The organism is Pseudonocardia terrae, assembly GCF_021343995.1.
GTDB lineage: Bacteria > Actinomycetota > Actinomycetes > Mycobacteriales > Pseudonocardiaceae > Pseudonocardia > Pseudonocardia terrae.
In genome coordinates this window covers 1-56,300 of the sequence record NZ_JAJTTE010000015.1, presented here as the reverse complement: position 1 = coordinate 56,300, position 56,300 = coordinate 1, and the positions used below count along the sequence as shown (strand labels likewise).

The following is a 56,300-nucleotide window of genomic DNA, read 5'->3' as shown; positions in this document are numbered from 1 at the left end:
CCCTGGGAGTCAAGGAGCCGCGGCCTAGTGCTGCGGCGTGCGTGCCGTGCCCGTCCGCGGGACCGGGCCGCCCATGAGTCCCCCCGAGAGTTTCAGGAGTCGTGCGTCAACGATGTACGCGATCGTCAAGACCGGCGGTAAGCAGTACAAGGTGGCCGTCGACGACGTGGTCACCGTCGAGAAGATCGACGGTGAGCCCGGCGCCGAGATCAGCCTGCCCGCCGTGCTGCTCGTGGACGGCGACAAGCTGACCACGGATGCGGATGCGCTGGCCAAGGCCTCGGTGACCGCCACGGTCGTCGAGCACACCAAGGGCCCGAAGATCCGGATCCACAAGTTCAAGAACAAGACCGGGTACCACAAGCGTCAGGGCCACCGTCAGCCGCTGACCAAGGTCCAGGTCACCGGCATCAGCGCGTAAGGAGACCTGCGCCATGGCTCACAAGAAGGGTGCGTCCAGCTCCCGCAACGGGCGCGACTCGAACGCTCAGCGGCTGGGCGTCAAGCGGTTCGGCGGTCAGACCGTCAACGCCGGCGAGATCCTGATCCGCCAGCGTGGCACCAAGTTCCACCCGGGCGACGGCGTCGGCCGCGGTGGCGACGACACGCTGTTCGCGCTCGTCGAGGGCGCCGTCCAGTTCGGCCACAAGCGCGGCCGCAAGGTCGTCAACGTGGTGCCGGTCGAGGCCTGAGGCCCGACCACCACAGGCAGTTCGCGAGCGGCGGGCCCCGGGCTGGGGTCCGCCGCTCGTTTCGTCTGGGCGGGTGCGCCGCCGGGGCGCGTGTAGAGGAGTAGTCAGACATGTCGCGGTTCATCGACCGGGTCGTCGTGCACGCCACCGCGGGGGCGGGCGGCAACGGCTGCGCGTCGATCCATCGCGAGAAGTTCAAGCCGCTCGGCGGCCCCGACGGGGGCAACGGCGGCCGCGGCGGCTCGGTGGTGCTCGTCGTCGACCCGGGTGTGCACACCCTGCTCGACTTCCACCACCGCCCGCACGCCGTCGCGAAGAACGGCAAGCAGGGGCAGGGCGGGTTCCGGGCCGGCGCCAACGCCGAGGACCTGGAGCTGCGCGTCCCGGACGGCACGGTGGTGTTCGACCAGCGCGGCGAGATCGTCGCCGACCTGGTCGGGCCGGGCACCCGCTTCGTCGCCGCCGAGGGCGGCCGCGGCGGGCTGGGCAACGCGGCGCTGGCCTCCAGCGCCCGCAAGGCGCCCGGGTTCGCGCTGCTCGGCGAGGCGGGGGAGGCCCGCGACCTCACCCTCGAGCTCCGCTCGATGGCCGACGTCGGCCTCGTCGGCTTCCCGTCCGCCGGGAAGTCCTCGCTGGTCGCGGCCCTGTCCGCCGCCCGGCCGAAGATCGCGGACTACCCGTTCACCACGCTCGTCCCGCAGCTCGGCGTGGTCACCGCCGGCAGTGGATCCGACAGCGAGGTGTTCACCGTCGCCGACGTCCCCGGTCTCATCCCCGGCGCCTCCGAGGGCCGCGGGCTCGGCCTGGACTTCCTGCGACACATCGAGCGCTGCTCGGTGCTGGTGCACGTCGTCGACTGCGCCACCTTCGAGCCCGGCCGCGACCCCGTCGCCGACGTCCAGGCCCTCGAGGACGAGCTCGCCCGCTACACCCCGGCGCTCGGCGGCGACCTCGCCGACCGGCCCCGGCTCGTCGCGCTCAACAAGATCGACGTGCCCGACGCCGCCGACATGGTCGAGATCGTGACCGCCGACCTGCAGGAGCGCTTCGGCTGGCCGATCTTCCCGATCTCCACCGCCAGCCGGAAGGGCCTGCGCGAGCTGGCTTTCGCGATGGGCGAGCAGGTGGCGGCGTACCGGGCCGCGCAGCCCGTCGTCGAGCCCACGCGGATCGTGCTGCGCCCGCAGGCCGTCGACGACGCCGGGTTCACCGTCGAGCCGGACCCGCAGCTCGAGGGCGGGTTCCTGGTGCGCGGGCCCCGACCCGAGCGCTGGATCCGGCAGACCAACTTCGACAACGACGAGGCGGTCGGCTACCTCGGCGACCGGCTCGCCCGGCTCGGCGTGGAGGACGCGCTGGCCGAGGCCGGCGCCGTCCCGGGCTGCCCGGTCACGATCGGCGACGTCACCTTCGACTGGCAGCCCAGCACCCCGGCCGGGGTGGCCCGGGTCATGTCCGGACGCGGTACGGACGCGCGGGTCGAAGGCGGGGCCGCGCGCGTGTCGGCCGCGGAGCGCAAGCTCGCGAAGCTGGCCCGGCGGCGGCACCTCACGGACGCCGAGCTGGCCGCCGGCGCGAGCTACGCCCACGAGGCCCGCTGGACCAACGACGCCGCCGACGAGGACGACGAGGAGCTGTTCGAGCTCGGCGACGACGAGCTGGAGATCTGGGACGACCCCGGCGACGCGGACGCGTCCCGGTGACCGCCCTCCCCGCGAGTCGGGCTCTCGGCTCCGGCGAGTCGGGCGCTGAGATTCACCCCGCGGCGCGGTGCCCGAAGCCCACAGCCCGACTCACCGGAGCTCACGACGCGACTCGCGGGTGGTCGCGGTGACCGACACCCGCAGGCTGCTCGGCGACGCCCGCCGGGTCGTCGTCAAGGTGGGGTCGTCGTCGTTGACCAGCCTGGCCGGGGGGCTCGATCCGGCCCGCCTGCATCGGCTGGTCGACGCGCTCGCCGCCCGGCGGGCCGCCGGGTCGCAGGTCGTCCTGGTCAGCTCCGGCGCGATCGCGGCCGGCCTGGCGCCGCTCGGGCTGGTCCGCCGCCCCCGGGACCTGGCCACGCAGCAGGCGGCCGCGAGCGTCGGGCAGCTGCTGCTCGCGCACGCGTACTCGGCCTCCTTCCTGCGCCACGACCAGCGGATCGGCCAGGTCCTGCTCACCGCGGACGACATGATCCGCCGCTCGCACTACCGCAACGCCCAGCGCACCCTCGAGCGGCTGCTGGGGCTCGACGTCATCCCCGTCGTCAACGAGAACGACACCGTGGCCACGGACGAGATCCGCGTCGGCGACAACGACCGGCTCGCCGCCCTGGTCGCGCACATCGTCGGGGCGGACGCGCTGGTCCTGCTCAGCGACGTCGACGGGCTCCACGACGGCGATCCCCGTCGCCCCGGCTCCACCCTGCTCGCCGAGGTGGGGTCCCCGGCCGACCTCGACGCCGTCACGGTGGCGAAGCCCGGTCAGGGCAGCCTGGGCACCGGCGGGATGACCACGAAGATCACCGCGGCGGCGATGGCGTCGGCCTCGGGCATCCCGGTGCTGCTCGCTGCGGCCGACGAGGTGGCCGAAGCCCTCGACACGGAGGGGCCGAAGGTCGGCACGGCCTTCCGGGCGTCGGGGCGGCGGATGTCCGCGCGGCTGTTCTGGATGAAGCACGCCGCCGACGTCCGCGGGCGCCTCGACCTCGACGCGGGCGCGGTGAGCGCGGTGGTCGAGCGGCGGCGGTCGCTGCTGGCCCCGGGCGTGCACGGCCTCGACGGCGACTTCGTCTCCGGCGACGTCGTCGACCTGGTGGGCCCGTACGGCGCGGTCGTGGCCCGGGGCGTGGTCAACTACGACGCCACCGAGTTGCCGGGCATCATCGGGCGGCGCTCGTCGGACCTGCCCCGCCACTACCGGCGGGAGATCGTCCACGCCGACGACCTCGTGATCCTCTGAGCAGATCCCGAGCCGATCCCGCGCGGCGGACCACGGATGCGGCGGACCGCCGGGCGGGGGCAGACTCGGCGGATGACCGACCCGGCGACCGATCCGGATCAGGCCCGCGTGCGGATGGTGCGCGGCCTCCGGTCGCACGGGTGTGCGCTCACGCCCGCCGTGGTCGAGGCCTTCCTGGCCGTGCCGCGGCACCTGTTCCTGCCCGACGTCCCGATCGGCGACGCCTACGCCGACGAGGCCGTCCCGACCCAGGTCGTCGACGGGATCGCGACCAGCTCGGCGTCGCAGCCCTCGATGATGGCGATCATGCTCGAGCAGCTGGCGCCGGCGCGCGGGCACCGCGTCCTCGAGATCGGTGCGGGCACCGGGTACAACGCCGCGCTCCTCTCCCGGCTCGTCGGGCCGTCCGGACGGGTCGTGTCCGTGGACATCGACGCGGAGCTGGTCGAGCAGGCCGCGCGGCACCTCGCGCAGGCCGGGATCACCGGCGTGGACCTACGGGTCGGCGACGGCGCGCTCGGCGTGCCCGACGCCGCCCCCTACGACCGCGTCGTGCTCACCGTCGGCAGCTGGGACCTCCGGCCCGAGTGGGTGGCCCAGCTCGCGCCGGGCGGGCGGCTGCTGCTCCCGCTGACCGTGCGGGGCAGCCAGCTGTCGGTGGCTTTCGACCTGCGGCCCGACGGGGTCCTGGAGAGCCGTTCGGTCCGCAGCTGCGCGTTCATCCGGCTGCGCGGGGCGGGCGCGGGGCCGGAGGCGACCGAGCACGTGGGGCCCGGGTGGGCCGCCCAGGTGCCGGAGGGCACGCGCCCTGATCTGGAGGCGGTCGCCGCGCTGCTCGACGAGCCGCGGAAGCTCCACCGCTCGACCGGGAACCTGGAGCGCGCGGACGTCTGGGACGGGCTGGGGCTGTGGCTCATGCTGGCCGTGCCCGGCGCCCTGCGGCTGCTGACCGGTGACGCCGACGACGCCCCCGGGCACTGGCTGGTCCCGACCGGGCAGGGCCGTGCGACCGTGGCGGTCGCGGTGTCGGGCGGGCTCGCCGCGCTGGTCACCGAGCCGGCGGGGGTGCGCGCCTTCGGGCCCGAGGGCGAGACGGCGGTGCAGCTGCTGCGGGCCGGCATCGAGGCCTGGCACGCGGCCGGCCGGCCGCACGCGGCGGACCTGCGGATCCTCGCCGTGCCCGCCGGGGCGGCGCTGCCCGGCGAGGGCGCGGTCGTCGAGAAGGAGCTCAGTCGGCTGGTGGTGGCACCGGCACCAGCCTGACCAGCGGGATCTCCCGCTCGGTCCGGCGCTGGTAGCCCGCGTAGTTGCGGTAGCGCGAGGCGATCCGCTCCCACAGCACCGGCCGCTCGTCGGGCCCCACGATCTCCGCCCGGCGGGGCTCGCGCGGGCCGCCGCGCACCGAGACCTGCACCTCGGGGCGGTCGCGCAGGTTGAGGAACCAGGCCGGGTGGCGGTCGTCGCCACCCCGCGAGGCGACCACCACCAGGGTGTCGCCCTCCACCAGCGGCGCGGTGAGCAGGACCGAACGGGGCTCCCCGCTGCGCCGGCCGAGGGTGGTCAGCTCGAGGACGGGCATCCCCGCGGCGTCGTGGCCGACGCGGCCGCCGGTCGCCTTGAGCAGCAGGCGATGCACGGCGTTCATGCCCTTGAGCACGAGATCATGAGGCACGATCCGAGCCTAGGGGCGTCTGGTCGGTCACCGTCGATGGGCTCGGTGATCCGGGCGGCTCCTGGCAAGGCGGAGCCGGGTCCTCGAACCGGGCGTCTTCGGGCCCGGCGACAACGCGGCCAGGGGTCGCGCGGGCGCCGCGGCCGCGGCGGGTGATCCACCAGATGCCCCTGCCCGGGGCGGGTAACGGCGGCCGGGGGCGGGGCGAACCGGCGGGGGTGAACGGCGGGGAGAGCGGGCGTGACCGGCAGCGCGGGGTGCTCCTGGAGCCGCCCGCGGGCCGGTGGACGACCGGGCCGATCCGGACCCGGCCGCCGTGGACGGTGCGGCCCGCACGCCCCACGCCGCTCGAGACCGAGGACGTCCTGCGGGTCCGGCGCGCGGTCAGCGTGGCCCTCGACCGCTACCCCGGCCCGGTGGGCCAGCTGATCGCCGCGGAGCTGCTCGACTACGCCGACCAGGCCTGGCGTGGGGAACCCGAGGGGCTGTCCGAGCGGCTGGTCGCCGACCTGCTCGGCGAGGCGGGGCCACAGCGCTGAGTCCGGGTGGTGCATGCCCGGGTGGTGCGAAGCCGGGTGGTGCAGAGCCGGGTGGTGCAGAGCCGGGTGGTGCAGAGCCGGGTGGTGCGGAGCCGGGTGGTGCGGAGCCGGGTGGTGCGGAGGCCGGGTGGTGCGGAGGCCGGGTGGTGCAGAGGCCGGGTGGTGCGGAGCCGGGTGGTGCGGAGCGGGGTGGTGCGGAGCCGGGTTGTGGCTGCCCGGGTGGTGCTGAGCCGGGTGTGCGGAGCCGGGTGGTGGAGAGGCCGGGTGAATAGCCCGGTGGGGCCGGTGGTGCTCGAGGGGCATTGAGTCCGGGGCGCCGGGTCCGGATCCGGAGGGCGGCCGGACGGGCCGGGGCGACGTCGTCGGCGCCCCGGCCCTCGCCGGCCTGCCGTGCGGCAGACGCGGAGCCGGCTCTCAGGCGCCGGCGGAGGCGGCGTGCTTGCCGATGAGGCTGCCGAGGCGGGGGAGGGCCTCCTCGACGTTCTTGCGGGCGTTTGGGCGCAGCTTGGCGTAGGCCTTCTTCAGCGCATCCGAGCTGGAGTTCTCGGCACGCCGGTCGGTGACGCCGAGGAGCGCGTCGGCGACCTCGGGGCGGCCCGCCAGGTAGGCACCGAAGTCGCTGCCCGCGGCACCGGCCTTGTAGTCGGCGTAGAAGGGCTGCAGGGCACCGGCGAACTGCGGCAGCATGCGGTCGACGGCCGAGGGCACGACACCGGGCCGGACCTTCGACACCGTCTGGTAGCCGAGCTTGATGGCGGCGCCGGACATGCCGCCCTTGTCCTTCACCTCCTGCCCGACGAGCTCGTTCAGGTCGGCGACGACGGCGGGCCGGCGCGCGGGGTCGGTGAGGATGGTCTCGAGGTTCTGAGTCACGGGGCTCGTCCTCTCTCACGGGAGTCGGTGGGGGGCGAGACCGGAAGGTATTACACGCGTGTGATTCACCCTGACGGGCCCCGTGAGCGAACGGCTACGCGCGGTGCGGTAGGCGTCGGTCCTACCCCCGCTCGGGTACTCACCGGCGACCCGGCCGTTCCTCCACCTGGCGCTCTGCGTGTGCTGCGCACGGGGCGCCACAGCCGCAATCGGTGTCGTCCGAATGTAGGACGGCGCACAGCGACTCCGGGAGAACCCACCGGCCCGCTCACAAGATCACCGGTCGTGGAGTCGGACGGTCGAATTTCGACTCTTCTACTCCACAACCAGCGATCACGGCGCACGACAGCCCCGAGAGATCCACCGCTCTGCGGACAAGATCACGGATTCTGGAGAAGGACAGTCGAATTCCGGCTCTCCCGCTCCACGACTAGTGATCATGGTGCGCACCGACCGGCACCCGGGACGCCGATTCAGGGGCTGCACGCAAGATCACCGGTTCTGGAGCGACATGGTCGGATTTCGACTCGTCTGCTCCACAACCGGCGATCATGGTGTCGTCGGCGTCGGCCGAGCCGCCAAATCGCGCGTCGGGAGCGAGAACCGCGGTGAGCGCTTCCGCTCCGCGCCCCAGATCCAGGCTGTCGCTCCGCGCCTCAGATCAGGCTGCCGCTCCGCGCCCCAGATTCAGGCTGCCGCTGGCCGGGGCAAGATCACTGGTCGTGGAGCAGGGCAGTCGGATCTCGACCCTCTCGCTCCACGACCAGCGATCACGGTGTACCGCGGTCCCAGGGGGCCGCCGAGCCGCGGACAAGATCACCAGTTCTGGAGCAGGACGGTCGGATTTCGACCCTCCTGCTCCACGGCCGGCGATCATGGCGCGCAACAGCCCCGAGAGACCTCCGGCCTGCGCACAAGATCGTCTGTCCTGGAGGAGGACGGTCGGATTTCGACCGTCTGGCTCCACGGCTGGCGATCATGGTGCCTCGGCCCGCTCCGGGGAGCGGCAGAGTAGGTCGAGGGTGAGGTGTCGCGGGAAGTGGCGCGTGCGCTGCGCGCCTCACAATCAGGCAGCCAACAGGTCCGTCACCTACCGACGAGATCAATGGTTGTGGAGCGGGACGGTCGGATTTCGACTCTCTTGCTCCACGACCAGCGATCACGGTGCACAGCGGTCTCGAGGGTCCGGCGAACGCGGGCAAGATCACTGGGCGTGGAGCGGCACGGTCGGATTTCGACTCTCTTGCTCCACGACCAGCGATCACGGTGCCCAGCGGTCTCGAGGGTCCGGCGAACGCGGGCACGATCACTGGGCGTGGAGCGGCACAGTCGGATTTCGACTCTCTTGCTCCACGACCAGCGATCACGGTGCACAGCAGCCCCGAGAGATCCACCGGCCTGCGGGCAGATCACCGGTCCTGCAGTAGGAGGGTCGGATTTCGCCCCTGTGGCTCCAGGGCTAGCGAGCATGGTGTCGCCGCCCGCTCCAGGCGAGCCGCGGAATGGGTTGAGGGCGCGGCCGAGTCGCCGAGTCAGCGAGCCGCGGACAAGATCACCGGTTGTGGAGCGGGACGGTCGGATCTCGACCCTTCCACTCCGCGACCAGCGATCATGGGGCACAGCGACCCGCATCGAGTCGCCGAGTCGGCGAGCCGCGGACAGGCCCGCCCGACCACCTCGCAGAGCGGGTCAGCCCGCCAGGGTCAGGGCGAGCGGGAGGACCGCGGGGGCGCCGGCGCGGCGGACCGCCCGGGCGGCGACGGTCATCGTCCAGCCCGAGTCGACCAGGTCGTCGACCAGCAGCACCGGGCCGTCGAGGCCCGCGAGGTCGGGCAGCGCGGCGGTGTCGAACCCCTCCCACACCGCGGCGAGCCGCTGTGCCGAGTTCTCGTGCGTGCCCGGGCGCTCACCGGCCGGAGGGAGCGTGCCCAGCAGCGGCAGCCGCCCGATCTCGGCGATCCGGCGGGAAAGGTGCTCGAGTTGGTGCGGGCGAGTGCGCGACCCGAGCCCGACGACGCCGACCGGTCGCTGCGCCCAGTCCCAGCCGGCGAGCACGCGCACCACGGCGTCGAGCAGGTCGGACGGGACGGGCTGGTCCGGCCCGGCGAGCAGCTCGCGCAGCCGCGTGCCCCAGCCGATGTCCGACAGCCGCCCGACGGCCCGCCCGGGCTCGGCGAGCTCGTCGGCCTTGAGCCGGCCCGACACCGGGATCCCCAGCTCCTTCATCCCGCTCGGCCACATCTTGCGGGGCGCGATCTCCACACCCGGTTTCTGGAGCCGCTCGGCGGCGGCCGCGGACACCTCGGCGGACACCTCGGGCGACCAGACGGTGCCGGTGCACACGTCGCACCGGCCGCACGGCGTGGGGTCCGGATCGTCGAGCTGGCGGCGCAGGAAGACGAGCCGGCACTCGTCCGTGGTGAGGTAGTCGAGCATCGCCTGCTGCTCGGCCTTGCGGGCGGCCGCGATCCGCTGGTGCCGCTCCCGGTCGTAGACCCACTCCGCCCCGGTGCCGATCCACCCGCCCTTGACCCGCTTCGCCGCCCCGTCCGAGTCGAGGACCTTGAGCAGCATCTCCAGCCGGGTGCGGGAGAGGTCGACGCGGGTCTCCAGCGCGGCGGTGGAGAGCGGCTGGTCGGAGAGCGCGGCCAGGGTCTGACGCACCAGCGGCTCCGGCGGGAAGGCCAGCGAGGCGAAGTACGCCCAGATCTCCCGGTCCTCCTGCCCGGGCAGGAGCACCACCTCCGCCCGGTCCAGGGCACGCCCGGCGCGACCGATCTGCTGGTAGTAGGCCACCGGCGAGGACGGCGCCCCGAGGTGCACGACGAACCCGAGGTCCGGCTTGTCGAAGCCCATCCCCAGTGCCGACGTGGCGACCAAGGCCTTCACCCGATTGGCCAACAGGTCGCCCTCGGCGTCGAGCCGCTCCTCCGCGTCCGTCTTCCCCGTGTACGCCCGCACCGCGAACCCCCGCGAGCGCAGGAACTCCGCGACCTCCTCGGCCGCCTGCACGGTGAGCGTGTAGACGATCCCGGCGCCGGGCAGCTCGTCGAGCCGCGAGGCGAGCCAGGCCAGCCGGTCCGCCGGGCTCCTGATGTCCACCACCGAGAGCCGCAACGACGCCCGGTCGAGCGACCCGCGCAGCACCAGCGGCTCGCCGGACTGCAATCCCAGCTGCTCGGTCACGTCCGTGACCACCCGGTCGTTCGCCGTGGCCGTGGTGGCCAGCACGGGGATCCCGGGCGGCAGCTCGGCGATGAGCGCCCGCAGCCGCCGGTAGTCGGGCCGGAAGTCGTGCCCCCAGTCGGACACGCAGTGCGCCTCGTCGACCACCAGCATGCCCGCGGTCCGGGTCAGCTCGGGCAGCACACGGTCCCGGAAGTCCGGGTTGTTCAGCCGCTCCGGGCTGACGAGCAGCACGTCGACCTCGCCGGCGGCGATCTCGGCGTAGGTCCGTTCCCACTCGTCGAGGTTCGCGGAGTTGACGGTGACGGCCACGATCCCGGCCCGGGTCGCCGCGTCGATCTGGTTGCGCATCAGCGCGAGCAGCGGCGACACGATCACCGTGGGCCCCGCGCCCTGCTCCCGCAGCAGCGCCGTGGCCAGGAAGTACACCGCGGACTTGCCCCACCCGGTGCGCTGCACGACCAGCGCACGCCGGTGCTCGGCGACGAGGGCGTGGATGGCGGTCCACTGGTCCTCGCGCAGCCGGGCGCCCTCGCCGGCGAGGGTCTGCAGCAGCTCCTCGGCGCGGGAGCGGAGATCGGGCTCCGTGGTCGTCATGCCCCCATCGTGGCGGCACCCCCCGACAGAACGGGACGGGCCCCGCGGATCCGGCGCACGGAACCGCGGGGCCCGGACGAGCGGGCCGGTGTCGCTCAGGCCCGGCCGGTCGGCCGGTGCAGGTAGCGCCCGGTCGGCTCGCCGACGACCTTGCCGTCGTCGTAGACCGGACGTCCGCGCAGGAACGTGGTGGTGACCGTCGAGCCGATCTCCAGCCCGCGGAAGGGCGTGTACTCCTGCGTCGACTCGGAGTCCGCCGGGTCGACGACGTACGAGCGGTCCGGGTCGACGAGCGCGATGTCGGCGTCGAAGCCCGGGGCGATGTCGCCCTTGGTCGGCAGCCCGAGCCGCTGGGCCGGGTTCCAGGCGGTCAGCTCGGCCACGCGGGACATCGAGAGCCCGCGCTTGCGGCCCTCGCCGACGAGACCCGGCAGGAGGTACTCGGTGCCGCCGAAGCCGGACTTGGCGGCGAACACGTCCGCCTTGTCGGTGCCGCCGGAGCCGAACTTCGTCTCCTCCTTGCAGCAGGCGTGGTCGGAGACGACCCAGCTGACGTCGCCGCCCAGCAGGTGCTCCCACAGCGCCTCGACGTCCGCGCGGGGCCGCAGGGGTGGGTTCACCTTGCCGCCGATGCCGTCGGCGGTCGTCACATCGGCGAGCAGGTGGCCGATGGTGACCTCGCGGCGGAAGTCGACGTGCGGGAAGGCGCGCTGCATCGTCATCGCCGCCTCCATCGCCTTCGCCGACGACAGGTGCAGCAGGTTGATCGTGGGCAGCTGCGTCTCGTGGGCGAGGTAGGAGGCGATGGTGACCGCGAGGCCCTCGGAGTGCGGCGGGCGGGAGGCGCTGTAGGCCTCGAGGCCGGTGAGCCGGCCCTCCTCCTCGACGAGCTTCGTGTACGCGGTCATGATCTCGGCCGTCTCGCAGTGCAGCGACAGCGAGATCTGGTCGGCGATCTCCGGGTTCGCCTCGCGGGCGGCCTGGATGCCGCGCATGACGAACTCGAAGTGCGCCAGGTCGTACCGCTCGCCCTCGGGGATCATGAGGAAGGAGTTCTGGTCCGCCGAGCGCCCGTGCAGGCCGTGGCTGCCGTAGAACATGAAGATCTTGAACGAGGTCACCCCGTGGTCGCGGACCAGCGCCGGGATCTCGTCGATGTGCGAGCGCTGCATCGGGGCGAGGTGGAAGGCGTAGTCGACGTACGAGCGCCCCTCGGCCGCGGCCAGCACCTCGGGGAAGACCTCGGCGTAGCTGCCGCCGCGGTTGAGGTAGTACTGCCCGGTCCGCATGTAGGTCAGCGAGGTGGTGACGCCGCCCTGGGCGCAGGCGCGGCTCTCGGTGGCGGTGTCCTCGGCGAGCGGGTTGTAGATGCCCCAGTGCTGGTGCGCGTCGACGACACCGGGGAACGCGAGCCGGCCGCGGCCCTCGTGGACGGCGGTGCCCTCGGGCACCTCGATCCGGGGCGCGACCTCGGACACCCGCCCGTCGGTCACGGCGATGTCGGCGTGCTGCGGGTCACCGCCGCCGGGCCGCACGACCTGGACGTCGCGGATGATCAGGTCGGGCTTGGTCATCGGGCTGCACCTTCTTCGACGGAGGGAACGGCCGCGCGGGCGACGTGCCCGGCGGCCAGGTAGGCGAGGCCGAGGGCGGGCAGCAGCCCGTTCCCGGCGAGGTAGCCGGCGGCGCCGTGGCCGGAGATCCCGACCGCGGCACCGCCGGAGGCGTAGAGGCCGGGCAGCGGTGCGCCGCCGGCGTCGAGGACCCGGGCGTCCGCGTCGACGCGCAGGCCGCCCTGGGTGTGGAAGAGCGCGGGCACGATCTCGACGGCGTGGAACGGGCTCGTGAGCGGCGCCTCGACCGTGCGGCCGAAGCGGTCCGGGGCCTCGCCCCGGGCGACGGCGGCCAGGGCGTCGATCTCCTCGGCCAGCGGTCCGGCCGGCAGGCCGGTGGCCTCGGCGAGCTCGGCGACGGTCGCGCCCGTGCGGACCGCCCCGGCGGACCGGACGTCCAGGTAATCGGTGAACGTGCGGCACAGGGCGTCGATCCGCCCGTCGTACACCATCCAGCCGCGGCCGCCGGGCTGCGCGGCGAGGGTCGCGGCGTACTCGGAGTAGCCGGTGGTCTCGTCGCCGAAGCGGCGGCCCGACCCGTCGACGACCGCCCCGCCGTGCATCACCGCGGTCCAGGTCAGGAGCGTCTGGGCCTTCGCCGAGAGCGCGGCGTGTCCCTGGTAGGCGTCCAGGCAGCCGGTCGCGGCCCCGTGTGCGGCGCCGATCCGCAGCGCGTCGCCGCGCGAGTGCTCACTGCCGTGGTAGTGGGCCTCGGCGATCTCCGGCAGATGGGTCCGGACGAGCTCCGGGTCGGCGCCGAAACCGTTGGTGGCCAACAGGACCGCGCGGGCCGTGATCTCCTCCCGGGTCCCGTCCGGATGCTCGACGACGGCGACCCGGGTCCCGTCGGGCCCGGGCGGGGCGTCGACGAGCCGGCAGGGGGCGAGCACGTCGACCCGCGAGGATGCCGCCACGGCGTCGGACAGGTATTTGAGCAGGGCCGAGCCGTGCCGGCCCGGGACCGTGTGCACGCGTGGAACGGAGTGGCCCGGGTAGTCGAAGTCGGTGGGGAGCTCGATCGGCATGCCGACGTGGTCGGCGAGCCACTCGACCAGCTCGGCACCGACCTCGGCGAGCGCCCTGGCGACCACGGGGTCGGCCGTGCCGTGCGTCTTGGCCTCGACGTCGGCCAGGAAGCGGGCCGGGGAGTCCTCGATCCCGGCGGCGGCCTGGAACCGCGACCCCGGGCCCGGGACCATCGCCGTCGACATCGAGGTGTTGTTGCCGCGCAGATAGTGCGGATTGGCCTCGACCACGAGCACGTCGAGCCCCAGTTGTGCGGCGCGGACCGCGCCGGCGAGCCCTCCGCCCGCCCCGGCGATGACCAGGTCGACCTCCGTCACCCTGACCTCCGTTCCGCTGAGAGAAACATCTGTGAACCTCGCAAGGTGTAGCGATGAGACCACCGGACCAGGACTTATGCAAGACCTTGAGACGGATCGCTTGACATCGCCCCGGGCTGCGGCCCACTCTCTGTTCCGTCAAGCGGGACGACTGGAGGGCGCATGGCCGAGACGTCCGGCGGCACCGGGGCCACCGAGCGGGTGGCGGACGTGCTGCTGCTGTTCACCGACGGGCCCCCGACGCTCGGGGTCACCCGGGTGGCCCGTGAGCTGGACCTGTCCAAGGCGGTCGTGCACCGCATCCTGCAGTCGCTCACCGGCCGCGGGCTGATCGCCTACGACCCGGCGACCCGTGAGTACCGGCTCGGGCCGGCCGCCGCGGCCCTCGGCGGCCGCGCGCTGCGCGACTCGGACCTGCGCTCGGCGGCGCTGCCCCAGCTGGTCGACCTGCGCGACCGGCTGCGGGAGACCGCCACGGTCAGCGCGAAGGTGCACGGCGGCAGGGTGTACCTCGACCAGGTCGTCGGCACCCACGAGATCACCATGTCCGTCGAGATCGGCCGCCGGTTCCCGCTCCACGCCGGCTCGTCCGGCAAGTGCATGCTCGCCTTCGCCGCGGCCGAGGAGGTCGACGCGGTGCTCTCCGGCGCGCTCCCGTCGCTGACCCCCGCCACCCTGACCGACGCGGACGAGCTGCACGCCGAGCTCGACCGGATCCGGGAGCGCGGCTACGCGGCCTCCGCCGGTGAGCGGCAGGCCGACGCGGGGTCCGTCGCGGCCCCGGTCTTCGGCCCGTCGGGCGACGTCGTCGGCGCGGTCTCGGTCTGCGGCCCCCGGTTCCGGGTCACCGACGAGTTCGTCACGGCGACCGCGCCGGAGGTCGTCGAGGCCGCGTCCCGCATCTCCGCGCGGCTCGCCGACCGGGCCCACGGCCGTCCCGCACGTCCCGCCCCTCGCCCACCCGTACGTACCGCGGCGGTCGCCGCGGCCGGAAGGACGTCATGACCGCATCCGCACCCCTGCCCGGGACCGGCCCGGACGCGCTGGAGGGCCTGAAGGTCCTCGACGCGTCGACGCTGTTCGCCGGACCCCTGGCGGCCACCCTGCTCGGTGACCACGGCGCCGAGGTCATCAAGATCGAGCACCCGCGCGGTGACCCCGCCCGCACCCACGGCGTGCAGCGCGACGGCGTCGGCCTGTGGTGGAAGATGCTGGCGCGCAACAAGAAGTCCGTCACGCTCGTGCTGTCGACGCCGCGCGGGCAGGAGCTGTTCCGCGAGCTCGCCGCCGACGCCGACGTGGTGATCGAGAACTTCCGCCCGGGCACCCTGGAGCGTTGGGGGCTGGGCTGGGAGGAGCTCTCCGCCCGCAACCCGCGGCTCGTGCTCGCCCGGGTCACCGGGTTCGGGCAGTTCGGCCCGTACGCCTCGCGCCCCGGGTTCGGCACGCTCGCCGAGGCCATGAGCGGCTTCGCCGCGATCACCGGCGAGCCGGACGGCCCGCCCACGCTGCCGCCCTTCGGCCTCGCCGACGGCGTCGCCGCGCTGACCACCGCGTTCGGGATCATGACCGCCCTGCGGGCCCGTGAGACGACCGGCCGCGGGCAGGTGCTCGACACGGCGATCATCGAGCCCCTGCTGCACCTGCTCGGCCCGCAGATCATCGGGTACGACCAGCTCGGCCAGCTGCAGCCACGCACCGGCAACCGGTCCACCAACAACGCGCCGCGCAACACCTACCGCTGCGCCGACGGCCGCTGGGTGGCGGTCTCCACCAGCGCCCAGTCGATCGCCGAGCGCGTCATGCGGCTGGTCGGTACGCCGGAGCTGATCGACGAGCCGTGGTTCGCCTCCGGCGCCAGCCGCGCCGAGCACGTCGAGGAGCTCGACGCCGCGGTCGGGTCCTGGATCGCCCAGCGGGACCGCGACGAGGTCGTCGAGGCCTTCGAGAAGGCCGAGGCCGCCGTCGCCCCGATCTACACCGCCGCCGACGTGCTGGAGGACCCGCAGTACGCCGCGCTCGGCAGCATCGTCCGGATCGAGGACGAGGAGCTCGGCCCGATCCGGTTCCAGAACGTGCCGTTCCGGCTGTCGGAGACCCCCGGCCGGGTCCGTAGCACCGGTCCGCGCCTCGGCCGCGACACGGCGGAGGTCCTGGGGCGCTACGGCGTCGACGCGGCCGAGCTGGAGCGGCTGCGCGCGGAGGGGGTCGTGTGACGGTCACCGAGTCCACGTCCACGTCCGTGTCCGGGCCCGCGGCCGCCCCGCGCACCGCGCTCGGTCGCGCGCGGAGCTGGCTCTACGTCCCGGCCCACCGCACCGAGGTCGTCGCAAAGGCGCTGGCCGGCGCGGCCGACGCCGTGGTGCTGGACCTGGAGGACGCCGTCCCCGCCGGCGCCAAGGCCGCCGCGCGGGAGTCCGCCGCGTCGGTGTCCCGGGGCCGGCTCCCGGTGTGGGTGCGGATGAACGGCACCGGCACACCCTGGGCGGCCGACGACGTCGCCGCCCTCGCCGGGGCGGACGTCGACGGCGTCCGGGTGCCGAAGGCGGACGACCCCGCGGCCGTCGCGGCCCTGGCCGACCGGCTGGGCCACCCGCTGCACCTTCTGCTGGAGAACGCGCTCGGACTGGAGCGCGCCTTCGCGCTCGCCACCTGCCACCCGCTGGTCGCCGGCCTCTCCCTCGGCGAGGCGGACCTCGCCGCCGACCTCCGCGTGCGCGGCGCCGGGCTGGAGTGGGCGCGCGGACGGGTGGTGGTCGCCGCCCGCGCCGCCGGCCTCCCGAGCCCCGTGGCCAGCGTCTGGACCGACCTCGCCGACCCGGAGGGGCTCGCCGCCGACTCGGTCGCCGCCCGCGACGCCGGGTTCTTCGGCCGCTCGGTCATCCATCCCGCCCAGATCGACCCGGTCCACCGGGCCTTCACCCCCGACGCCGACGAGGTCGCCCGGGCGCGCGAGCTGCTCGGGTCGCTGGCGTCGGCCGGCGAGTCCGCCCGGGTCGACCCGCGGGGCCGTTTCGTCGATCCCGCGGTGGTCGCCGGGGCGCGGTGGGTCGTCGAGCTCGCCGAGACCCTGGCCGACCCCGACCCGTCCCCCCACGAACCGGTGCACCGGGCCGCGCGCACCGGGAAGGAGCTCCCATGACCGCCACGACGACCGGATCCGCGCTGCTGGACGCGGTCCGCGCCGGCACCCGCGTGATCGAGCTGGGGCACCCGCTCTACACCGGCATGCCCAGCTCGCCCAACCACCCCGGCTTCCGGATGACGCTCGAGCGCCGACACGGCGACGCGGTGCGGCCCGACGGCGGCTCGGCGTCGAACGAGGTGATCGTGACCGGCGGGCACGTCGGCACCCACGTCGACGCGCTCGCGCACGTCAGCCAGGAGGGCCTGCTGCACGGCGGGATCGACGCCGCCGAGTCGCAGCGCGGGGGCAAGCACCAGGCGCACGGCGCCGAGACGATCCCGCCGATGGTGACCCGCGGGGTGCTGCTCGACGTCGCCGCGCTGCACGGGGTCGACACCCTCGAGGGCGGCTACGGCGTCACGGCCGAGGACCTCGCCGCCGCCGCGGACCGGGCCGGCGCCGAGCCCGGCCGCGGCGACGTCGCGCTCGTGCGCACCGGTTGGGGCCGGCTGTTCGGCGATGCGGCCGCCTACATCGGCAAGGAGTCCGGCGTGCCCGGCGTGACCGTGGACGGGGCGCGCTGGCTCGCCGAGCGCCGCGTGGTCGCGACCGGGTCCGACACCACCGCCTACGAGCAGATCCCCGCCGGCGCCGGGCACCGGGTCCTGCCGGTGCACCGGGTGCTGCTGGTGGAGCACGGCATCCACATCGTGGAGCACCTCGCGCTCGAGGACGCGTCCGCGGCCGGGCTCGGCGAGTTCCTGGCGGTGTTCGCGCCCCTGCGCATCGTCGGCGGTACGGGTGCGCCGGTCCGCCCGCTCGCGGTGGTGGCCGCATGAGCGCCCCGACCGCCACGCGCACCCCGGCCCAGCAGATCGGCGAGGTCGCCGCGCGGATCGCCGCCGACGGCGTGTCCGCGGATCTGGCCGACGACGTCGTCGCCCGCACCGTCGACGTCCTCGGCAACTGCCTGGCCGCGACCCGCGAGGAGCCGGCCCGGATCGTCGGCGCCGTCGTGGGGGAGTGGGGCGGAGGAGGCCAGGCCACCGCCGTCGGCCGGCCCGAGCCGCTGCCCGCCCCGTCGGCCGCGCTGGTCAACGGCACCCTCGCGCACTCCCTCGACTTCGACGACACGCACCTGCCCTCGGTGCTGCACCCGTCGTCGTCGGTGATCCCGGCGGCGCTCGCGACCGCCGAGCGGGTCGGGGCGTCCGGGCCCGCGATGCTGGCCGCCGCCGCGGTCGGCATCGAGCTGACCTGCCGGCTCGGCATGGCCGGCTACGACGAGGAGCTCGGCAACTCCGTGTTCTTCGAGCGCGGCCAGCACGCCACGGCCATCTGCGGCGCGATCGGCGCCGCCGTGGCCTCCGGCATGCTGTCCGGCCTCGACGCCGAGCAGCTCACCTCGGTCGTCGGGATCGCCGCCAGCATGGGCGCCGGGGTCATCGAGGCCAACCGCACCGGCGGCACGATCAAGCGCGTCCACTGCGGCTGGGCCGCGCACGCCGGCGTCGCCGCCGCGGACCTCGCGCGGCACGGCCTGACCGGGCCGCCGACCGTGATCGAGGGCCGGTTCGGGTTCCTGCAGGCCTTCTGCGGCGACCAGGTGCACGTCGAGCGGGTGACCGACGGGCTCGGCGAGGAGTGGGAGACCCCGGGGATCTTCTACAAGCCCTACCCCTGCAACCACTTCACCCACGCCGGGATCGACGCCGCGCTCGCGCTGCGTGCCCGCGGGGTGCAGCCCGACGACGTCCGCGCGCTGACCCTCGGCGTCCCGGCCCCGGTGCTGCGCACGATCGCCGAGCCGCCGGAGGAGAAGGCGCGCCCGCGCTCGGGCTACCACGCGGCGTTCAGCGGGCCCTACACCGTGGCCGCCGCACTGCTGGGCGGTGGTGGGCTGGGCGTGTTCCACGAGGACTTCACCGACGCGGCCGCCGCCGACCCGCGCCGGCTCGACCTGGCCGGCCGCGTGCGTGTGGTCGCCGACGAGGAGTCGACGGCGCTGTTCCCGCGGCAGTTCCCGGCGGTCCTGACCGCCGAGCTGGCCGACGGCAGCACGGTCACCGAACGGGTCCGCGCCAACCGCGGCGGCCCGGCGAACCCGCTCTCCGCGGACGAACTGTCCACGAAGTTCACCGGCAACGCCGAGCGCGCACTGGTGCCCGGCGCCGCGGCGGACGTCGTGGCCGCCGTGTGGGGGCTGCGGGACGGCCGACCGGTCCGCGACGTCCTCACTCTCCTCCGCCGCCCCGAATTGTTCCTCTGAACGGAACAAATGCGGATGAGATCTGGATGTAACAGCGCTGATCGTTGACGTAAGCGCGCAATTCGAGGAGTATTTCCGCGCAAAGGAGCGTCAGAAATGTTCCGCTGGCAGGAACGCAATGACGCGGGCATCGGCCGGACTCTCGATCCGGCCGGGGAATCCGAGGAACACGAGATGCAGAGCCGCTTCCGATTCGTGACGATCGGGCTGATCATCGCCTTGATCGTCATCAACTACGTGGACCGCAGCGCCATCTCCTACGCGGTCGAACCGCTGGAGAAGGCGTTCGGGATCACCACCGCGCAGTACGGGATCATCAGCAGCGTCTTCTCGCTCGGCTACATGGTCTTCGCGTTCGTCTCCGGGCCGCTGGTCGACCGGTTCGGCACGCGGAAGGTCCTGCTCGCCGCGGTCACGCTGTTCTCCGTCACCGTCGCGCTGATCCCGGTGGCGGGCTCCTTCGCCGGCCTGCTGATCGTGCGGCTGCTGCTCGGCGTCGGGGAGTCCCCGGCCTTCCCGGCCGCGACCCGGACCGTCAGCCGGTGGCTGCCGGTGCGCGAGCGCGGCGTCGCCCTCGCGCTCTGCGGCGGCGTCGCCGTCTCCGGGAGCCTGCTGATCTCCGGTCCGCTGCTCACCTGGCTCATCGGGACCGTGGGCTGGCAGGGGATGTTCTGGACGATGGCGGTCCTCGGCGTCGTCTGGGCGCTGATCGCGCTCGTCCTGCTGCGCGACCTGCCCGACGAGTCGCCGCGGGTCAGCGCGGCCGAGCGTGCCTACATCGCCGCGGGCCAGGAGGCCGAGGTCCGGACCGAGCGGGCCCCCGTGCGCTGGCGGCCGCTGCTCACCAACCGCAACCTGTGGGTCGTCGCCGGCGGCTACTTCGCCTGGGGCTTCATGTTCTGGGCCTTCATGTACTGGCTGCCGACCTTCTTCTCCAGCGCCTACGGGCTGAGCCTCAAGCAGGCCGGTGCCTTCTCGGTCGCCCCGTGGGCGGCCGGCGTGGTCGGTGCGATCGTCGGCGGTGTCGTGGTCGACCGGGTGTACCGGCGCAGCCCGCGGATCCGCAGCCGGTTCGCGGTCATGGGCGTGGCCCTGCTGCTGGCGGGGTGCTCGCTGATCCCGATGCTGCTCGTGCCCAGCCTGACCGTCGCGATCATCTCGATCTCCTGCGGCGTGGGCTTCGGGTTCATCACCGGCGGCATCTGGTGGGTGGCCTCGATCGACGCCGCCCCCGACCAGCCGGGCAGCGCCGCCGGGTTCGCCGACGCCTCGTTCGCCGCATCGGGCATCGTGGCGCCGTCGGTCATGGGCTTCATCGTGTCCGGCACCGGCTCCTTCACCAGCGGCTTCGTCGTGATGGCCGTGCTCGCCGTCGGCGGCGCGCTGCTGATGCTGCTGGTGCCGCGCGAGCCCGCCCGCACGGCCGAGGCCGCGGCCGCCCGCCCGAGCGCGCACACGGCCTGAGGTGCGGCAGCGCGAGGTCCGCGGGGCCGTCGACCGGCTCGGGGCGTGGGTCGCCGGGCTGCGCTGGGCCGACGTCCCGGCCGGCCCGCGGGACCGGCTGGGCCTGGTCCTGCTCGACGTCCTCGGCGTGACGGCCCTCGGGGCCCGCGAGCCCGAGCAGCGCCGGCTCGTCGCGGCCTGGACGCCCGCGTCCGGCCCGGCGCCGATCGTCGGGGCCGGCTGCACGACGACGGTCGAGGCCGCCGCGTGGCTCAACGCCACCGCGCTCGTCCGCCTCGAGCTCGACGAGGGCCACAAGCGGGCGAAGGGCCATCCCGCCGCGCACGCATTCCCGGCGGTGCTGGCACTGGCAGCCGAGCGGGACGCGTCCGGCCCGGACACCCTTGCCGCCCTGCTCGCGGCCTACGAGGTCGCGGCCCGCTTCGGCCGCGCCACGCGGCTGCGGCCCGGCACCCACCCGCACGGGAACTGGGGCGTGGCCGGGGCGGCGGCGGGGTGTGCCCGGCTGCTCGGGCTCGACGCCGAGGCCACCGCCGCGGCGATCGACGCCGGCAGCGGCCTGCCGATCGCCGGGCACTTCACCAGCGCCCTCGACGGCAACCGGGTCCGGGAGGCGTGGATGGGCGCGGCGAACGTCTCCGGCCTCGCCGCGGCCGGGATCGCCCGTTCGACGGGGACCGCGGCCGGGTCCCTCGGCGAGCTGCTCGGGGAGATCGACCCGGCGGAGCTCGACGCGGACCTCGGCAGCCGGTGGGAGGTCGAGGGCGGCTACGTCAAGCGGCACGCCTCCTGCTCGTTCACCCACGCCGCCGTCGACGCCGCGCTGGAGCTGCGCGACCGCGTCGACGGGGAGACCGTCGAGGAGGTGCTGGTCGAGACCCACTCGCTCGCCGCCGGGCTCGACCGCCGCACCTGGACGGGCCCGCTGGCCGCGATGTTCTCCGTGCCGTTCACCGTCGCGACGGCGTTGCGGCGGGGCAGGCTGGATCCCGCGGCACTCTCCGCCGGGGCCCTCGCCGACCCCGCGACGGCGGCGCTGGCCGCCCGCGTGACGGTCCGCGCGGCACCCGACCTCGACGCCCGGCTGCCCGCCGAACGCCCCGCGCGAGTGACCGTCCGGTCGGTCGCGGGCACGGTCACGGCCGAGGCGCCCAACCCCGTCGGCGACGCCGACCACCACCCGTTCACCGCCGCGACCCTGCCCGCCCTGCTCGCCGACCTGCTCAGCGGACGCGGACCGGTGGACACGATCCAGGCCGTGTGTGCGGCGCTGCCCGACCTCGCCGGCATCGGCGACGCGCTCCGCGGGCTCGCCCACCTGAAGGAGGACCCGTGCGCATCCACGCCGTGACCCCGATCCACGTCGGTGAGGCCGAGGTCGCCCGCCGCCAGGCCCGCTACGACGCGCTCGCCCCGCGCGGTGTCCGCGTCGAGCTGCACGACATCGGCCCGGAGTGGTCCGGCGCGTTCCTCGGCGTCACCGTGCTGGACCTCGCCGTCGAGGACATCGAGGACGCGGACCGGTGGGCGCGGGCGGTGCGGCCCGCGCTGGAGCAGGCCGGGGCCGCCGGCGCCGACGTCGTGCTCAACGGCTGCTCGGCCGTCGACGTCGAGGAAGGGCTCGATCCGGCCCTGCCGCGGCTGCTCGACCCGATCTCCACGGCCCTTCGGCTGCTGGCCTGACGATCGCGGTGTGACGCACCACTCACCCCCAACTGAACGTCCGATCGGCAACACGGCTGGGCGCAGGCCACCCCCGCAAGGCAGGATGATCCGGGTGAAGGCCACCCAGTCACCGCTGTTCGGTTCGGTCGACGAGGTCACCGAGCGCCTCGAGGGCGTCGGCTACCTCGCGTCGACCGCCGTCGCGACGACCGTGTACCTCGCCGACAGGCTCGGCAAGCCGCTCCTCGTGGAGGGGCCCGCCGGCGTCGGCAAGACCGAGCTCGCGAAGGCCGTCGCCGCCGCGACGGGCTCCGGGCTGGTGCGCCTGCAGTGTTACGAGGGCATCGACGAGGCCCGCGCGCTGTACGAGTGGAACCACGCCAAGCAGCTGCTGCGGATCACCGCGGGCCAGGGGCACGAGAGCTGGGACGCCACCCGGGACGACGTGTTCTCCGAGGAGTTCCTGCTCCCGCGCCCGCTGCTCACCGCGATCCGCCGCGACGACCCGACGGTCCTGCTCATCGACGAGATGGACAAGGCCGACGTCGAGGTCGAGGGCCTGCTGCTGGAGGTCCTGTCGGACTACCAGGTCTCCATCCCCGAGATGGGCACGGTGACCGCGACCCGCAAGCCGTTCGCGCTGCTCACCTCGAACTCCACCCGCGAGCTGTCCGAGGCGCTCAAGCGCCGCTGCCTGTTCCTGCACCTCGACTTCCCGGACCCGGACCTCGAGCGCCGGATCGTGCTGACCCGCGTGCCGGAGCTGCCGCAGGCACTGGCCGACGCCCTGGTCCGCACCGTGCGCGTGCTGCGGGCCATGGAGCTGCGCAAGGTCCCGTCGGTCGCCGAGACCATCGACTGGGGCCGCACCCTGCTCGCCCTCGGCCTCGACACCCTCGACGACGACGCCGTCCGGCAGACCCTCGGCGTCGTCCTCAAGCACCAGTCCGACCAGGTCAAGGCGAGCGCCGAGCTGCGGCTGAACTGAGCCGTCCAACCGAGGAGGCCCCGATGGCCGTCACGACCCCCGAGCACGGGCTGCCCGGCCACCTCGTCGACTTCGTGGGCGCGCTGCGCCGGCACGGCGTCGCGGTCGGGCCGGGCGAGACGGTCGACGCGGCCGAGGTCGTCGGCGCGCTCGACCTGCTCCGCCGGCGTGAGCTCCGCGAGGGGCTCGCGGCCGCACTCCTGCGCCGCTCCGGCCAGCGCGAGGTCTTCGACACCCTCTTCGACCTGTACTTCCCGCCCGCCCTCGGCGTGGGGGCGCAGGAGATCGAGGTCCCCCGCGCGACGACGGAGGACGGCTCGGACGGCCCCGTCGACGTCGACGCCCTGCGCGACCTCCTGGCCGACCTGCTGCTCGCCGGCGACGAGGAGGGCCTGCGGGAGCTGGCCCGCGCCGCCGTCGACGCGCTCGGCACCGCCGGGGCGAGCGGCACCGGGGTGCAGGGCGTCAACGGGCAGCCCAGCTGGTCGGCCTACCAGGCCCTGCGGCTGATGTCGCCGGAGACGCTGCTCGCCCGGATCCTCGACGCGATGCGCCAGGACGGCGACCCGACGGACGACTTCACCGACGAGGTCCGCCGCCGCGAGATCCGCGACCGCATCGCCCGGTTCCGCAAGATGGTGCAGGACGAGGTGCGGCGCCGGACCGCGGAGCAGCGCGGCCGCGAGCAGGTGGCGAAGACCGCGGTGCCCAAGCAGGCCGAGCAGGTCGAGTTCCTCTCCGCCTACGCCGAGCAGCTCGCGCAGCTCCGCCGCACCGTGCACCCGCTGGCCCGGCGGCTGGCCAGCCGGCTCGCGGTGCGCCGCAAGCACGCCAAGCGCGGGCAGCTGGACATGCGCCGCACGCTGCGCCGGTCCATGTCCACCGGCGGCGTGCCGATGAAGCCCGCCTACAAGACGCGCCGGCCGGGGCGCCCGGAGCTGGTGATCCTCTGCGACGTCTCCGGGTCGGTCGCCGGGTTCTCGCACTTCACGCTGCTGCTGGTGCAGGCGCTGCGCGAGCAGTTCTCCAAGGTGCGCGTGTTCGCGTTCGTGGAGAAGACGGACGAGGTCACGCACCTGTTCGAGCCGGGCGCGGAGCTCTCCGGGGTCATGCAGCGGGTGCTGCGCGAGGCAGATCTGACCGCCTTCGACGGGCACTCCGACTACGGCCACGCGCTCGGCAGCTTCGCCGAGTTCTGGGGCGAGGCGATCACGTCGAAGACCTCGCTGCTGATTCTCGGCGACGCCCGCACCAACTACCGCGACCCGAACCTCGCCGTGCTGCGCCGGCTCGTCGGGCAGGCCCGGCACGCGCACTGGCTCAACCCGGAGCCGAAGCGGCAGTGGGGCACCGGCGACTCGGCGGCCCACCGCTACGCCGACGTGCTGCCCATGCACGAGTGCCGCACCGCGGGCCAGCTGGCCGACGTCGTCGAGGCCCTCCTGCCCGTCTAGCTCACAGGTCCCACAGCGCCATGCTGAGCGGGTCGTCGCTGGGGACGTCGGGGGCGACGGGGCCGCCGTAGACCTGTCCGGTGCGGTCGGCGAAGCGGCTGGTCGCGACCGTGAGCACCAGCCCGCCGGGGAGCGGCGCGGACTCGACGCCGGTGCTGAAGCCGAGGGTCGGGGCGCCGTAGGAGCGGGCGTCCGGGCGGCCCCGGAACGCGACGGCCACGGCCTCGCCCGAGTTCGCCGTGTTCCCGTCGGTGAGCACCGAGACCGGCCCGTCGAGCCGGCCGGACGGGCCCTGGAGCTGCGCGGTCGCGCCCCGTGAGACCACGCCGTCGCGCACGGTCCACGGGGTGCGCCCGCCCTCGCGGTCCACGAACGCGCCCACCTCGCCCTCCCCGAGCAGCGGCGCGACGGCCGCGAGCAGCGGCCAGGGCGAGCCGCCGCCGGTGCCGCGCAGGTCCACGATCCACCGGTCGGCGATGCGCCCGTCGAGCGCGGCCCGGGCGGCGTCGGCGTAGGCGCGTGCGGCGTGCTCGGCGCAGGCGGGCAGCGTGACGACGAGGGCCTCGCCCTGCGCCTCGACCCGCGGCAGGTCCGGTGCGCCGGTCGCCGGCCGGGCCCGCCGGACGCCGCCGTGCGGCCCGCCGGCCTGCCTGACCAGGTGGAACAGCTTGAGCTCCAGCTGCTCGGGGTCGTCGAGCACGCCGAGGACCTCCGTCCGCGCGACGGGCCAGTCGACCCGGTCGGCGCGCAGCGCGCGCCCCTCCAGGAGGTCGAGCGCCGCGGTCACCGCCCTCTCCGCGGTCTCCCTGGCCTTCCGCTCCCGCCTGCCGCGCCCGATCACCGGTCCAGTATGGCGTGCGCGGCGGTGCGTCCGATTCGTCCCACAGTGAGGTTAGGCTCACCGATGTTCCGACCCTCGACCCGGGAGCTCGCACGTGCCCATCCTGTCCCGCCGTTCCTTCGTCCTGTCCGCGTCGGGCCTCGCCGCACTGGCCCTCGCCGGGTGCGCCTCCGGGGGCGCCGCCCCGACCTCCGGGAGAGGCGGCGACGGCTTCCCGGTCACGATCACGCACAAGCTCGGGACGACGACGATCGAGGCCGAGCCGACCCGGGTCGCGACGGTGAGCGCCGCCAACCAGGACGTGGCGATCGCGCTGGGGGTCGTGCCCGTCGTGATGCCGTTCTTCGACTACGGCGGCGACGCCGAGGGCGTGCTCCCGTGGGTCCGCGAGGCCCTGGCCGGCATGCCGATGCCGCAGGTCGTCGGGCGCTCGCTGGAGCCGATCGCGTTCGAGGCGATCGCCGCCGCGCGGCCCGACCTGATCCTCGCCACCTACTCCGGCCTCACCCAGGACGAGTACGACACGCTCTCCCGGATCGCACCCGTCGTCGCCTACCCGGACGCGCCGTACTCCACGAGCTGGCAGGAGCAGACCCGCATCGCCGGCCGGGCGCTGGGCCGCAGCACCCGGGCCGAGGAGCTCGTCGTGGCCACGCAGTCCCGGCTGGCCGCGGCCACGTCCGAGTATCCGCAGCTCAAGGGTGCGACGTTCGCCTACACCGGCGGGATGGACGGCGGGCAGCTCGGCATCTTCCGGCCCGCCGACGTCCGTGTGCGGCTGCTGGAGGACCTGGGCATGACGTCGGCGCCCTTCGTCGAGCAGAACGCCCCCGGCGGCGACGCCGTCTACTACACGGTCAGCGCCGAGCTGGTCCCGCGGCTGCAGTCCGACCTGCTCGTCGGCTTCTTCGGCACCCCGGACCTCGACGCGGCGTTCCTGGCCGACCCGGCCGTCCGGGAGATGCCCGCGGTGAAGGCCGGTGGCTACGCGCCGATCGTCGGGGCCGACCGGGTGGCGGCCAGCTCGTCGCCGTCGGTGCTGTCGATCCCGTGGGTGCTCGACGCCTACCTGCCGGTCCTCGCCGAGGCTGCCACCCGCAGCCGCCGCTGACCTGCCCCGTTGCCGGCCGGGTCGGCTCCCGGCCGGCGAGGCGTGGATCACTTCCCGCGGAATTGACCGGGCGGCCAGTCAAGGCGTAGACCGGGGGCATCGGGAAGATCTCCTGGAGGGAAGTGATCGTGATGACCGCGAAGGCGTGGACACGGTGGCAGGACTGGGTCGCCCTGGTGATCGGCGTCCTGACCGCCCTGTCGCCCGTCGTGGTGGCCACGGACGCGGCCGCGGCGTGGACGCTCGTCGTCCTCGGTGTGGTGCTCGCCCTGACCGCCCTGTGGTCGCTCGCCGCGCCGGCGTCGGTGGCGAGCGAGTACGGGCACGGCGTCCTCGGTGTGCTGCTGTTCATCGCCCCGTGGGTGATGAGCTACAGCGACCTCACCGGGGCCGCGTGGACCTCGTGGGTCGCCGGTGTCCTCGCGGTGCTCGTCGCCGCGAGCGCCCTGCCGGCCGCCACCGGCGTCCACCGCGGGTTGGCCGGAACGCACTGATCCGCTGATCGGTCGGGATCGAGGGGCCGCGACCCGCGTGGGTCGCGGCCCCTCGTGCGTGCAGGATGGACCGTCATGACCGCACCGGAACCGGCGCGCGAGCGCATCCTCGCCGCGGCGGAGGCGCTCTTCGCCGAGCGGGGGTTCGACGCGACGCCCACCTCGAAGATCGCCGAGCGCGCCGACGTGCCGAAGGGCCTGGTGCACTACTACTTCGCGAAGAAGGTCGACCTGCTCTCCGCACTGGTCGAGCGGCTGCCGGAGGAGATCGTCGACCGCGCGGCGGTGGTCGTGCCCGGTGACGTCACCGAGAGCCTCTGCCGGCTCGTCGAGGCGCTCGACGCGCGGCTCGGCTCCTCGGCCGTGCTCTCGCACCTGCTCTGGCGCGAGGCGGACACCCACCCCGCCGTCCGCGACGCGCTGCACGGGCGCTTCGACCGCTTCGTCGAGGAGATCCGGGCCGTACTGCTCGCGGCCCGCGAGGGCGACGCGACCGGCGTCGACAGCGCGGCCCTGCTGCTCGCGTCGACGGTGAGCTACCGGCACTCCGTGTTCCGGCACGCCGCCGCGGCGTCGCCCGCTCGAGTCGACCTGCGGCCCGAGCTGCGCTTCCTCGCCACGGCCCTCGAGGCCGGCGCCGGCTGACGGGCGGCGGTCACCAGTTGGGCTCGGGCTCGTCCCGGACCGGGGTGAGGGCGATCGCGGCCAGCGGCGCCGCGGCGGCGACCACAAACCCGAGCGCGTAGCCCGCCGCCCCGACCACTGCGCCGAGCGCGACCGGGGTCAGCGAGGACACGACGTTCTGACCGGTGTTCTGGATGCCGAGGGCCCGCCCCGACCAGGTCGCGCCGGCGATCTCGGCGACCGCGGTGAAGGCCAGGCCGTTGTCGGCGACGGTGACGATCCCGCCGATCGCGAGCGCGGCGACGGCGAGCCAGGGGGCGACCGCGTCGCCCAGGGCGAAGACGAGGAGGACGAGCGTCGCGCCCACCGCGAGCTGGCGCATCGGCCGCAGCCGCGACCCGACGCGGTCCGACCACACGCCCGAGCCGATGCGGGACAGGGCGCCCGCGATCTGGACCGCGGCGACGAACGCGCCCGCGCCCGCGGCGCTCCAGCCCTGCTGGCGCACCAGGTACTCGGTCGCGAAGGCGCTGATCGCGAACTGGGGAACGACGAGCATCGCGCTCGCGGCGTGCACCCGCCACAGCACCGGCGCGCCGTACGGCGAGCCCTCGCGCACGCCCTCGGTCCGCGGCGGCCGCGCCGGGTCGGGCGCGAACGCCGTCACCAGCAGGGCCGAGAGCAGGCACAGCGCCGCGGGGACGATCAGCGCGCCGATCGCGCCGGTCCGGCCCGCCAGGCTCGGCAGCACCAACCCGGCCAACGCGACGCCGAGCGGCTGCGCGGTCTGCCGGATGCCCATCGCCAGCCCGCGCTCGGTCCGCGGGAACCACCCCATGATCATCCGGCCGCTGGCCGCGAACACGCTGGCCGACGCCGCCCCGCCCAGCGCCAGCAGGCCCAGCACGGCGACGTGCCCCGGATGCGGCAGCAGGGCCACCGTGCCGACGACGAGCCCCGCCAGCAACAGCCCCGACGCCATCACCCGCCGCTCGCCGAACCGGTCCGCGGCCGCGCCCCACGCGATCAGCGTGAGCAGGAGCCCGGTGGTCGGTGCGGCGACGTAGGTGCCGGCGGCCGCCAGCGACAGGCCCAGCGTGTCGCGCAGGCCCGGGACCAGGAACGGGACGCCGTAGACGAACGCGCAGGCCGAGGTCTGGGCGAGGACTCCGATCGCGAGCACCACCCAGCGGCGGCGGGATGCGGCGGTGGTGGGGGGCATGGGTCGACGGTACGCCGCCGTCCAGTTATTGAGAAACTGCTTCCGTAGTGTGAGACGGCAGCGTGCCGCAGATCTCGTACGAGCGGCGCCGCGCGATGTGGTCGTGCACCGGCGTGGTGATCATCAGCTCGTCCGCTCCGGTGTCGTCGACGAGGCGCTGCAGGGCGTCCTGCACGGTCGCGGCGGACCCGACCACGTGGCCGGCCAGGCGTTCGCGGATCACGGCCCGGTCCTCCGCGGTGTACGGATACGCGTTCGCCTCCTCCGCGGTGGGGAGGAGCCTGCGCTCGCCCCGAGCCCGATCCAGCACCTTGAGCGCGATCGACGCGGCCAGCCACTCCGCGCGCGCGTCGGTGTCCGCGGCGATCACCGGGACGCCGAGCAGGACTCGCGGAGCGGCACCGACGAAGGCCGTCCGGTAGGTGCCGACGGCCTCGGCCGCGCCCGCGGGGTTCAGGTGGGCCGCGAAGGCGTAGGGCAGTCCGAGTGCGCCGGCGAGCTCGGCGCTCGTGCGGCTCGAACCCAGTAGCCACACCTCCGGCCGGTGCCCGACGGCGGGGACGGCCGGCCCGCTGCGGAAATGATCGAGGAGCTGGGCGAGCTGTTCGCGGAACGGGAAGGCCGTACGGCTCTGCTCGCCCCGGACCAGGTCGACCACCGGGCGTCGGCCGCCCAGGGCCCGTCCGACGCCCAGGTCGATGCGGCCGAGATGGAAGATCTCGAGCGTGCCGAACTGCTCGGCCACCACGAGCGGCGCGTGGTTCGGCAGCAGCACCCCGCCGGAGCCGACCCGGATCCGCGTCGTGGCCGCGGCGATCCGCCCGACGACGACCGCGGTCGCCGCGCACGCGACGCCGCGCATGCCGTGGTGCTCGGGTACCCAGTAGCGGTGGTAGCCGAGGTCGTCGACGAGCCGGGCGAGGTCGAGGGTGCGGTGCAGCGCCTCGGCGGCGGTCGAGCCGGCGACGATCGGGGAGGTGTCCAGGACGGAGAGCGGGACGGACGGCAGGTCGCTCTCCCTTCGTGAGGCCTCGACCCTCGCACGCCGGCTGCGGGACGGGCGATCGCTGGACTGTGCGATCGCTGGACTGTGTGATCGCTGGACCGATCGGATGAACGACTCGAACTGATGTTCGAGGACGGGTAGCGTCGGATCCATGGGAGTGGACCTGGTGTGGCAGCCCTCGCTCTTCGGTGAGGGGTTCGACGGGGGCATACCGGCCGTCGAGGTCGACCCGGGTTTCCACGGCCTGGTCCGGCACGAGCTGGGTTCCGGGGCGTGGGTGGACCTCGTCCCCGGCTGGCTGCGCGGGGCCGACGAGCTGTTCGCCCGGCTGCTGCGGACCACGCCGTGGGCGCAGCGGGACATCCGGATGTACGAGCGGGTGCTGCCCGAACCCCGGCTCACCCACCGCTGGACCGTCGACCAGGGGCTGCCCGAGCCGGTGTTCGCCGACGCCGCCCGCCTGCTGGGCGAGCGCTACGGGGAGGAGTTCACGCAGGTCGGGGCGAACCTGTACCGCGACGGCGCCGACAGCGTCGCCTGGCACGGCGACCGGGTGGCGCGCGAGATGCGCAGCGCGCTCGTCGGGCTGGTCTCGCTCGGCGGGGTGCGGCCCTTCCGCCTGCGGCCGCACGGCGGCGGTGCCTCCGTCGGCTTCCTCCCCGGACCCGGTGACCTGCTGGTCATGGGCGGCACCTGCCAGCGGACGTGGCAGCACGGCGTGCCGAAGGTGCGCTCGGCCGCGGCCCGGATCAGCGTGCAGTTCCGCCACGCCTACGAGCGCTGACCCCGCCCGCCGAGGCGGCGGTGTGCCCGTTCCGGGCGCGCGGGGCGGGATATCCTGCCGCGATGCAGCGCAAGATCGGGGTGATGGGCGGGACGTTCGACCCCGTCCACCACGGCCACCTGGTGGCGGCGAGCGAGGTCGCCGACCGCTTCGCGCTCGACGAGGTCCTGTTCGTGCCGACCGGGCAGCCGTGGCAGAAGTCGGCGAAGGCCGTGAGCCCGGCCGAGGATCGCTACCTGATGACGGTCATCGCCACGGCGTCGAACCCGCGGTTCGCCACCAGCCGGGTCGACATCGACCGCGCCGGTCCGACGTACACGGCCGACACCCTCGCCGACATCCACGCCGCGATGCCCGACACCGAGCTGTACTTCATCACGGGCGCCGACGCCCTGTCCCAGATCCTGTCCTGGCACAAGGTCGACGAGCTCTTCACGCTGGCGCACTTCGTCGGCGTGACCCGGCCCGGCTACGAGCTGGCCGACGCGCACCTGCCGAAGGGCGCGGTCACCCTCGTCGAGGTCCCGGCGATGGCCATCTCGTCGACGGACTGCCGCGACCGGGTCGCGGCCGGCCGGCCGGTCTGGTACCTCGTGCCCGACGGGGTGGTCCAGTACATCTCCAAGCGCCGGCTCTACACCCCGGACGCGCCCGCGGGAACCGGTATCCCGGCCTGAGCCGGACCCGCCCGGCCCGGCCTGCGACACTGGTGGTGACGGGGGCCGAGGTCCGGCCGTCGCGGGAGGAGGCCGAGTGGCGGCAACGGCAGAGGCGGTGGAGATCGCCCGGGTGGCGGTGGCCGCCGCCGCGGACAAGCTGGCCCAGGACATCGTCGTGCTCGACGTGTCGGGGCAGCTCGTGATCACCGACTGCTTCGTCCTCGCCTCGGCGCCCAACGAGCGGCAGGTCCAGGCGATCGTCGACGGCGTGGAGGAGAAGCTCCGCGAGCAGGGCGTCAAGCCGACCCGGCGCGAGGGCACCCGCGAGGGCCGCTGGGTCCTGCTGGACTACACGGACGTCGTCGTGCACGTCCAGCACACCGAGGAGCGCGGCTTCTACGGGCTGGACCGGTTGTGGAAGGACTGCCCGGCGATCGACTTCCCCGAGGCGCGCACCCTCCCGGTCGAGGAGTCGGAATGACGCTGCGCCGGGTCGTCCTGCTGCGGCACGGGCAGACGGACTACAACGTCGCGGGCCGCATGCAGGGGCACATCGACTCCCAGCTCACCGAGGAGGGCCGCGAGCAGGCGCTGCGGGCCGCCCCGGTGCTCGGCGCGATGCCCTTCGACCGGGTCGTCAGCTCCGACCTGGTCCGGGCGGTCGACACGGCGAACACGATCGCCGACGTCCTGGGGCTGCCCGTCAAGCTCGACAAGCGGCTGCGCGAGACGCACCTGGGGGAGTGGCAGGGCCGCAGGGTCGACGAGGTCGAGGTCGACTTTCCCGGCCAGATCGCGGAGTGGCGCGGCGACCCCCGGTGGACACCGCCGGGCGGCGAGTCCCGGGTCGACGTCGTTCGCCGGGCCCTGCCGGTCGTCGAGGAGATCGACGCCGACCTGTCCGAGGAGTCCGGGTCGCAGTCCCTGCTGATCGTGGCGCACGGCGGGATGATCGGCGGCCTGGTGTCCGGGCTGCTGGACCTGCCCGAGAGCGTCTGGCCGATCATCGGCGGCATGGGCAACTGCAAGTGGGCGGTCGTCGCGCGCCGCGCGGACCACCCGCGGTGGCGGCTGTCCGGGTACAACATCGGTGTCACCTCCTGAGAACCCATCGGCCCCGAACCGGAGCGCCTTCGGACAAGGGGGGGTCCGCTCGTCCCCGTCAACGCTGCTGGTCCTCGGCGACTCGCTCGCGTTCCACGGCCCCGAACGGGCCGAACCCGCCGACCATCCGCGGATCTGGCCGCAGGTCGCAGCGGCCGCGCTGGGTGGTCGCGTCGAGCTCGTCGCGGGGATCGGGTGGACGACCCGCCACGCCTGGCACGCGCTGACCCACGACCCGCGCGTGTGGGCGGCGATGCCGCGGATCGACGCGCTGGTGCTCGGGGTGGGCGGGATGGACGCGCTGCCCTCGCCGCTGCCGACGGCCGTGCGGGAGCTGATCCCGGTGCTGCGGCCCGCGGTTCTGCGCGGCCGGGTCCGCGCCGGCTACCTGCGCGCCCAGCCGCTGTTGTCGCGGGCGTTCGCGGCGCTGCCCGGCGGTGGGCCCGTCGCGCTGCCCCCGCGGCTGACGGTCGCCTACCTGGAACGGTGCCGTGCGGCCGTGACGGCGCTGCGGCCCGGGATCCCCGTCGTCGCGATGCTCCCGTCGGTGCACCGGGCCGCGGTCTACGGCGGGGTCCACGCCGGGCGGGCGGCGGCCGAGCGGGCCACCCGGACCTGGGCCGACGCAAACGGCGTGCGGGTGCTCGACGCCCCCACCCTCGTCGCGGGGCACGTCCTCGGCGGACACGGCAACCCCGACGGGATGCACTGGGGCTGGGAGGCGCACCGGCGGGTGGGGGAGACGCTGGCGGAGTTGCTGCGGGGCGAGTTAGCGGCTCGGCCCGGTGTCCCCGTACTGGACGGGCTCCCTCGTGTCGGACCGTCCGTTCGGGCTGCTCAGGCGGCCTCGGGAGTGGAGGACGGCCTGTCGCTTCCCGGATCCTGCGATCACGGGCCGACGGTCGTCGAGCCCCCCGGGCCGACGGCCGTTCGCCCGTGATCGCAGCGGGAGGACGCCCCTCCGCCCGTGATCGGCGGTGCCGGTAGCGCGGTCGGGGCGTGAGCCGCCCGATGCACCCGCCGACGGCCGGTTGGAGATCGACTGGAGAGGTTCTAGGTTCGGCCCCGTGCCCGATTTCGCACTCGACCCGCGTCCCGCAGCCGTGACCGAGCGGGCCGACGTCGCGGCCTCCGTCGTGGACGCCGCGGCCGACGACACGGCCGACGCCACGGCGAGCCCCGACGACGCGACCGCGGGTGCGGCCGGTCCTGCGGGGGCGACGGTGCGGGCCGGCGCCGAGGGCGTGGCCGGGCGCGTCGCGGTGGTGACCGACTCGACCGCCGACCTCCCGGCCGCCCTGACCGGCGCCGTGCGCGTCGTGCCCCTCGAGGTGCGGCTGGGCGACCGCGTGGTGCGCGACGGCGTCGACATCGGGCCGGGAGAGCTGAGCGCGGCGATCGCCGATCGCAGGCTCGAGGTCCAGACCTCGCGTCCCACCCCGGCGGCGTTCGCCGAGACCTACCGCGAGCTGCTCGCCGCGGGGGCGTCGGCGGTCGTCTCCGTGCACCTGTCCCGCGAGCTGTCGGGCACGTGGGACGCGGCGCGCCTGGCCGCCCGGGAGGTCGACCCGAGCCGCGTCCGGGTCGTCGACTCGCGGGCGATGGGCATGGGCCTGGGGTTCGCGGTCCTCGCCGCCGACCGCGCCGCGGCCGAGGGCGCGGAGCCCGTCGACGTCGAGGCCGCCGCCTCGGCCGTGGCCGCCCGGTGCCGGGTGATCTTCTGCGTGGACGAGCTCGACCGGCTCCGTCGGGGCGGCCGGATCGGGGCCGCGGCGGCGGTGGTCGGCACCGTCCTCGCCGTCAAGCCGCTGCTGCACCTGGTCGACGGCCGCATCACCGCCCTGGAGAAGGTGCGCACCTCCGCGCGGGCGACCCAGCGGCTCGTCGAACACGCCGTCGCCGTGGCCGGCACCGAGGCCGACCTCGCGGTGCACCACCTGGGCGTTCCCGAGCGGGCGGAGGACCTCGCGGACCGCCTGGCCGAACGCCTGCCCGCCTCCCCCCGGCCCGTCGTCTCCGAGATCAGCGCGGTCATCGGCGCCCACGTCGGCAACGGCGCCCTGGGTGTCGTGGTGGTGCCGAGGGGCTGAGGCGAGGGATCGCCGTCGCCCTCTCGCCGGCTGCGGGCACGGCCGCGCAGCACGGCTGTGGGGCACGGCAGTGGAGCACGGCAGCGGCACGGCATCCCGCGGCCCGTCCGACCCCGTCCATCCTCGGCGTCGACGGACCCCGCCCCATTCTGCCCTGCACCCCCGACACGTCCCACGCTCCCGAGCCGGGACGGGCCACCCTGTCCCCACCCGGCCTCCTCCGTCCACAGCCGACGCACTCGTCCGGAAGAGGGCCGTCGGCCGCCCTACCGTCGCGGGTGTGGCACGGAGCTCCCCGAACACCCGATCCGCGGCGCGGTTGTCCGCGTTGCTCGGGACCCCCGTGGGCCGTCCCTACCCCGCAAGCGGTCGGCCCGTCGAGGACATTCCGACGCCCCGGACGCCGGCCGTCCAGGCCGCCCGGACCACGCGCCACGCCCCGCTCCCTCAGGTCCTCCGCCCGGCGATCCCCTCCGGGCGCACTCCCGCCGTCGAGGACCCACCGACCCTCCCGCTGGCCCTACCGGCGGGGTGGACCGCGGGTTCGCGTGAGGAGGAGGTCGGGCCCCGGGCCTCCGGCAACCCGCATTTCGCCGCACTGCTCGCCGAGGTCGGGCCGACCGGCGACGGTGACGGCGACCGTGTCGACGACGGCGTCGAGGACATGGCCGATGGCCCTGCCGACGATCCGGTCGGGCCGTCGGACGAGTACCCCGAGGAGGCGGAGGGCTCGAGGCGTCCCGGCAGCCGGCCGGGCCGGCTCACCCGCGTCGCCGCACGCTGGGTGCCGGCCGCGTGGCGCGGCTCGCGGCTCGACCCCGGTCGTGCGGGCGCCCTGGCGTTGGTGCTGGTCGCGGCCGTGGCGGCCGTCGTGGCGGCCGTGGGTGTCTGGAGCGCGCGGCCCCGTGCCGAACAGGTGCCACCCTTGCCGGCGGTCTCGCTGAACACCGCGGTGGAGCCGAGCGCGACGAGCGCGGCACCACCGACCTCGGCCCCCGTCGAGCTGGTCGTGAGTGTGTCGGGGAAGGTCCGCAGGCCCGGCCTCGTGCGCGTGCCCGACGGCTCCCGCGTGGCCGACGTGCTCGACGCCGCAGGGGGCGCGCTGCCCGGGACGGACCTCGCCGGCCTCAACCTCGCGCGCCGCGTGGCCGACGGGGAGCAGGTGGCCGTCGGCGTGCCGGCCGCAGCCGATGGCGGCGGTGCACCGGCCGGCCCCGCACCCGCGGGAGGAGACACCGGAGGTGCAGCGCCCGCCGGGAAGGTCGACCTCAACCGGGCGACCGTCGAGCAGCTGGACGCGCTGCCCGGCGTCGGACCGGTCACCGCCCAGCGGATCCTCGACTGGCGCACCCGCAACGGCCGCTTCGCCCGCGTCGACCAGCTGCGCGAGGTGGAGGGCATCGGCGAGCGGCGGTTCACGCAGCTCCGGGAACTGGTCACGGTATGAGGACCCGCGAGGAGCGCCGGGCGGTCGCCGAGGAACCGCGGGCCCGGCCGGACCTGCGTCTGGTTCCTGCGGCCCTCGCGGCCTGGGCGGCGGTGCTCGCCGCGGTCCTCGGCGGCCCCCTCGCCGCACTGACCGCCTGCACCGTCGCCCTCGCCACCCTGGTGGCGACCGCACGGCGGCGGACTCCGAGCTGCAGCCGGTTCGCGCTGCTCGCCGCCGCCGGCTGCGCCCTGGCAGTGGGTCTGCCCGCCGGCCTGCACGCTCTCCAGGTGCACGACCATCCGCTGCGCGCCGCCGCCGAGCGCGGAGCGGCCGCGGCGCTGCGCATCGTGCTCACGGACGATCCGCGACCCCTGCGCGGCGCGGCCTACGGCGCCGACTTCGGGGCCGACCGGGTGCTGGTCGAGGCGGAGCTGGAGAGCGCGACGGTCGGTGCGGGGGAGTGGCGCTCGGGCGGTCGCGTGCTGCTGCTGGCACCCGCCGAGGGCTGGAGCGCCCTCCTCCCGGGCCAGACGGTCACCGCCGAGGGACTGCTCCTGCCCGCCCAGCGCGCCGACCTCACCGTCGCGGTCCTGCGGGTGCGTGGCGCGCCGACGACAGTGGACCCGCCGCCCTGGTGGCAGACCGCTGCCGGAACCCTCCGCGACGGGCTGCGGCGGGCGGCCGACGTGCTGCCCGCGGACTCCGCGGGTCTGCTGCCCGGTCTCGTGGTCGGCGACACCCGGGAACAGACCGCCGAGGTGGAAGAGGACTTCCGGGCCGCCGGGCTCACGCACCTCACGGCGGTCTCCGGTGCGAACCTCGCGATCGTCGGTGGTGCGGTACTCGGTCTGCTCCGCCTGTTCCGGGCGGACCCGCGGCTCTCCGCGGTGCTGGCCGGGGCGGCGGTCGTGGGGTTCGTGGTGCTGGCCCGGCCCTCGCCCAGCGTCGTGCGGGCCGCGGTGATGGGCGGCATCGTGCTGCTGGCGCTCGCGCTCGGGCGTGGCCGGTCGGCCGTCCCGGCCGTGGCGGCGGCGGTGCTGGTGCTGCTGATGGTCGACCCGGCCCTCGCGGTCGACGTCGGTTTCGCCCTGTCCGTCCTGGCGACCGCGGCGCTCGTGCTGGTCGCGCCCGGCTGGGCGGCCGCGTTGCAGCGGCGCGGTGTGCCCCAGGGCGCCGCCGAGATGCTCGCCGTACCGGCGGCCGCCTGCCTCGCGACAGCCCCGCTCGTCGCCGGTGTCAGCGGCCAGCTGAGCCTGGTCACGGTTCTGGCGAACCTGCTGGTGGTGCCGGCGGTCGCGCCGGCGACGGTCCTCGGGGTGCTCGCCGCCGTCCTCTCACCCCTGGCGCCCGGGGCGGCGACCGCGTGCGCGTGGCTCGCCGGACCCGCCGTCGCCTGGCTCGTCCTGGTGGCGGACCGTGCTTCCGCGATCCCCGGAGCGGTGCTGCCCTGGCCCGCGGGAGTGGGTGGCGCGGTCCTGCTCGGCGGCGTGCTGCTGGTGCTGGTGCTGCTCGTGCGGTTCCGCCGCTCCCGGCTCGTCGTCCTGGCCGTCGTGATCGGCTTGGCGCTCGTGCTGGTCCCCACCCGGGTGATCCGGCCCGGCTGGCCGCCCCCGGACTGGGTCGTGGTCGCCTGCGACGTCGGCCAGGGCGACGCGCTCGTCCTCGCCACCGGCGTGCCCGGCCGGGCCGTTCTCGTCGACGCCGGCCCCGACGACGGCCCGACGGACGCCTGTCTGCGCCGCCTCGGCGTCGACACGCTGGCGCTCGTGGTGGTCACGCACCTGCACGCCGACCACATGGGTGGCCTCGCGGGCGCCCTGCGGGGCCGGTCGGTCGGCGGGGTCGCGCTGGGTTCCGCACACGAACCGGCCGGTGCGCTGCGCCGGATCGCCGGGCAGGCCGCGGAGGCCGGCACGCCGGTGCTCGAGCTGACCGCGGGCCGGCGCCTCGCGTGGCCCGGGCTCACGCTCGACGTCCTGGCTCCCGACCGCGCCCCGGGGTACGTCGACGGCGAGGACGGCACGGCCGTCAACAACACCTCGGTGGTGCTGAGGGCGACCACACCGGCCGGCCGGATCCTGCTGACCGGCGACGTGGAGCTCGACGCCCAGGCCGAGCTCCTGCACAGCGGCGCGGACCTGCGCGCGGAGGTGCTCAAGGTGCCGCACCACGGCTCCCGGTCCACCAGCCCGGACTTCCTGCGGGCCGTCGCGCCGCGCGTCGCGCTCGTCAGCGTGGGTGCGGGTAACTCGTACCGCCACCCGAACCCCGGCCTGCTGGACCTCCTGACGGCCTCGGGCGCGGTGGTGCGGCGGACGGACCAGTCGGGCGACGTCGCCTTCACCCGCGACGACGAGCTGGTCGCCCGCGGGGACCCGCTCCCGGCCCCGCTCCGCTCCCGCGCGGGCCGTCGCACCGATCGTCGCCGAGCCCCCGGAACGACGACGGGCCCGGGGGAACGCGTCCCCCGGGCCCGGTCGCGGTGCCGGCGTGCGGTCTCAGCGGCCCTCGAGCGCCTCGCGGACGGCCTTGCTCGTCGCCGGCACCGTCGCGGTCGGACGGGCGTGGGCGGACACGGCGTCGAGCGTCTTGAGGCCGTCGCCGGTGATCAGCAGGACCGTCTCGGCGTCGGGGTCGATCTTGCCGGCCTCGATCAGCTTCTTCGCGGTCGCGACGGTCACGCCGCCCGCGGTCTCGGCGAACACGCCCTCGGTGCGGGCGAGCAGGCGGATGCCCTCGACGACCTCCTCGTCGGTCACGTGGCCGACGGCACCGCCGGTGCGGCGCACGGAGTCGAGGACGTAGGGACCGTCGGCGGGGTTGCCGATCGCGAGCGAGCGGGCGATGGTGTCCGGCCGCACGGGCTGGATGACGTCGTGGCCCTGCTCGAAGGCCGAGGCGACGGGCGAGCAGCCGGTGGCCTGCGCACCGAAGATCGTGTAGGGCTTCTCGTCGACGAGGCCGAGCTTCACGAACTCGCCGAAGCCCTTGTCGACCTTGGTCAGCTGCGAGCCCGAGGCGACCGGGATGACGATCTGGTCGGGCAGCCGCCAGCCGAGCTGCTCGGCGACCTCGTAACCCAGGGTCTTGGAGCCCTCGGCGTAGTACGGGCGGACGTTGACGTTCACGAACGCCCACTCCTCGTGCTCCGCCGCGAGCTCGGTGGCGAGGCGGTTCACGTCGTCGTAGTTGCCGTCGACGGCGAGGAGGGTGCCGCCGTAGACCGCGGTGGTGGTGATCTTCGCCTGCTCGAGGGAGGAGGGGATCAGCACGACCGAGTCCCACCCGGCGCGGGCGGCCGCGGCGGCGACGGCGTTGGCCAGGTTGCCGGTGGAGGGGCAGCAGAGGACGGAGAAGCCCAGCTCACGGGCGGCGGCGAGGGCGACGGCGACGACCCGGTCCTTGAACGAGTGCGTCGGGTTCCCGGTGTCGTCCTTCACCCAGAGCTTGCGGACGCCGAGCTCGGCGGCGAGCCGGTCGGCCTGGATGAGACGGGTGAACCCGGGCTCGGTGTTGGGAAAGGACTGCACGTTCGCCGGGACCGGGAGGAGGTCCTTGTAGCGCCAGATCGACTTGGGGCCGGACTCGATGGATTCCCGGGTGACCTGCGGGAAGTCGTAGGCGATCTCGAGCGGGCCGAAACACTGCGGACAGGCGAACTCCGCGGCGAGCGCCGTCTGGTGACCGCACTCGCGACACGACAGCGCACGGGCGGACCCGAGGTCGAAGGAGGTGCTGGCAGGCGTGTCTGCAGTGAGAGTCATCAGATCTCCTCATCTGTCCCGCTGACGCGGGCCGGAATTGGCACCTGGTCCGTCGACGTGCAGACACCGAGCGGTGCACTGCGCGGATCGTCGTTCGACGCCGGTTGCCGGGGCTTCGTCGGGCCGTTCCCTCTGCCCCTCTGGATGAGCCATATGCGGTTGTGCCGGGCGGGCTTCGTGCGCGGGGCCTTCCTACGCACAGCGGGCGCGGCGTCCGGATCTCTCCGGATGACACGCACGTTACGGCACCGGCACCGCTCCCGGCCAGCCGGACCCGTCATCTGGGAGCCGTGTCACGGATCGTCGGTGCCGTACGCGACGATGGCCCGTGGACCCGGCGTGGCCGGGCCACGGTGCGCGGCACCGCGCGACGCGTCCGAGAGGAGCCCGGCCCATGCCGGCCACGAAGCCGCCCGCCCCCGTGCAGCTCGTCGTGGGCGAGGAGGAGCTGCTGGTCGAGCGGGCCGTGAGCGAGATCCTCCGTGCCGCCCGGGCGGTCGACCCCGAGGCCGACATCCGCCGGTTCCGCCCCGCCGAGCTCACGCCGGGCGAGCTGGTCGGGCACCTGAGCCCGTCGTTGTTCGCGGAGGGCCGGGTCGTGGTGATCCAGGGGGCGCACGAGGCGGGCAAGGACCTGGTGGCCGCGATCATGGCCTACGTGGCCGCGCCGGCCGACGGGATCGTGCTGGTCGCGGTGCACGCGGGTGGGGCCCGCGGCAAGCAGCTGGCCGACGACCTGCGCAAGGCCGGTGCCGCCGTCACCAAGTGCGATCGGCTGACCCGCGCCGAGGAGCGCGCCGACTTCGTCCGTGCCGAGGTGCGGCGTGCCGGCGGGTCGATCACCGCCGAGGCCGTGAGCGTGCTGCTCGAGGCGGTCGGCTCGGACCTGCGGGAGCTGGCGTCGGCCACGAACCAGCTGGTCTCCGACACCGGCGGCCAGGTCGACGGCCAGGCCGTGCGCCGGTACCACCGCGGCCGGGCCGAGTCGTCGGGCTTCGCGGTGGCGGACAAGGCGGTCGCGGGGGACCGGGCGGGTGCGCTGGAGGCGTTGCGCTGGGCGCTCGTGCTGGGGGTGGCGCCGGTCCTGGTCGCCGACGCCCTGGCCGACGCGGTGCGTACGCTCGCCAAGGTCGGCGCGGCCGGACGCGGGGACCCGAGCCGGCTGGCGGGCAGCCTCGGCATGCCGCCCTGGAAGATCCGCAAGGCGCAGGGGCAGGTGCGGGCCTGGCGTCCCGCCGGCCTCGCCACGGCGATCGCCGCGACCGCGCAGGTCAATGCGGACGTCAAGGGCGCGGCCGCCGACGCGGGCTACGCCCTGGAACGCGCGGTCCTCGCCGTCGTCGACGCCCGGGGCACCGGCTGAGCCTCGGACATCGAGGCGTTATGGACCCATGATGCGCGCAATCACTCGCCGCCGTGTGTGGAGCCATCACTCGCACGGAGCACGCGAGAACCCGGGAACCCGTCGACGGCGCTACCCCACGGGAAAGGGCAGCGCCGTCGACGGGAATGCTCGACCGGGCGGAGCCGGGAGCTTCAGCGGGCGCGCGACGGCGCCCGGAACATCACGCGCTGATCTTGGCGGCGCGCTTGGCGATGGCCGACTTGCGGTTGGCGGCCTGGTTCTTGTGGATCACGCCCTTGCTGGCGGCCTTGTCCAGGGCGCGCGCGGCGGCGCGCTGCAGCTCGACGGCCTTCTCGGTCTCGCCGGCGTCGGCCGCCTCGCGGAACTTGCGGATCGCGGTCTTGACCGACGACTTGACCGACTTGTTGCGCTGACGGGCCTTCTCGTTGGTCTTGACCCGCTTGATCTGGGACTTGATGTTCGCCACGCTGGTGTGCCTCGAGTCTTCCTGGTGCTGGTACGTATCGGGGGGCTCAGGCGACCCCGACCGGTTCTCCACCGATGCGAGCGAGCACGCCGAGCACTCGGTCGTCCATGCTACAACCCGGCGCGGACGGCCCCGCACGGGCCTGCGCTCCGCGGGCCGACGCGGCCAGGATCGCACAGGTCGGGCCCCGCCCGGCGGCCGCACGCGCCGTCCTCCGACCGGTCGGTGCCGCTCGCGTCCGTACGCCGACGGAGCACGGCTCCGTCTGGCTCCGGCCAGGGGAAACGGTCACGATGACCTCCGTGAGCCGAGCAGCGGACCGCAGACCAGCACGGGCGGGCGGAAAGCCCACGGACGACGGGGCCGCGGCCACGGACGGGCCGACCGCGTCCGGCACGAACGGGTCCGGCACCAAGGAGTCCGGCACCAAGGAGTCCGGCACCAAGGAGTCCGGCACCAAGGAGTCCGGCACCAAGGAGTCCGGCACGAAGAAGTCCGGCACGAACGGGGCCGGCCCGGCGAGCGGCTCGGCGTTGTTCGACGGCTACCTGGGGCCGGACCGCCCCAGCCCCGACGCATTCGACGAGATGTTCGACGCCGACGGCAGCGTCCGCGCGCCCTACCGGCACCTGCACGACGCGATCGCCCCCACTGCCGCCGCGGACCTGGCCGCGCGCTCGGAGGCGCTCGACCGGATGCACATGGACCAGGGCGTCACGTTCGGTCTCTCGGGGAAGGAGCGCCCGTTCCCGCTGGACATCGTGCCGCGGGTGATCAGCGCGAGCGAGTGGAGCCGGCTGCAGCGCGGGATCGTGCAGCGGGTGAGGGCCCTCGAGGCCTTCCTCGCCGACGTCTACAACGACGCCCAGATCGTCCGCGACGGGGTGCTCCCGCGTCGGCTGATCACCGGCTGCGAGCATTTCACGCGCGCGGCGCACCTGCTCAGCCCGCCCAACGGGGTGCGCATCCACGTCGCGGGCATCGACCTCGTCCGCGACCAGGAGGGCACCTTCCGGGTGCTGGAGGACAACCTCCGCAACCCCTCCGGCGTGTCCTCCGTGATGGAGAACCGCCGCACCATGGCGCGGGTCTTCCCCGACCTGTTCACCCGCCAGCGGGTCCGCGCGTTAGCGGACTACTCCACCCACCTGCTGCACGCCCTGCGCGCCGCCGCGGCGCCCAACGTCGCCGACCCGAGGGTCGTCGTGCTCACCCCGGGCGTCGTCGACCCCGCGTACTTCGAGCACTCGCTGCTCGCACGGCAGATGGGCGTCGAGCTCGTCGAGGGTCAGGACCTGTTCTGCCGCGACAACGTCCTCTACATGCGCACGACCGAGGGCGAGCAGCAGGTCGACGTCGTCTACCGCCGGATCGACGACGACTTCCTCGACCCGTTGCAGTTCACGCCGACCAGCGTGCTCGGCGTCGCGGGGATCATGAACGCCGCCCGTGCGGGCAACGTCGTGATCGCCAACGCGGTGGGCAACGGGGTGGGCGACGACAAGCTCGTCTACACCTGCGTCCCGCAGATGATCAAGTACTACCTCGACGAGAATCCGGTCATCCCGACCGTCACGACCTTCCGGTGCTGGCTGGACGAGGAGCGCGGACACGTCCTCGACGAGCTCGACGAGCTGGTGCTCAAGCCGGTCGAGGGCTCCGGCGGCTATGGCATCCTGTTCGGCCCGAACGCCACGGCGGCGGAGCTGCGGAAGGCGCGCAAGGCGATCCGGGACGACCCGCGCGGCTGGATCGCCCAGCCCGTCGTCCAGCTGTCCACCGTGCCGACCAAGGTCGACGACCGGCTGGTGCCGCGGCACGTCGACCTGCGGCTCTTCGCGGTCAACGACGGCGAGGACGTCTTCGTGCTGCCCGGCGGCCTCACCCGGGTGGCCCTGCCGAAGGGCAGCCTGGTGGTGAACTCCAGCCAGGGCGGCGGATCGAAGGACACCTGGGTGCTGGCGGCGACCCGGTCGAGCGAGGCCGAGCGGGAGCTGGGGGAGCGGGGGATCGCCCCGGCGGCCCCGGCGCGCGGGCCGGCCGCCGAGCATGGCCCCGATCTGACTCTCGGCCAGCAGCAACAGCAACAACAGCAGCAGCAACAGCGGCGACCGGGCGGCCAGGTGCAGGAGCTCGGCGGGATGCGCCAGGAGCAGGTGCTGCGTCGGACGGAGGCACGGGCCTGATGCTCGCCCGCAACACCGAGTCGCTCTACTGGATCGGCCGCTACGTCGAGCGCGCCGACGACACCACCCGGATCCTCGACGTCTCCGTCCACCAGCTGCTCGAGGACGCCACGATCGACGTCGACGCGGCCGCCCGCCGGCTGCTCGGCGTCATGGGCGTCGATCCCGGCACGGACGAGCCGCTCGACGCCTTCTCCCTCACCGAGGTGCTCGGCTACTCCACCGACACGCCCTTCTCGATCGTCTCGTCGATCTCCAGCGCCCGGGAGAACGCCCGCGGCGCGCGCGAGGTCTTCCACGCCGCCCCGTGGGTCGCGAGGACCGCGCCGGAGGTGGTCTGACGATGGGCTGGCGCATCCGCGTGGTGCACGAGACGGGCTACAAGTACAGCTCGCCGGTGTACGAGACCTACAACGAGGTGCGGCTGACCCCGCGCGGCGACTCCCACCAGAACGTGATCGTCAGCCGCGTCGAGACGGTGCCCGCGACCCGCGCCTACAGCTACGAGGACTACTGGGGCACCCAGGTCACGGCGTTCGACCTGCACGCCCCGCACACCGAGCTGCTGGTCACCGGGACCTCCGTGGTCGAGACCGGCGACGCCGTGGAGCAGGTCCGCGAGGCGACGTGGGAGGACCTGGCGTCGGAGGCCGTCCGGGACCGCTACACCGAGATGCTCGAGTTCACCGAGTACGTCGGGCGGGACGGGGAGCTGGCCGGCATCGCGAAGAACCTCACGCGGGGCAAGGAGCCCGCCGACGCCGTGCTCGCCGCCTGCGAACGGGTCCGCGACACGATGACCTACCAGGTCGGGACGACGGGCGTGCGCACCTCGGCCCCCGAGGCCTGGCAGGCGGGCAAGGGGGTGTGCCAGGACTACGCACACCTCACCCTGGTCCTGTTGCGCGAGATGGGGATTCCGGCCCGGTACGTGTCGGGCTATCTGCTGCCGCTCCAGGACGTCGAGGTCGGCGAGACGGTCTCCGGCCAGTCGCACGCCTGGATCGAGGCGCATACCGGCGGCTGGTGGGGCTTCGACCCGACCAACGGCATCCCGATCGGGTACCGGCACGTGTCGGTCGCCGTCGGCCGGGACTACGCCGACGTCTCGCCGCTCAAGGGCATCTACTCCGGCGGCTCCGCCGAGGCGCTCGACGTGTCGGTGCGCATGACCCGCCTGGCCTGAGGCGCACGAACGGCGCTCCCGCTCGTTCGGTGCGAGCGGGAGCGCCGTGCGCCGAGTGGGTCAGGCGGTCGCCGGGGCCTGCTCGACCTGCTTCTTCCCGGCGACGAGCAGGGAGACCGGCAGGGCGACGGTCGCGATCACCGCAGCGCAGAGGAACGCCGCCCGCGCGCCGGGGACGTCGGCCGCCACACCCGGCGTCGCCGCGAACACGACCATGAGCGTGACGAACAGCGCCGTGCCCGCCGCGCCCGCGACCTGCTGCAACGTCGCGAGGATCGCGCTGCCGTGCGAGTCGAGCTCACCCGGCAGGCGGCCCAGCGCGTCCGTCATGAGCGGGGTGAACATGAACGACAGCCCGATCACCAGCAGGACGTGCAGCCCGATCAGCATCCCGACCGGGGTCGAGGCCCCGATCGTCGTGAAGCCCCACAGCGCCAGCGCCAGCACCGCGGTGCCGGGGATGACGAGCGGGCGGGCGCCCATGCGGTCGTAGAGCCGGCCGACGAACGGGCCGAGCAGACCCATCACAAGGCCGCCGGGCAGCACCGCGAGCCCCGTCACGAACGCCGAGACGCCCAGCACGTCCTGCAGGTAGAGCGGCAGCAGGATCAGCACGCCGAACAGCGCCATCATGCCGAGCACCACCAGGACCAGCGACACCACGAACGGCCGGAACGCCAGCGGGCGCAGGTCGAGCAGGGCGCGCCCGTCCCGCTGCAGCCGGAGCTGCCGGACCACGAACAGGGCCAGCGCGACGAGCCCGACCAGGACGGGCGCCCACGGCGGCAGCAGCGCCTCGCCGCGCGCGGACTCGCCGATGCTGGACAGCCCGAACACCAGCCCGCCGAAGGCCAGCGCCGACAGCACGACGGACGGCCAGTCCAGCGGGATCTTCCGCGTCTCGCTGTCGAGCCGAAGCCAGGTGGCGCCGGCGGCCAGCGCGAGCAGCGCGATCGGGAGGATGACGATGAACATCCAGCGCCAGCCCAGCGTGGAGAGGATCACGCCGGAGATCGTCGGGCCGACAGCGGGCGCCACCGCGATGACGACCGTGATCGTGCCCATCGTCGCGCCGCGGCGCTCGGCCGGGACGAGCCGGATCACCGTCGTCATCAGCAGCGGCAGCATGACGGCGGTGCCCAGCGCCTGCACGACGCGCCCGGTCATGAGCAGGCCGAAGCCGGGCGAGACCGCCGAGATCAGCGTGCCGAGGCTGAACAGCGTCATCGAGGTCAGGTAGACGGTGCGCGGGGTGAGCCGTTGCAGCAGGAAGCCCGTGATCGGGATGACCACCGACATCGTGAGCAGGAAGCCCGAGGTCAGCCACTGGGCCGTGCCGACGCCGATGTCGAGGTCGGTGACCAGGACGGGCAGCGCGACGCTCATGATCGTCTCGTTGAGGATCATGACGAAGGCGGAGCCGACCAGCAGCCAGACGACCGTCGACGCCGACCGGGGCACCTCGACGGGGCTGGGGGGTGCGTCGGGCGCGGTCATGCGAGGTTCTCCGATCGGGGGACGGCGTACGCGGATCTCACGTACGGAATGACGCTATCCGGACGCAAAGCTCATCGGCCACGCGGTTTCGCGGTCCGCGGACACCCGCTCCGGTCGACGACGGGGAACTGTCGGTGACGCCTCGTAGGGTGCCCCCATGACCGTCGTCCTGGTGCACGGCAATCCCGAGACGCCCGCGGTGTGGGACCTGCTCGTCCCGCACCTGACCCGCGGACCCGTGGTGCGGCTCGCCCCGCCCGGTTTCGGGGCGCCCGTCCCGGAGGGGTTCGGCGCGACCGTGATCGAGTACCGGGACTGGCTGGTCGGCGAGCTGGAGCCGCTCGCGGCGGCGGAGGGCCCCGTCGACCTCGTGGGGCACGACTGGGGCGGCGGGCACGTGCTGAACGTGGCGATGGTCCGGCCGGACCTGCTGCGCAGCTGGGTCGTGGACGTCGTCGGCATCCTCGACCCGGACTACGTGTGGCACGAGCTGGCCCAGGTCTGGCAGCGGGAGGGTGCCGGCGAGGAGGCGGTCGCGGCGATGCTGGCGGCGGGGCCCGAGGCCCGCGTCGAGCGGCTGGTCCGGTTCGGCATGGACGCCCGCGTGGCCGAGCGCATCGGGGCGGCGTTCGACCAGGCGATGGCCGACTCGATCCTGCGGTTGTACCGCTCGGCCGCGCAGCCGGTCCTGGCGGAGCTGGGCGCGGACCTGGAGAAGGCGGCCGCGCGCCCCGGGCTCGCGCTGATGCCGACCGAGGACCACATGGTCGGCACGGAGGAGCAGCGGCACCGCGCGGCCGCCCGGGCCGGGGCCCGCGTCGAGGTGCTGGCGGGACTCGGGCACTGGTGGATGACGCAGGACCCGGAGCGCGGTGCGGCCGTGCTCGACCGCTTCTGGGCGGAGGTGTGACCACCGGACCAGGTAGGGCAGGAACCCGCGTGACCGGAGGACGGCCCACCCGCTGACGACGACGGGATCAGGGGAGCAGGGCCAGCGCGGCGTCGAGCACCTCCGGGACCTCGACGCCCGCGAGCACTGTGGCCTCGTGCCCGCAGCTGCGGCCGAGGTACGGGTCGCCGCAGACCGCGCAGCGGCTCTCCCGGTCGACCACCACCCGGTGCCGGGCGCGGAACAGCGGGCTGACGTCGATCAGGTTGGCCCGGGTGAACACACCGACGGTGGGGGTGCCGACCGCCTCGGCGATGTGCCGTGGCCCGGAGTCGTTGCCGACCAGCAGGTCCGCCCGCTCGAGCACGCCCACCAGCCCGTTGAGGTCCAGCGTGCCCACGAGGTCGAGGACAGGGGTGTCGCCCAGGCCGGCACGGACCTGCTCGCCGAGCTCGAGGTCGCCCTTGCCGCCGATGACCGCGACGCAGGCGCGGCGGCGCTCCGCGAGCGCCCGTCCGACCTGCCCGAGGCGCTCGGGTGGCCACTGCCGGCTGACGTCGGTGGCGCCGGGATGCAGCACGACGAGGGGCCCGGACAGGGCGGGCGGGGCGGACAGGGCGGACAGGGCGGATCGGGCCGATAGGGCGGCGTCGGCGGCGGCCCGGTCCGCCCCGGTCACGGTGAGCTCGGGCCGCAGCGTGACCGGGCGCGCCCCGACGAGGTCGACGACCTCGAGCCAGCGCAGGACGTCGTGCTGGAAGGACGTCCACGGGATCGTCCGGGTCAGCGCGGGCGCGTCGTCCGCCCGGCTGCCGGCGGTCACACGCGCGCCGAAGCGCAGCAGTAGGGGGTTGGCGTTGGCGCCGCCGCCGTGCAGCTGCACGGCGAGATCGAACCCTCGCTCGCGCATCGCGGCGCAGAACTCCTCGACGACCTCGGGCGGGTCGTCGGGCGGCCCGCCGACCTCGCCGCGCACCCCCGACACCCGCGGGGCCTCGAGCACCTCGTCGACCGGGAACGGACGCCCGCGCAGCAGCTCGGCCACCGGCGCCGAGGTCGCGAGCGTGATCGAGGCGTCGGGGTAGGCGGCCCGCAGGGCCGCGAGGGCGGGCTGGGCCACGAGGGCGTCGCCGAGGCCGTTGGCGCGGAGCACGGCGATCCGCCGCACCCCGGGGAGCACACCATGATCGGGCACGGGGGAGGGGTGCCCGCTCGCCCGCCCCGCACACACCTCACCCGGGTGGCGCGGGGTGACGAGGGAGCGCCGTCGCTCCTACGGTGAGCGACGTGCGCAGCGACGACGTGCGTTCCGCGGCCGCCGCCTGCACCGGCCTGCTCGGCGGCGCGGTCGGGCGGGACTGGTCGGTGCGGGCGGGCACGCTGGACATGACGGTGTCCGAGGTCGTCGCGCACGTCGCGCAGGTGCTCCTCTTCTACGCCGCGGACCTCGCGGGCGGCCCGGCCGAGGTCGACGCGCTGGAGGTACAGGTGCGCGCCGACCGGCCCCCGGCCACGCTGGTGGCGGCCGTGCGCGCCGGGGTGTTCGTCCTGGCGGCCACGATCGACGCCTGCGCCGACGACGTCCGCGGCTTCCACCCGGAGGGGGCTGCCGATCCCTCGGGGTTCGCGGCGATGGCGTGCGACGAGCTGCTGGTGCACACCGACGACGCCGCCCGCGGCCTCGGGCTGGCCTTCGAGCCCGACGCGCACCTCGCCCTCCACGTCCTCCGCCGGCTGTTCCCGTGGGCGCCGCACGACGAACGGTCCTGGCCCACGCTGCGCTGGGCCAACGGCCGCGCGCCGCTGGGCGCGCGCCCGCCGCTGGAGAGCTGGCGCTGGCACTGCGCCCCGCTCGACGAGTGGGACGGCACGGGTCCCTGAGCAGCAGGCCCTGAGCGAGCGGTCAGGGAGTGAGCGCCGACTCCGCCGCCCGGTCCACCCGGCGGTGGTAGCGCTCGCCCGCCTTGCCGCCGACCACGGCGCCGATCAGCGCGACGACCGCCGCGATCAGCAGCGCGATCACGCCGGTGAGGGTCAGCGACTCCCCGGACACCGCCACGCCGGGCACGCGGAGCGCGGTGAACAGGCTGTCGGTGGTGCCCGTGACGGCGGTCGCGATCGACACCGCGGCCGTGACGACCAGGCCCATGGCCCAGACCGCGACGCCGTTGCGGGCGCCGTCGAACCGGGCGAGCCGGCCGGCGACGTACCCGCCCGCGTAGTAGGCCAGCAGCATCACGACGACCGCGACGATCCCGCCGGCGACGCCGAGCATCCGCGGGTCCTGCCCGGGGCCGCCGCTCATGTCCGGCGACACCCCGGCCAGCCGCACGACGAGCGCGGCGAGCGCACCGAGCAGCACCGTGAGGCCCACGGCGACGAGCCAGCCGAAGAACGCGGACCCGATCTTGAGGCCGCCGAACCGCTCGTGCTGGTACTCGTGGGCGGCGGTCAACGCGCCGCGGCTGGTGTAGTGCTGGGCCAGGTCGTGGTCGGGCTCCCGGCGGCTGGGGGCGCTGCGCAGGGTGCGGCGGTCGATCGGCACGGTGACCCCGCGGTCGTCGGGCACCGCCCCGGCGAGCGGGATGGTGTGCGCGCCGCCGAGCCGCGGCTGCACGACGCCCCAGGGGGTGCCGTCCGGTCCGTCGACGACGTCCGTGAGCTTGCCGACGGTGTTCCCGGACCGCCCGCGCACCGTGTGCCCGACCCATTCCCGTGGCCCGGCGACCTGCTGGGGCCGGGAGATCTCCCGGGTGGCGGGGTCGGCGGACGGGTCCGGTCCGGGGCCCGTCGGGGCGGGGGCGCCGGAGGCGGACCCGGACGAGGACGGGGTACCGGTGCTCACGGAATCCATGGCCGCGGATACCCGACGGTGGTCCGTCTCACACGTGCCTCACAGGGGGCGCGGGCCTGCGCGGCCCGATCGGGCGACGTGGGACGATGGGTGTGACCCCGTACCGGAATGGATGTCTGAGTGACGACGTACGCCGACCGCACGTTCACCCCGCCGGAGCGCATCCGGAACTTCTGCATCATCGCCCACATCGACCACGGCAAGTCGACGCTGGCCGACCGGATGCTGCAGATCACGGGCGTGGTCGACGAGCGCGCCATGCGCGCGCAGTACCTCGACCGCATGGACATCGAGCGCGAGCGCGGCATCACGATCAAGGCGCAGAACGTCCGGCTGCCGTGGACGGTCGACGGCACCGACCACGTCCTGCACCTGATCGACACGCCCGGCCACGTCGACTTCACCTACGAGGTCTCGCGGGCACTGGAGGCGTGCGAGGGCGCGATCCTGCTGGTCGACGCCGCGCAGGGGATCGAGGCGCAGACCCTGGCGAACCTCTACCTGGCGCTCGACAAGGACCTCACGATCATCCCGGTCCTCAACAAGATCGACCTGCCGGCGGCGGACCCGGACCGCTACGCCGCGGAGATCGCGCACATCATCGGCTGCGACCCGGGCGACGTGCTGCGGGTCAGCGCCAAGACCGGCCTGGGCGTCGAGGCGCTGCTCGACGAGGTCGTGAAACAGGTGCCCGCGCCGGAGGGCGACGCGGACGCCCCGGCCCGCGCGATGATCTTCGACTCGGTCTACGACACCTACCGCGGCGTCGTCACCTACATCCGGGTCGTCGACGGCAGGATCGTCCCGCGCGAGCGGATCAAGATGATGTCGACCGGCGCCACCCACGAGCTGCTCGAGGTCGGCATCGTGTCGCCGGAGCCGAAGCCGAGCCAGGGCCTCGGCGTCGGCGAGGTGGGCTACCTCATCACCGGCGTGAAGGACGTCCGCCAGTCGAAGGTCGGCGACACCGTCACCAGCCAGCGGCACGGCGCCACCGAACCGCTCACCGGCTACCGCGAGCCGCGCCCGATGGTCTACTCCGGGCTCTACCCGGTGGACGGCTCCCAGTACCCGGACCTGCGCGAGGCCCTCGACAAGCTCCAGCTCAACGACGCCGCGCTCACCTACGAGCCGGAGACCTCGGCCGCGCTGGGCTTCGGGTTCCGCTGCGGGTTCCTCGGCCTGCTGCACCTGGAGATCACCCGGGACCGGCTCGAGCGCGAGTACGACCTCGACCTCATCTCCACCGCACCGAACGTCGTCTACCGCGTGCTGAAGGACGACGGCACGGAGATGACCGTGACGAACCCGTCGGACTGGCCGACGGGCAAGGTCGCCGAGATCCACGAGCCGATCGTCAAGGTCACGATCCTGGCGCCGTCGGAGTTCATCGGCGCGATCATGGAGCTCTGCCAGAGCCGCCGCGGCCAGCTCGGCGGGATGGACTACCTGTCCGAGACGCGCGTCGAGCTGCGGTACACCATGCCGCTCGCCGAGATCATCTTCGACTTCTTCGACGCGCTGAAGTCCCGGACCCGTGGCTACGCGTCGCTGGACTACGAGGAGGCCGGCGAGCAGCAGTCGGACCTGGTGAAGGTCGACATCCTGCTGCAGGGCGAGCCGGTCGACGCCTTCTCGGCGATCGTGCACAAGGACGCGGCGTACGCGTACGGCACGACCATGGCCGCGAAGCTGCGCGAGCTGATCCCGCGCCAGCAGTTCGAGGTGCCGATCCAGGCCGCAGTCGGGTCGCGGATCATCGCGCGCGAGACCATCCGCGCGATCCGCAAGGACGTGCTCGCCAAGTGCTACGGCGGCGACATCAGCCGGAAGCGCAAGCTGCTGGAGAAGCAGAAGGAGGGCAAGAAGCGCATGAAGACCATCGGTCGGGTCGACGTGCCGCAGGAGGCCTTCGTCGCGGCGCTGTCCACCGATTCGAGCGCGGACAAGGCCAAGAAGTAGGCCTCGGGACTTTCGGACCGAGGGCCCGGGGAACCCGGCGTCGCTGTTGAGCCGGGGTACGGGCGGAGGGAGCCGGGGAGCTCGAGGTCGCTGGGGGAGCTCTACTCGGGGTCGGGGTTCGCCAGGTCGTCGAGGAGACGGGCGAGCTGCACGCGTTCCGGGGTCCGCGCGGCGCCGAGGGCGGTGCCGACGCGGCGCTCGATGCTCCCGCACACACGCTCCACGACCTCGCGGCCGCCCGCGGCGAGATGCACCAGCACCCGCCTTCGGTCCACCGGGTCGTTCTGGCGGTAGGCGTGCCCGTCGGCGACCAGACGGTCGACGACGCGCGTCGCGGTGGGGGCCGGGAGAGCGGTGTGCGCGGCGATCTCACCCATGCTGCGGCCTCCGCCGCCGCGGGCGAGCATCAGCAGGACCCGCCAGCCGTCGCGGCTGACGCCCTGCGCCGAGGTGGCCGGGGTGAGCGACGCCGCGACGGCGCGCTCCACCCGGTCGAGGAGCTCGACGAGGCCGGGGACGCGCGGCGCCGGGACGGTCATGGTTCGACCGTGCACCGGCGCCGGGGGACTAAGTGGCTCAGGCACGATGACCGACTGTACTTGCTGTGCGGCCCGATCGCCGCAGTTCGCGAGGAGAAGACCGCGACAGCAACGTTACCGGTGTCAGTGCGTGAACACGATCTTGCCCGCTGTATCCCCGTCCAGCATCGCGCGGAAGCCCTCCTCGGCCCGCTCGAGGGGCAGCTCGAGGCCGATCTCCGGGGCGATGCCGGCGTTGGCGACGAAGCTCAGCAGGTCCGCCAGCTCCTGCCGCGTGCCCATCGTGGAGCCCTCCACACGGAGCTGGAGGAAGAACAGTCGCTGCAGGTCGGCGCCGGGGTTCGGCCCGCTCGTCGAGCCGCAGCAGATGATCGCGCCGCCGGGGCGCAGGGCACGCATGGAGTGCTTCCAGGTGGCCTCGCCGACCGACTCGAACACGGCGTCGACCTTGCCGGGGAGCTTCGCACCGGACTCGAAGACGGCGTGCGCGCCGAGCTTCTCGGCGAGGTTGCGCTTCTCCTCGGTGCGTCCGGTCACCCAGACCGTCATCCCGGCCGCGCGGCCGAGCTGGACCAGTGCGGTGGAGACGCCGCCCGACGCGCCCTGCACGAGCATCGTCTGCCCGGGGTGCAGTCCGGACTTGGTGAACAGCATGCGGTAGGCGGTCAGCCACGCGGTGCCCATCACGGCCGCCTGGCTCGCGGTGATGCCCTCGGGCTTCGGGATGGCGTTGCGCTTCGGGACCACGATGTGGTCGGCCATCGCGCCCTGGTACTTCTCGGTGAGGAGCGTGCGCTTCGGGTCGAGCGTCTCGTCGCCGCTCCAGGCCGGGTCGCCGATGATCGAGTGCAGGACGACCTCGGTGCCGTCCTCGAGGGTGCCGGCGCCGTCGCAGCCCAGGATCATCGGGAACTGCTCGGGCTTGATGCCGACGCCCCGGAGCGTCCAGAGGTCGTGCATGTTGAGGCTGGCGGCGGTGACCCGGACCTTGACCCAGCCCTCGGGGACCTCGGGGTCGGGACGCTCGCCGACGGTCAGCGAGTCGAGCGGAGCGTCGGCGTTGGGCTCAGCGGCGTAGACGGCGAACATGCCCAGAACCTAACCCGACCGACCCGGCGCTACCGTGTGGACCGTGGCGAGGGCGATCGCGGACTGGTGGGACGCGCTGGAGCTGTGGCTGACGCAGCTCGCGTTCCCGGTGCAGGTCGGGCTGGCGATCGTGGTGGTGCTGCCGCTCTGCTGGGTCGTCGCGGGGCTGCTGGACCGGGCCGCGGGTGTGGTCACCGCCGCGCTCGCGCGGCGGAACCGACCCTGATCAGGGGGCCAGGTCCCGCCACTGCGGGATCGGGGTGTCCACGGTGCCCACCCCGGAACCCCCGCACACCCCGGCCAACGCCGAGAGCACCTCGGAGCACCCCGCGTCGACGCGCAGGGCCGCGAGCGGGTCGCCGCGGGTCTCGCCCCGGTTCACGATGACCACCGGCACGTCGTGCTTGGCGGCGTGCTTCACGAACCGCAGCCCGGACATGACGGTCAGCGAGGAGCCGGCGACCAGGAGCGCGCCGCCCACGGGCTGCAGCGCGTCGACCATCGCGTAGGCGCGGGTCACCCGGTCCTTCGGCACGTTCTCGCCGAAGAACACGACGTCGGGCTTGAGCGGGCCGCCGCACGCGGCGCAGCCGACCAGCCGGAAGCCCTCGGTCCGCTCCAGCACGACGTCGCCGTCGGGCGCGGTCTCGATCTCCGGGCCGACGGCGGCGGCGAACCCGGGGTTGGCCTCCTCGAAGCGATCCTGGAGCACGGCGCGGGAGCTGATCACGCGGCAGGACAGGCAGACGACGTCGGCGATCCGGCCGTGCAGGTCGATCACCTCGCGCTGACCGGCCTCGGTGTGCAGCCCGTCGACGTTCTGCGTGATCACGCCACGCAGGACGCCGCGGCGCTCGAGGTCGGCGAGGGCGAGGTGTCCCGGGTTCGGCACGGCCCGGCACATCCGGGCCCAGCCGACGTGGCTGCGGGCCCAGTAGCGGCGTTGCGCGACGGGGCCGGAGACGAACTCGCCGTAGGTCATCGGGCGGCGCGGGGGCGAGTCGGGGCCGCGGTAGTCCGGGATGCCGGAGTCCGTGGAGAGCCCGGCCCCGGTCAACGCGACGAGCGGGCGCCCCGCCAGCAGGTCGAGCGCCTCGTCGAGGGCGGAGGACAGGGCGTGGGGCACGATCTCCAGGGTACGTGGCGCAAATGTGCAATGCGCGGCGTTCGGGGCCGACGAGGCTGGGGGACATGAGCGAACAGACGCTGTTCACCGACGCCGTCGACCTCGCGGTCGCGACGATCCGCGGCGCCGCGCCCGAGCGGTACGCCGACCCGACTCCGTGCGCCGACTACACCGTCGCCGACCTCGTCAACCACCTCGCGTTCGGCTTCCTGCTGGCGCACCACGCCGCCACCCGCGAGGCCTGGCCGGAGGCGTGGGGCGCGAACGACCGGGCGCCGTTCCTGCGGGACGTGCCGGAGCCGGAATGGGCCGCCGCCGCGGAGAAGGAGGGCCTCGCGGCCGCCGCGGCGTGGGCGGAGCCGCGGGTGTGGGAGGGCGAGTCGCACCTCGGCGGCGGACCCATGCCCGCGGCCGTGATCGGGGCGATGATGACCGGCGAGTTCGTGGTGCACGCCTGGGACCTCGCCGTGGCGACCGGGCAGCCGTTCAGCGCGTCGCCGGCGCTGGGCGACGCCGCGCTGGAGGCGATGGCGGGCATGGCGTCGATGGGCCGCGAGGCCGGGTGGATCGGCCCCGAGGTGCCCGTCGACGCCGGCGCGCCCGCGTTCGAGCGGGCGCTCGGCGTGAGCGGGCGGGACCCCGCCTGGCGGCCCTGAGCCGCGGTGATGTCCTGAGCCGCAGTGATGTCGAGCCGTAGGGATGTCGAGCCGTAGGGATGTCGAGCCGTAGGGATGCCCCGGGTCGGGGTGGTCAGCCCGGGGTGACCCAGCTGGGCTTGCGCTTCTCGCCGAAGGCGCGGATGCCCTCCTGGCCCTCCTCGCCGGCGAAGTAGTCCGCGGACAGGGCGTTCATCTCCGCGAAGTCGTCGGACAGGGAGCTCGGGCGCTCGCGGCGCAGCAGGTCCTTGACGCCCGCGAGTGCCCCGGGCGCGCCGAGCCGGAGCATGTCGACGTACCGGGCGACCTCGGTGTCGACCTCGTCAGCGGGGACCGCGCGGTTGAGCAGACCGATCGAGGCGGCGTGGGCGGCGTCGAAGGTCTCGCCGGTGAGGAAGAGCTCGTGGGCGGCGCGGGGCAGCAGGCGGGGGAGCACGGTCACGGAGATGACCGCGGGCACCACGCCGAGGCGCACCTCGGTGAACGCGAACGTGGCGGTGTCGGCGGCGACGGCGATGTCGCAGGCGGCGACCAGGCCGACGCCGCCGGCCCGGGCGGGGCCGGTGAGCCGGGCGACGACGGGCTTGGGCGAGGTCCAGATCGTCTCGAGGATGCGCGGGACCTCGGTGACCCCCTGCTGCCCGGCGCTCTGCCCCTTCGACTCCTTCAGGTCCATCCCGGCGCAGAACACCGTGCCGGTGTGGGTCAGCACGATCACCCGCGCCGCGTCGTCGGCGAGCGCGGCGTCGAGGTGCCCGATCAGCTCGCGCCGCAGTTGCGCCGACAGCGCGTTGCGGTTGCCGGGGGAGTCGAGGGTGATCGTCGCGACGCCGTCGGCGGTGTCGCGGTGCACGAGTTCGGTCACGGCCCGGACCCTACCGAGCGTCCGCCTGCTGTCGTAGCGGTTCGCCGCGCGGCCTCGAGCACGACC

At 74.4% G+C, this 56,300-nt stretch carries 52 protein-coding genes, 1 pseudogene and 1 riboswitch; of the genes and pseudogenes, 36 read left to right on the top strand and 17 right to left on the bottom strand.

Translation table 11 applies throughout. From position 1 onward, the window contains the following. Positions 1-112: 112 nt before the first annotated feature. The 5 genes from rplU to LWC33_RS12410 all read left to right on the top strand — a co-directional run bounded on the left by rplU (position 113) and on the right by LWC33_RS12410 (position 4,898). Positions 113-421 (top strand): 50S ribosomal protein L21, encoded by a 309-nt coding sequence (gene rplU, locus LWC33_RS12430; RefSeq protein ID WP_093087499.1) that lies wholly within the window; start codon positions 113-115, stop codon positions 419-421. Between the two features lie 13 nt (positions 422-434). After that, entirely contained in the window at positions 435-692 is a 258-nt protein-coding gene (gene rpmA, locus LWC33_RS12425; protein ID WP_037043345.1) for a 50S ribosomal protein L27, read from the top strand. A 110-nt stretch (positions 693-802) separates the two neighbouring features. Continuing rightward, positions 803-2,395, top strand: coding sequence for a GTPase ObgE (gene obgE / locus LWC33_RS12420; protein ID WP_233304465.1), 1,593 nt, complete (start codon positions 803-805; stop codon positions 2,393-2,395). A gap of 127 nt (positions 2,396-2,522) precedes the next feature. Then, positions 2,523-3,635, top strand: a complete 1,113-nt coding sequence (gene proB / locus LWC33_RS12415) for a glutamate 5-kinase (RefSeq protein WP_233304464.1) — start codon at positions 2,523-2,525, stop codon at positions 3,633-3,635. A 72-nt stretch (positions 3,636-3,707) separates the two neighbouring features. Beyond that, positions 3,708-4,898 carry a methyltransferase domain-containing protein gene (locus LWC33_RS12410; protein ID WP_233304463.1) on the top strand — a complete coding sequence of 397 codons (1,191 nt, stop codon included), beginning with the start codon at positions 3,708-3,710 and terminating at the stop codon, positions 4,896-4,898. On the opposite strand, the gene LWC33_RS12405 is transcribed toward LWC33_RS12410, so the two are convergent. Further along, on the bottom strand, positions 4,864-5,307 hold the full coding sequence (locus LWC33_RS12405) for a nitroreductase/quinone reductase family protein (RefSeq protein WP_233304462.1): 444 nt from the start codon (positions 5,305-5,307) through the stop codon (positions 4,864-4,866). The two genes, LWC33_RS12410 and LWC33_RS12405, sit on opposite strands and share 35 nt — an antisense overlap. A 164-nt stretch (positions 5,308-5,471) precedes the next feature. On the opposite strand from LWC33_RS12405, the gene LWC33_RS12400 reads away from it, so the two are divergent. Then, positions 5,472-5,846 (top strand): hypothetical protein, encoded by a 375-nt coding sequence (locus LWC33_RS12400; RefSeq protein ID WP_233304550.1) that lies wholly within the window; start codon positions 5,472-5,474, stop codon positions 5,844-5,846. 414 nt (positions 5,847-6,260) lie between these two features. Here LWC33_RS12400 and LWC33_RS12395 read toward each other — a convergent pair whose 3' ends face one another. The 4 genes from LWC33_RS12395 to LWC33_RS12380 all read right to left on the bottom strand — a co-directional run bounded on the left by LWC33_RS12395 (position 6,261) and on the right by LWC33_RS12380 (position 13,458). Then, a complete protein-coding gene (locus LWC33_RS12395) occupies positions 6,261-6,719 on the bottom strand; it encodes a DUF6918 family protein (RefSeq protein WP_233304460.1) in 459 nt (152 codons plus the stop codon). 1,689 nt (positions 6,720-8,408) lie between these two features. Next, the gene (locus LWC33_RS12390; RefSeq protein WP_233304459.1) at positions 8,409-10,502 is read right to left on the bottom strand and encodes a RecQ family ATP-dependent DNA helicase; all 2,094 of its coding nucleotides are present in this window, start codon (positions 10,500-10,502) and stop codon (positions 8,409-8,411) included. 95 nt (positions 10,503-10,597) lie between these two features. Next, entirely contained in the window at positions 10,598-12,076 is a 1,479-nt protein-coding gene (locus tag LWC33_RS12385) for a dihydroorotase (protein WP_233304458.1), read from the bottom strand. Next, entirely contained in the window at positions 12,073-13,458 is a 1,386-nt protein-coding gene (locus LWC33_RS12380) for an FAD-dependent oxidoreductase (protein ID WP_233304456.1), read from the bottom strand. The genes LWC33_RS12385 and LWC33_RS12380 overlap by 4 nt, the downstream gene beginning before the upstream one ends. A gap of 162 nt (positions 13,459-13,620) precedes the next feature. Between LWC33_RS12380 and LWC33_RS12375 the strand changes: the two genes are divergently transcribed. The 10 genes from LWC33_RS12375 (at position 13,621) to LWC33_RS12330 (ending at position 24,425) form a co-directional block, all read left to right on the top strand. Continuing rightward, positions 13,621-14,463, top strand: a complete 843-nt coding sequence (locus tag LWC33_RS12375; protein WP_233304454.1) for an IclR family transcriptional regulator — start codon at positions 13,621-13,623, stop codon at positions 14,461-14,463. Further along, the gene (locus tag LWC33_RS12370) at positions 14,460-15,674 is read left to right on the top strand and encodes a CaiB/BaiF CoA transferase family protein (protein WP_233304453.1); all 1,215 of its coding nucleotides are present in this window, start codon (positions 14,460-14,462) and stop codon (positions 15,672-15,674) included. Before LWC33_RS12375 ends, LWC33_RS12370 begins: the two co-directional genes overlap by 4 nt. After that, positions 15,671-16,600 carry an HpcH/HpaI aldolase/citrate lyase family protein gene (locus LWC33_RS12365; protein ID WP_233304451.1) on the top strand — a complete coding sequence of 310 codons (930 nt, stop codon included), beginning with the start codon at positions 15,671-15,673 and terminating at the stop codon, positions 16,598-16,600. Before LWC33_RS12370 ends, LWC33_RS12365 begins: the two co-directional genes overlap by 4 nt. Next, positions 16,597-17,424 carry a cyclase family protein gene (locus tag LWC33_RS12360; protein WP_233304450.1) on the top strand — a complete coding sequence of 276 codons (828 nt, stop codon included), beginning with the start codon at positions 16,597-16,599 and terminating at the stop codon, positions 17,422-17,424. Before LWC33_RS12365 ends, LWC33_RS12360 begins: the two co-directional genes overlap by 4 nt. Then, positions 17,421-18,854: an MmgE/PrpD family protein gene (locus LWC33_RS12355; protein ID WP_233304449.1), complete on the top strand. Its 1,434-nt coding sequence runs from the start codon at positions 17,421-17,423 to the stop codon at positions 18,852-18,854. Before LWC33_RS12360 ends, LWC33_RS12355 begins: the two co-directional genes overlap by 4 nt. A gap of 174 nt (positions 18,855-19,028) precedes the next feature. Further along, positions 19,029-20,318 carry an MFS transporter gene (locus tag LWC33_RS12350; RefSeq protein WP_233304448.1) on the top strand — a complete coding sequence of 430 codons (1,290 nt, stop codon included), beginning with the start codon at positions 19,029-19,031 and terminating at the stop codon, positions 20,316-20,318. A gap of 1 nt (position 20,319) precedes the next feature. Then, positions 20,320-21,669, top strand: coding sequence for an MmgE/PrpD family protein (locus LWC33_RS35940; RefSeq protein WP_233304447.1), 1,350 nt, complete (start codon positions 20,320-20,322; stop codon positions 21,667-21,669). After that, entirely contained in the window at positions 21,651-22,001 is a 351-nt protein-coding gene (locus LWC33_RS12340; RefSeq protein ID WP_233304446.1) for a hypothetical protein, read from the top strand. Before LWC33_RS35940 ends, LWC33_RS12340 begins: the two co-directional genes overlap by 19 nt. Before the next feature lie 94 nt (positions 22,002-22,095). Then, positions 22,096-22,971 (top strand): AAA family ATPase, encoded by an 876-nt coding sequence (locus LWC33_RS12335; protein ID WP_231498134.1) that lies wholly within the window; start codon positions 22,096-22,098, stop codon positions 22,969-22,971. A gap of 23 nt (positions 22,972-22,994) precedes the next feature. Further along, positions 22,995-24,425 carry a vWA domain-containing protein gene (locus tag LWC33_RS12330; protein ID WP_233304444.1) on the top strand — a complete coding sequence of 477 codons (1,431 nt, stop codon included), beginning with the start codon at positions 22,995-22,997 and terminating at the stop codon, positions 24,423-24,425. A 1-nt stretch (position 24,426) separates the two neighbouring features. Here the strand turns inward: LWC33_RS12330 and LWC33_RS12325 are convergent, their stop codons facing one another. Further along, positions 24,427-25,212 carry a S41 family peptidase gene (locus LWC33_RS12325; protein ID WP_233304442.1) on the bottom strand — a complete coding sequence of 262 codons (786 nt, stop codon included), beginning with the start codon at positions 25,210-25,212 and terminating at the stop codon, positions 24,427-24,429. A 148-nt stretch (positions 25,213-25,360) separates the two neighbouring features. Between LWC33_RS12325 and LWC33_RS12320 the strand changes: the two genes are divergently transcribed. From LWC33_RS12320 to LWC33_RS12310, 3 genes are all read left to right on the top strand, one after another. Next, a complete protein-coding gene (locus tag LWC33_RS12320; protein ID WP_233304441.1) occupies positions 25,361-26,377 on the top strand; it encodes an iron-siderophore ABC transporter substrate-binding protein in 1,017 nt (338 codons plus the stop codon). 131 nt (positions 26,378-26,508) lie between these two features. Next, positions 26,509-26,871: an SPW repeat domain-containing protein gene (locus LWC33_RS12315; RefSeq protein ID WP_233304440.1), complete on the top strand. Its 363-nt coding sequence runs from the start codon at positions 26,509-26,511 to the stop codon at positions 26,869-26,871. A 75-nt stretch (positions 26,872-26,946) separates the two neighbouring features. Next, positions 26,947-27,516 (top strand): TetR/AcrR family transcriptional regulator, encoded by a 570-nt coding sequence (locus LWC33_RS12310; RefSeq protein WP_233304439.1) that lies wholly within the window; start codon positions 26,947-26,949, stop codon positions 27,514-27,516. Positions 27,517-27,526: 10 nt separating this feature from the next. Here the strand turns inward: LWC33_RS12310 and LWC33_RS12305 are convergent, their stop codons facing one another. Both LWC33_RS12305 and LWC33_RS12300 read right to left on the bottom strand, forming a co-directional pair. Continuing rightward, positions 27,527-28,717, bottom strand: coding sequence for an MFS transporter (locus LWC33_RS12305; RefSeq protein ID WP_233304438.1), 1,191 nt, complete (start codon positions 28,715-28,717; stop codon positions 27,527-27,529). Positions 28,718-28,742: 25 nt separating this feature from the next. Then, on the bottom strand, positions 28,743-29,876 hold the full coding sequence (locus LWC33_RS12300) for an LLM class flavin-dependent oxidoreductase (protein ID WP_233304437.1): 1,134 nt from the start codon (positions 29,874-29,876) through the stop codon (positions 28,743-28,745). On the opposite strand from LWC33_RS12300, the gene LWC33_RS12295 reads away from it, so the two are divergent. From LWC33_RS12295 to LWC33_RS12260, 8 genes and pseudogenes are all read left to right on the top strand, one after another. Continuing rightward, on the top strand, positions 29,875-30,507 hold the full coding sequence (locus LWC33_RS12295; RefSeq protein ID WP_233304436.1) for an alpha-ketoglutarate-dependent dioxygenase AlkB: 633 nt from the start codon (positions 29,875-29,877) through the stop codon (positions 30,505-30,507). The genes LWC33_RS12300 and LWC33_RS12295 overlap by 2 nt on opposite strands. Positions 30,508-30,569: 62 nt before the next feature. Then, on the top strand, positions 30,570-31,184 hold the full coding sequence (gene nadD / locus LWC33_RS12290) for a nicotinate-nucleotide adenylyltransferase (RefSeq protein ID WP_233304435.1): 615 nt from the start codon (positions 30,570-30,572) through the stop codon (positions 31,182-31,184). A gap of 76 nt (positions 31,185-31,260) precedes the next feature. Further along, positions 31,261-31,647, top strand: coding sequence for a ribosome silencing factor (gene rsfS, locus LWC33_RS12285; protein ID WP_233304434.1), 387 nt, complete (start codon positions 31,261-31,263; stop codon positions 31,645-31,647). After that, positions 31,644-32,270, top strand: a complete 627-nt coding sequence (locus tag LWC33_RS12280; RefSeq protein WP_233304433.1) for a histidine phosphatase family protein — start codon at positions 31,644-31,646, stop codon at positions 32,268-32,270. Before rsfS ends, LWC33_RS12280 begins: the two co-directional genes overlap by 4 nt. Next, positions 32,257-33,210, top strand: a complete 954-nt coding sequence (gene octT / locus LWC33_RS12275) for a diglucosylglycerate octanoyltransferase (protein WP_233304432.1) — start codon at positions 32,257-32,259, stop codon at positions 33,208-33,210. Before LWC33_RS12280 ends, octT begins: the two co-directional genes overlap by 14 nt. A 304-nt stretch (positions 33,211-33,514) precedes the next feature. Then, positions 33,515-34,360 carry a DegV family protein gene (locus LWC33_RS12270; protein ID WP_233304538.1) on the top strand — a complete coding sequence of 282 codons (846 nt, stop codon included), beginning with the start codon at positions 33,515-33,517 and terminating at the stop codon, positions 34,358-34,360. A gap of 280 nt (positions 34,361-34,640) precedes the next feature. Continuing rightward, positions 34,641-35,807 (top strand): ComEA family DNA-binding protein, encoded by a 1,167-nt coding sequence (locus LWC33_RS12265; RefSeq protein WP_233304431.1) that lies wholly within the window; start codon positions 34,641-34,643, stop codon positions 35,805-35,807. Beyond that, a pseudogene (locus LWC33_RS12260) lies at positions 35,804-38,059 on the top strand (ComEC/Rec2 family competence protein); the annotation flags it as partial. The gene LWC33_RS12265 and the pseudogene LWC33_RS12260, both read left to right, overlap by 4 nt. A 228-nt stretch (positions 38,060-38,287) precedes the next feature. Here LWC33_RS12260 and thrC read toward each other — a convergent pair. Beyond that, the gene (gene thrC, locus LWC33_RS12255) at positions 38,288-39,553 is read right to left on the bottom strand and encodes a threonine synthase (RefSeq protein WP_233304430.1); all 1,266 of its coding nucleotides are present in this window, start codon (positions 39,551-39,553) and stop codon (positions 38,288-38,290) included. Positions 39,554-39,559: 6 nt separating this feature from the next. Beyond that, a riboswitch (SAM riboswitch) is annotated at positions 39,560-39,704 on the bottom strand. Positions 39,705-39,947: 243 nt separating this feature from the next. Here thrC and holA point away from each other — a divergent pair. Beyond that, positions 39,948-40,916: a DNA polymerase III subunit delta gene (holA, locus tag LWC33_RS12250; RefSeq protein WP_233304429.1), complete on the top strand. Its 969-nt coding sequence runs from the start codon at positions 39,948-39,950 to the stop codon at positions 40,914-40,916. A 202-nt stretch (positions 40,917-41,118) separates the two neighbouring features. Here the strand turns inward: holA and rpsT are convergent, their stop codons facing one another. After that, positions 41,119-41,385: a 30S ribosomal protein S20 gene (gene rpsT / locus LWC33_RS12245; RefSeq protein WP_233304428.1), complete on the bottom strand. Its 267-nt coding sequence runs from the start codon at positions 41,383-41,385 to the stop codon at positions 41,119-41,121. 302 nt (positions 41,386-41,687) lie between these two features. Between rpsT and LWC33_RS12240 the strand changes: the two genes are divergently transcribed. Genes LWC33_RS12240 through LWC33_RS12230 form a run of 3 tightly spaced genes read left to right on the top strand, consistent with a single transcriptional unit; the run spans position 41,688 to position 44,757 of the window. Then, positions 41,688-43,571 carry a circularly permuted type 2 ATP-grasp protein gene (locus tag LWC33_RS12240; RefSeq protein WP_308190935.1) on the top strand — a complete coding sequence of 628 codons (1,884 nt, stop codon included), beginning with the start codon at positions 41,688-41,690 and terminating at the stop codon, positions 43,569-43,571. Beyond that, positions 43,571-43,912, top strand: a complete 342-nt coding sequence (locus tag LWC33_RS12235; RefSeq protein ID WP_233304427.1) for an alpha-E domain-containing protein — start codon at positions 43,571-43,573, stop codon at positions 43,910-43,912. The genes LWC33_RS12240 and LWC33_RS12235 overlap by 1 nt, the downstream gene beginning before the upstream one ends. Positions 43,913-43,914: 2 nt before the next feature. Next, a complete protein-coding gene (locus LWC33_RS12230) occupies positions 43,915-44,757 on the top strand; it encodes a transglutaminase family protein (RefSeq protein WP_233304426.1) in 843 nt (280 codons plus the stop codon). Positions 44,758-44,817: 60 nt separating this feature from the next. Here LWC33_RS12230 and LWC33_RS12225 read toward each other — a convergent pair whose 3' ends face one another. Continuing rightward, positions 44,818-46,254, bottom strand: coding sequence for an MDR family MFS transporter (locus tag LWC33_RS12225; RefSeq protein WP_233304425.1), 1,437 nt, complete (start codon positions 46,252-46,254; stop codon positions 44,818-44,820). A gap of 157 nt (positions 46,255-46,411) precedes the next feature. On the opposite strand from LWC33_RS12225, the gene LWC33_RS12220 reads away from it, so the two are divergent. After that, complete coding sequence (locus LWC33_RS12220) at positions 46,412-47,164, top strand: alpha/beta fold hydrolase (protein WP_233304424.1); 753 nt, start codon at positions 46,412-46,414, stop codon at positions 47,162-47,164. 67 nt (positions 47,165-47,231) lie between these two features. On the opposite strand, the gene LWC33_RS12215 is transcribed toward LWC33_RS12220, so the two are convergent. Further along, a complete protein-coding gene (locus LWC33_RS12215; RefSeq protein ID WP_233304423.1) occupies positions 47,232-48,338 on the bottom strand; it encodes a glycosyltransferase family 9 protein in 1,107 nt (368 codons plus the stop codon). A 92-nt stretch (positions 48,339-48,430) separates the two neighbouring features. Between LWC33_RS12215 and LWC33_RS12210 the strand changes: the two genes are divergently transcribed. Continuing rightward, on the top strand, positions 48,431-49,024 hold the full coding sequence (locus tag LWC33_RS12210) for a maleylpyruvate isomerase N-terminal domain-containing protein (protein WP_233304422.1): 594 nt from the start codon (positions 48,431-48,433) through the stop codon (positions 49,022-49,024). 22 nt (positions 49,025-49,046) lie between these two features. Here LWC33_RS12210 and LWC33_RS12205 read toward each other — a convergent pair whose 3' ends face one another. Next, positions 49,047-49,988 (bottom strand): hypothetical protein, encoded by a 942-nt coding sequence (locus LWC33_RS12205; protein WP_233304421.1) that lies wholly within the window; start codon positions 49,986-49,988, stop codon positions 49,047-49,049. A gap of 129 nt (positions 49,989-50,117) precedes the next feature. Between LWC33_RS12205 and lepA the strand changes: the two genes are divergently transcribed. After that, positions 50,118-51,959 carry a translation elongation factor 4 gene (gene lepA, locus LWC33_RS12200; protein WP_233304420.1) on the top strand — a complete coding sequence of 614 codons (1,842 nt, stop codon included), beginning with the start codon at positions 50,118-50,120 and terminating at the stop codon, positions 51,957-51,959. Positions 51,960-52,060: 101 nt separating this feature from the next. Here the strand turns inward: lepA and LWC33_RS12195 are convergent, their stop codons facing one another. Together LWC33_RS12195 and LWC33_RS12190 are read right to left on the bottom strand one after the other, a co-directional pair. Beyond that, on the bottom strand, positions 52,061-52,498 hold the full coding sequence (locus LWC33_RS12195; RefSeq protein ID WP_233304419.1) for a MarR family winged helix-turn-helix transcriptional regulator: 438 nt from the start codon (positions 52,496-52,498) through the stop codon (positions 52,061-52,063). A gap of 123 nt (positions 52,499-52,621) precedes the next feature. Further along, a complete protein-coding gene (locus LWC33_RS12190) occupies positions 52,622-53,587 on the bottom strand; it encodes a zinc-binding dehydrogenase (protein WP_233304418.1) in 966 nt (321 codons plus the stop codon). Positions 53,588-53,630: 43 nt separating this feature from the next. On the opposite strand from LWC33_RS12190, the gene LWC33_RS12185 reads away from it, so the two are divergent. After that, the gene (locus tag LWC33_RS12185; protein ID WP_233304417.1) at positions 53,631-53,813 is read left to right on the top strand and encodes a hypothetical protein; all 183 of its coding nucleotides are present in this window, start codon (positions 53,631-53,633) and stop codon (positions 53,811-53,813) included. Here the strand turns inward: LWC33_RS12185 and LWC33_RS12180 are convergent, their stop codons facing one another. Beyond that, positions 53,814-54,722 (bottom strand): Sir2 family NAD-dependent protein deacetylase, encoded by a 909-nt coding sequence (locus tag LWC33_RS12180; RefSeq protein WP_372476600.1) that lies wholly within the window; start codon positions 54,720-54,722, stop codon positions 53,814-53,816. A gap of 56 nt (positions 54,723-54,778) precedes the next feature. Between LWC33_RS12180 and LWC33_RS12175 the strand changes: the two genes are divergently transcribed. Next, a complete protein-coding gene (locus LWC33_RS12175) occupies positions 54,779-55,369 on the top strand; it encodes a TIGR03086 family metal-binding protein (RefSeq protein WP_233304415.1) in 591 nt (196 codons plus the stop codon). Between the two features lie 94 nt (positions 55,370-55,463). Here LWC33_RS12175 and LWC33_RS12170 read toward each other — a convergent pair whose 3' ends face one another. Beyond that, positions 55,464-56,234: an enoyl-CoA hydratase-related protein gene (locus LWC33_RS12170; RefSeq protein WP_233304414.1), complete on the bottom strand. Its 771-nt coding sequence runs from the start codon at positions 56,232-56,234 to the stop codon at positions 55,464-55,466. Positions 56,235-56,300: the final 66 nt, after the last annotated feature.

Excerpts from the sequence above, each read along its gene's own strand:
- LWC33_RS12315 (WP_233304440.1), top strand. The coding sequence starts at position 26,509 with ATGACCGCGAAGGCGTGGACACGGTGGCAGGACTGGGTCGCCCTGGTG.
- LWC33_RS12330 (WP_233304444.1), top strand. The coding sequence starts at position 22,995 with ATGGCCGTCACGACCCCCGAGCACGGGCTGCCCGGCCACCTCGTCGAC.
- LWC33_RS12390 (WP_233304459.1), bottom strand. The coding sequence starts at position 10,502 with ATGACGACCACGGAGCCCGATCTCCGCTCCCGCGCCGAGGAGCTGCTG.
- LWC33_RS12195 (WP_233304419.1), bottom strand. The coding sequence starts at position 52,498 with ATGACCGTCCCGGCGCCGCGCGTCCCCGGCCTCGTCGAGCTCCTCGAC.
- LWC33_RS12235 (WP_233304427.1), top strand. The coding sequence starts at position 43,571 with ATGCTCGCCCGCAACACCGAGTCGCTCTACTGGATCGGCCGCTACGTC.
- LWC33_RS12295 (WP_233304436.1), top strand. The coding sequence starts at position 29,875 with ATGGGAGTGGACCTGGTGTGGCAGCCCTCGCTCTTCGGTGAGGGGTTC.
- rplU (WP_093087499.1), top strand. The coding sequence starts at position 113 with ATGTACGCGATCGTCAAGACCGGCGGTAAGCAGTACAAGGTGGCCGTC.
- LWC33_RS12280 (WP_233304433.1), top strand. The coding sequence starts at position 31,644 with ATGACGCTGCGCCGGGTCGTCCTGCTGCGGCACGGGCAGACGGACTAC.
- LWC33_RS12360 (WP_233304450.1), top strand. The coding sequence starts at position 16,597 with ATGACCGCCACGACGACCGGATCCGCGCTGCTGGACGCGGTCCGCGCC.
- holA (WP_233304429.1), top strand. The coding sequence starts at position 39,948 with ATGCCGGCCACGAAGCCGCCCGCCCCCGTGCAGCTCGTCGTGGGCGAG.
- LWC33_RS12230 (WP_233304426.1), top strand. The coding sequence starts at position 43,915 with ATGGGCTGGCGCATCCGCGTGGTGCACGAGACGGGCTACAAGTACAGC.
- LWC33_RS12370 (WP_233304453.1), top strand. The coding sequence starts at position 14,460 with ATGACCGCATCCGCACCCCTGCCCGGGACCGGCCCGGACGCGCTGGAG.
- LWC33_RS12190 (WP_233304418.1), bottom strand. The coding sequence starts at position 53,587 with ATGTTCGCCGTCTACGCCGCTGAGCCCAACGCCGACGCTCCGCTCGAC.
- LWC33_RS12310 (WP_233304439.1), top strand. The coding sequence starts at position 26,947 with ATGACCGCACCGGAACCGGCGCGCGAGCGCATCCTCGCCGCGGCGGAG.
- LWC33_RS12410 (WP_233304463.1), top strand. The coding sequence starts at position 3,708 with ATGACCGACCCGGCGACCGATCCGGATCAGGCCCGCGTGCGGATGGTG.
- LWC33_RS12375 (WP_233304454.1), top strand. The coding sequence starts at position 13,621 with ATGGCCGAGACGTCCGGCGGCACCGGGGCCACCGAGCGGGTGGCGGAC.
- thrC (WP_233304430.1), bottom strand. The coding sequence starts at position 39,553 with ATGACTCTCACTGCAGACACGCCTGCCAGCACCTCCTTCGACCTCGGG.
- LWC33_RS12400 (WP_233304550.1), top strand. The coding sequence starts at position 5,472 with ATGCCCCTGCCCGGGGCGGGTAACGGCGGCCGGGGGCGGGGCGAACCG.
- LWC33_RS12220 (WP_233304424.1), top strand. The coding sequence starts at position 46,412 with ATGACCGTCGTCCTGGTGCACGGCAATCCCGAGACGCCCGCGGTGTGG.
- obgE (WP_233304465.1), top strand. The coding sequence starts at position 803 with ATGTCGCGGTTCATCGACCGGGTCGTCGTGCACGCCACCGCGGGGGCG.
- LWC33_RS12305 (WP_233304438.1), bottom strand. The coding sequence starts at position 28,717 with ATGCCCCCCACCACCGCCGCATCCCGCCGCCGCTGGGTGGTGCTCGCG.
- rpmA (WP_037043345.1), top strand. The coding sequence starts at position 435 with ATGGCTCACAAGAAGGGTGCGTCCAGCTCCCGCAACGGGCGCGACTCG.
- LWC33_RS12355 (WP_233304449.1), top strand. The coding sequence starts at position 17,421 with ATGAGCGCCCCGACCGCCACGCGCACCCCGGCCCAGCAGATCGGCGAG.
- LWC33_RS12300 (WP_233304437.1), bottom strand. The coding sequence starts at position 29,876 with ATGGATCCGACGCTACCCGTCCTCGAACATCAGTTCGAGTCGTTCATC.
- nadD (WP_233304435.1), top strand. The coding sequence starts at position 30,570 with ATGCAGCGCAAGATCGGGGTGATGGGCGGGACGTTCGACCCCGTCCAC.
- LWC33_RS12225 (WP_233304425.1), bottom strand. The coding sequence starts at position 46,254 with ATGACCGCGCCCGACGCACCCCCCAGCCCCGTCGAGGTGCCCCGGTCG.
- LWC33_RS12175 (WP_233304415.1), top strand. The coding sequence starts at position 54,779 with ATGAGCGAACAGACGCTGTTCACCGACGCCGTCGACCTCGCGGTCGCG.
- LWC33_RS12385 (WP_233304458.1), bottom strand. The coding sequence starts at position 12,076 with ATGACCAAGCCCGACCTGATCATCCGCGACGTCCAGGTCGTGCGGCCC.
- LWC33_RS12350 (WP_233304448.1), top strand. The coding sequence starts at position 19,029 with ATGCAGAGCCGCTTCCGATTCGTGACGATCGGGCTGATCATCGCCTTG.